Annotated in this window: 53 protein-coding genes and 1 tRNA gene (1 of these 54 cut by a window edge); 30 read left to right on the forward strand and 24 right to left on the reverse strand. The window is 57.7% G+C overall.

Annotation, left to right across the window (positions count from 1 at the left end):
* The first annotated feature begins 83 nt into the window (after window positions 1–83).
* Window positions 84–170 (forward strand) — tRNA-Leu (locus ABLU78_RS09795).
* Window positions 171–191: 21 nt separating this feature from the next.
* Here ABLU78_RS09795 and ABLU78_RS09800 read toward each other — a convergent pair.
* Entirely contained in the window at window positions 192–431 is a 240-nt protein-coding gene (locus tag ABLU78_RS09800) for a DUF1435 domain-containing protein (RefSeq protein WP_032706671.1), read from the reverse strand.
* 266 nt (window positions 432–697) lie between these two features.
* Here ABLU78_RS09800 and ABLU78_RS09805 point away from each other — a divergent pair, with 266 nt between their 5' ends.
* Complete coding sequence (locus ABLU78_RS09805; RefSeq protein ID WP_015368393.1) at window positions 698–1,744, forward strand: GGDEF domain-containing protein; 1,047 nt, start codon at window positions 698–700, stop codon at window positions 1,742–1,744.
* A 112-nt stretch (window positions 1,745–1,856) separates the two neighbouring features.
* Window positions 1,857–2,645 carry a siderophore-iron reductase FhuF gene (fhuF, locus tag ABLU78_RS09810; protein ID WP_032713270.1) on the forward strand — a complete coding sequence of 263 codons (789 nt, stop codon included), beginning with the start codon at window positions 1,857–1,859 and terminating at the stop codon, window positions 2,643–2,645.
* 37 nt (window positions 2,646–2,682) lie between these two features.
* Here the strand turns inward: fhuF and ABLU78_RS09815 are convergent, their stop codons facing one another.
* The gene (locus tag ABLU78_RS09815; protein WP_032713269.1) at window positions 2,683–4,026 is read right to left on the reverse strand and encodes a PTS sugar transporter subunit IIC; all 1,344 of its coding nucleotides are present in this window, start codon (window positions 4,024–4,026) and stop codon (window positions 2,683–2,685) included.
* Between the two features lie 336 nt (window positions 4,027–4,362).
* On the opposite strand from ABLU78_RS09815, the gene ABLU78_RS09820 reads away from it, so the two are divergent.
* On the forward strand, window positions 4,363–4,821 hold the full coding sequence (locus ABLU78_RS09820; protein WP_032709833.1) for a YbaK/EbsC family protein: 459 nt from the start codon (window positions 4,363–4,365) through the stop codon (window positions 4,819–4,821).
* 8 nt (window positions 4,822–4,829) lie between these two features.
* Here ABLU78_RS09820 and bglJ read toward each other — a convergent pair whose 3' ends face one another.
* The 5 genes from bglJ to ABLU78_RS09845 all read right to left on the reverse strand — a co-directional run bounded on the left by bglJ (window position 4,830) and on the right by ABLU78_RS09845 (window position 8,723).
* The gene (gene bglJ / locus ABLU78_RS09825) at window positions 4,830–5,510 is read right to left on the reverse strand and encodes a DNA-binding transcriptional activator BglJ (RefSeq protein WP_032709832.1); all 681 of its coding nucleotides are present in this window, start codon (window positions 5,508–5,510) and stop codon (window positions 4,830–4,832) included.
* Complete coding sequence (locus ABLU78_RS09830) at window positions 5,471–6,193, reverse strand: response regulator transcription factor (RefSeq protein ID WP_015704315.1); 723 nt, start codon at window positions 6,191–6,193, stop codon at window positions 5,471–5,473. Before ABLU78_RS09830 ends, bglJ begins: the two co-directional genes overlap by 40 nt.
* A 259-nt stretch (window positions 6,194–6,452) precedes the next feature.
* Entirely contained in the window at window positions 6,453–7,322 is an 870-nt protein-coding gene (locus ABLU78_RS09835) for a helix-turn-helix domain-containing protein (RefSeq protein ID WP_048230086.1), read from the reverse strand.
* A gap of 24 nt (window positions 7,323–7,346) precedes the next feature.
* Window positions 7,347–8,531: a 4-hydroxybenzoate 3-monooxygenase gene (pobA, locus tag ABLU78_RS09840; protein WP_048230085.1), complete on the reverse strand. Its 1,185-nt coding sequence runs from the start codon at window positions 8,529–8,531 to the stop codon at window positions 7,347–7,349.
* A gap of 24 nt (window positions 8,532–8,555) precedes the next feature.
* On the reverse strand, window positions 8,556–8,723 hold the full coding sequence (locus ABLU78_RS09845; RefSeq protein ID WP_015368402.1) for a hypothetical protein: 168 nt from the start codon (window positions 8,721–8,723) through the stop codon (window positions 8,556–8,558).
* A gap of 78 nt (window positions 8,724–8,801) precedes the next feature.
* Here ABLU78_RS09845 and ABLU78_RS09850 point away from each other — a divergent pair, with 78 nt between their 5' ends.
* The 6 genes from ABLU78_RS09850 (at window position 8,802) to opgB (ending at window position 14,512) form a co-directional block, all read left to right on the forward strand.
* The gene (locus ABLU78_RS09850; RefSeq protein WP_015368403.1) at window positions 8,802–9,578 is read left to right on the forward strand and encodes a threonine/serine exporter ThrE family protein; all 777 of its coding nucleotides are present in this window, start codon (window positions 8,802–8,804) and stop codon (window positions 9,576–9,578) included.
* Entirely contained in the window at window positions 9,569–10,042 is a 474-nt protein-coding gene (locus ABLU78_RS09855) for a threonine/serine exporter (protein ID WP_015704312.1), read from the forward strand. The genes ABLU78_RS09850 and ABLU78_RS09855 overlap by 10 nt, the downstream gene beginning before the upstream one ends.
* 85 nt (window positions 10,043–10,127) lie before the next feature.
* The gene (gene dnaT, locus ABLU78_RS09860) at window positions 10,128–10,667 is read left to right on the forward strand and encodes a primosomal protein DnaT (RefSeq protein ID WP_015368405.1); all 540 of its coding nucleotides are present in this window, start codon (window positions 10,128–10,130) and stop codon (window positions 10,665–10,667) included.
* A gap of 2 nt (window positions 10,668–10,669) precedes the next feature.
* On the forward strand, window positions 10,670–11,407 hold the full coding sequence (gene dnaC, locus ABLU78_RS09865; protein WP_015368406.1) for a DNA replication protein DnaC: 738 nt from the start codon (window positions 10,670–10,672) through the stop codon (window positions 11,405–11,407).
* A 65-nt stretch (window positions 11,408–11,472) separates the two neighbouring features.
* Entirely contained in the window at window positions 11,473–11,964 is a 492-nt protein-coding gene (locus ABLU78_RS09870; RefSeq protein ID WP_015704311.1) for a DUF2501 domain-containing protein, read from the forward strand.
* A 256-nt stretch (window positions 11,965–12,220) separates the two neighbouring features.
* Window positions 12,221–14,512, forward strand: coding sequence for a phosphatidylglycerol--membrane-oligosaccharide glycerophosphotransferase (gene opgB, locus ABLU78_RS09875; RefSeq protein WP_048230084.1), 2,292 nt, complete (start codon window positions 12,221–12,223; stop codon window positions 14,510–14,512).
* Window positions 14,513–14,539: 27 nt separating this feature from the next.
* Here opgB and ABLU78_RS09880 read toward each other — a convergent pair whose 3' ends face one another.
* Window positions 14,540–15,355, reverse strand: coding sequence for a GNAT family N-acetyltransferase (locus ABLU78_RS09880; protein ID WP_015368409.1), 816 nt, complete (start codon window positions 15,353–15,355; stop codon window positions 14,540–14,542).
* 32 nt (window positions 15,356–15,387) lie between these two features.
* Here ABLU78_RS09880 and ABLU78_RS09885 point away from each other — a divergent pair, with 32 nt between their 5' ends.
* On the forward strand, window positions 15,388–15,921 hold the full coding sequence (locus ABLU78_RS09885; RefSeq protein WP_015704309.1) for a GNAT family N-acetyltransferase: 534 nt from the start codon (window positions 15,388–15,390) through the stop codon (window positions 15,919–15,921).
* 93 nt (window positions 15,922–16,014) lie between these two features.
* Entirely contained in the window at window positions 16,015–16,878 is an 864-nt protein-coding gene (locus ABLU78_RS09890; protein WP_015704308.1) for a MurR/RpiR family transcriptional regulator, read from the forward strand.
* Here ABLU78_RS09890 and ABLU78_RS09895 read toward each other — a convergent pair.
* From ABLU78_RS09895 to ABLU78_RS09915, 5 genes are all read right to left on the reverse strand, one after another.
* The gene (locus ABLU78_RS09895; protein ID WP_048230083.1) at window positions 16,875–17,474 is read right to left on the reverse strand and encodes a 2-dehydro-3-deoxy-6-phosphogalactonate aldolase; all 600 of its coding nucleotides are present in this window, start codon (window positions 17,472–17,474) and stop codon (window positions 16,875–16,877) included. The genes ABLU78_RS09890 and ABLU78_RS09895 overlap by 4 nt on opposite strands.
* Window positions 17,461–18,333 carry a 2-dehydro-3-deoxygalactonokinase gene (locus tag ABLU78_RS09900; protein ID WP_048230082.1) on the reverse strand — a complete coding sequence of 291 codons (873 nt, stop codon included), beginning with the start codon at window positions 18,331–18,333 and terminating at the stop codon, window positions 17,461–17,463. Before ABLU78_RS09900 ends, ABLU78_RS09895 begins: the two co-directional genes overlap by 14 nt.
* Window positions 18,334–18,342: 9 nt before the next feature.
* Window positions 18,343–19,830, reverse strand: a complete 1,488-nt coding sequence (locus tag ABLU78_RS09905; protein WP_015368414.1) for a sodium:solute symporter family protein — start codon at window positions 19,828–19,830, stop codon at window positions 18,343–18,345.
* Between the two features lie 187 nt (window positions 19,831–20,017).
* Window positions 20,018–20,410 carry a RidA family protein gene (locus tag ABLU78_RS09910; protein ID WP_015368415.1) on the reverse strand — a complete coding sequence of 131 codons (393 nt, stop codon included), beginning with the start codon at window positions 20,408–20,410 and terminating at the stop codon, window positions 20,018–20,020.
* A gap of 10 nt (window positions 20,411–20,420) precedes the next feature.
* Window positions 20,421–21,860: a D-aminoacylase gene (locus tag ABLU78_RS09915; protein ID WP_048230079.1), complete on the reverse strand. Its 1,440-nt coding sequence runs from the start codon at window positions 21,858–21,860 to the stop codon at window positions 20,421–20,423.
* Here ABLU78_RS09915 and ABLU78_RS09920 point away from each other — a divergent pair.
* Entirely contained in the window at window positions 21,838–22,017 is a 180-nt protein-coding gene (locus ABLU78_RS09920; RefSeq protein WP_042929906.1) for a hypothetical protein, read from the forward strand. The two genes, ABLU78_RS09915 and ABLU78_RS09920, sit on opposite strands and share 23 nt — an antisense overlap.
* Window positions 22,018–22,060: 43 nt before the next feature.
* Window positions 22,061–23,281 carry an amino acid deaminase gene (locus ABLU78_RS09925; protein ID WP_047041249.1) on the forward strand — a complete coding sequence of 407 codons (1,221 nt, stop codon included), beginning with the start codon at window positions 22,061–22,063 and terminating at the stop codon, window positions 23,279–23,281.
* A 206-nt stretch (window positions 23,282–23,487) separates the two neighbouring features.
* Here the strand turns inward: ABLU78_RS09925 and ABLU78_RS09930 are convergent, their stop codons facing one another.
* From ABLU78_RS09930 to ABLU78_RS09950, 5 genes are all read right to left on the reverse strand, one after another.
* Window positions 23,488–24,504, reverse strand: coding sequence for an Ldh family oxidoreductase (locus ABLU78_RS09930; RefSeq protein ID WP_048230078.1), 1,017 nt, complete (start codon window positions 24,502–24,504; stop codon window positions 23,488–23,490).
* Between the two features lie 11 nt (window positions 24,505–24,515).
* A complete protein-coding gene (locus tag ABLU78_RS09935) occupies window positions 24,516–26,117 on the reverse strand; it encodes an APC family permease (protein WP_015704301.1) in 1,602 nt (533 codons plus the stop codon).
* A 15-nt stretch (window positions 26,118–26,132) separates the two neighbouring features.
* Entirely contained in the window at window positions 26,133–27,737 is a 1,605-nt protein-coding gene (locus ABLU78_RS09940; RefSeq protein ID WP_048230076.1) for an aldehyde dehydrogenase (NADP(+)), read from the reverse strand.
* Between the two features lie 14 nt (window positions 27,738–27,751).
* Entirely contained in the window at window positions 27,752–28,672 is a 921-nt protein-coding gene (locus tag ABLU78_RS09945) for a dihydrodipicolinate synthase family protein (protein WP_008807565.1), read from the reverse strand.
* Between the two features lie 151 nt (window positions 28,673–28,823).
* Window positions 28,824–29,648, reverse strand: a complete 825-nt coding sequence (locus tag ABLU78_RS09950; protein ID WP_015368421.1) for an AraC family transcriptional regulator — start codon at window positions 29,646–29,648, stop codon at window positions 28,824–28,826.
* Window positions 29,649–29,958: 310 nt separating this feature from the next.
* On the opposite strand from ABLU78_RS09950, the gene ABLU78_RS09955 reads away from it, so the two are divergent.
* The 4 genes from ABLU78_RS09955 to ABLU78_RS09970 are packed head-to-tail and all read left to right on the forward strand — an operon-like array spanning window position 29,959 to window position 33,515.
* Window positions 29,959–30,906 carry a 4-hydroxyproline epimerase gene (locus ABLU78_RS09955; protein WP_023288208.1) on the forward strand — a complete coding sequence of 316 codons (948 nt, stop codon included), beginning with the start codon at window positions 29,959–29,961 and terminating at the stop codon, window positions 30,904–30,906.
* Window positions 30,903–32,012, forward strand: coding sequence for an FAD-dependent oxidoreductase (locus ABLU78_RS09960; RefSeq protein WP_048230073.1), 1,110 nt, complete (start codon window positions 30,903–30,905; stop codon window positions 32,010–32,012). The genes ABLU78_RS09955 and ABLU78_RS09960 overlap by 4 nt, the downstream gene beginning before the upstream one ends.
* Window positions 32,009–32,272: a (2Fe-2S)-binding protein gene (locus ABLU78_RS09965; protein ID WP_045358923.1), complete on the forward strand. Its 264-nt coding sequence runs from the start codon at window positions 32,009–32,011 to the stop codon at window positions 32,270–32,272. Before ABLU78_RS09960 ends, ABLU78_RS09965 begins: the two co-directional genes overlap by 4 nt.
* A complete protein-coding gene (locus ABLU78_RS09970) occupies window positions 32,253–33,515 on the forward strand; it encodes an FAD/NAD(P)-binding oxidoreductase (RefSeq protein ID WP_048230071.1) in 1,263 nt (420 codons plus the stop codon). Before ABLU78_RS09965 ends, ABLU78_RS09970 begins: the two co-directional genes overlap by 20 nt.
* 3 nt (window positions 33,516–33,518) lie before the next feature.
* Here ABLU78_RS09970 and hpaR read toward each other — a convergent pair whose 3' ends face one another.
* Together hpaR and ABLU78_RS09980 are read right to left on the reverse strand one after the other, a co-directional pair.
* A complete protein-coding gene (hpaR, locus tag ABLU78_RS09975) occupies window positions 33,519–33,959 on the reverse strand; it encodes a homoprotocatechuate degradation operon regulator HpaR (RefSeq protein WP_015704296.1) in 441 nt (146 codons plus the stop codon).
* Window positions 33,960–34,006: 47 nt separating this feature from the next.
* A complete protein-coding gene (locus tag ABLU78_RS09980; protein WP_048230070.1) occupies window positions 34,007–34,198 on the reverse strand; it encodes a hypothetical protein in 192 nt (63 codons plus the stop codon).
* A 48-nt stretch (window positions 34,199–34,246) separates the two neighbouring features.
* Here ABLU78_RS09980 and ABLU78_RS09985 point away from each other — a divergent pair, with 48 nt between their 5' ends.
* The 11 genes from ABLU78_RS09985 (at window position 34,247) to ABLU78_RS10035 (ending at window position 44,701) form a co-directional block, all read left to right on the forward strand.
* Entirely contained in the window at window positions 34,247–34,879 is a 633-nt protein-coding gene (locus ABLU78_RS09985; protein ID WP_015704295.1) for a fumarylacetoacetate hydrolase family protein, read from the forward strand.
* On the forward strand, window positions 34,876–35,640 hold the full coding sequence (locus ABLU78_RS09990) for a fumarylacetoacetate hydrolase family protein (RefSeq protein ID WP_009485356.1): 765 nt from the start codon (window positions 34,876–34,878) through the stop codon (window positions 35,638–35,640). Before ABLU78_RS09985 ends, ABLU78_RS09990 begins: the two co-directional genes overlap by 4 nt.
* Window positions 35,637–37,103 (forward strand): 5-carboxymethyl-2-hydroxymuconate semialdehyde dehydrogenase, encoded by a 1,467-nt coding sequence (gene hpaE / locus ABLU78_RS09995; protein ID WP_009485357.1) that lies wholly within the window; start codon window positions 35,637–35,639, stop codon window positions 37,101–37,103. Before ABLU78_RS09990 ends, hpaE begins: the two co-directional genes overlap by 4 nt.
* Before the next feature lies 1 nt (window position 37,104).
* Window positions 37,105–37,962, forward strand: a complete 858-nt coding sequence (gene hpaD, locus ABLU78_RS10000; RefSeq protein WP_009485358.1) for a 3,4-dihydroxyphenylacetate 2,3-dioxygenase — start codon at window positions 37,105–37,107, stop codon at window positions 37,960–37,962.
* A 9-nt stretch (window positions 37,963–37,971) separates the two neighbouring features.
* Window positions 37,972–38,352, forward strand: a complete 381-nt coding sequence (locus tag ABLU78_RS10005; RefSeq protein WP_015368431.1) for a 5-carboxymethyl-2-hydroxymuconate Delta-isomerase — start codon at window positions 37,972–37,974, stop codon at window positions 38,350–38,352.
* A gap of 137 nt (window positions 38,353–38,489) precedes the next feature.
* Window positions 38,490–39,293 (forward strand): 2-oxo-hept-4-ene-1,7-dioate hydratase, encoded by an 804-nt coding sequence (gene hpaH / locus ABLU78_RS10010; RefSeq protein ID WP_002887487.1) that lies wholly within the window; start codon window positions 38,490–38,492, stop codon window positions 39,291–39,293.
* A gap of 10 nt (window positions 39,294–39,303) precedes the next feature.
* Window positions 39,304–40,101, forward strand: a complete 798-nt coding sequence (gene hpaI / locus ABLU78_RS10015; RefSeq protein WP_015704294.1) for a 4-hydroxy-2-oxoheptanedioate aldolase — start codon at window positions 39,304–39,306, stop codon at window positions 40,099–40,101.
* Between the two features lie 21 nt (window positions 40,102–40,122).
* Entirely contained in the window at window positions 40,123–41,481 is a 1,359-nt protein-coding gene (hpaX, locus tag ABLU78_RS10020; RefSeq protein ID WP_002887477.1) for a 4-hydroxyphenylacetate permease, read from the forward strand.
* Window positions 41,482–41,490: 9 nt separating this feature from the next.
* Entirely contained in the window at window positions 41,491–42,381 is an 891-nt protein-coding gene (gene hpaA, locus ABLU78_RS10025) for a 4-hydroxyphenylacetate catabolism regulatory protein HpaA (protein ID WP_015368434.1), read from the forward strand.
* A gap of 225 nt (window positions 42,382–42,606) precedes the next feature.
* The gene (hpaB, locus tag ABLU78_RS10030; RefSeq protein WP_002887473.1) at window positions 42,607–44,169 is read left to right on the forward strand and encodes a 4-hydroxyphenylacetate 3-monooxygenase, oxygenase component; all 1,563 of its coding nucleotides are present in this window, start codon (window positions 42,607–42,609) and stop codon (window positions 44,167–44,169) included.
* A 19-nt stretch (window positions 44,170–44,188) separates the two neighbouring features.
* Window positions 44,189–44,701: a 4-hydroxyphenylacetate 3-monooxygenase reductase subunit gene (locus tag ABLU78_RS10035; protein WP_002887467.1), complete on the forward strand. Its 513-nt coding sequence runs from the start codon at window positions 44,189–44,191 to the stop codon at window positions 44,699–44,701.
* Between the two features lie 197 nt (window positions 44,702–44,898).
* On the opposite strand, the gene ABLU78_RS10040 is transcribed toward ABLU78_RS10035, so the two are convergent.
* From ABLU78_RS10040 to ABLU78_RS10055, 4 genes are all read right to left on the reverse strand, one after another.
* A complete protein-coding gene (locus ABLU78_RS10040) occupies window positions 44,899–45,153 on the reverse strand; it encodes a hypothetical protein (RefSeq protein WP_020079701.1) in 255 nt (84 codons plus the stop codon).
* 116 nt (window positions 45,154–45,269) lie between these two features.
* Window positions 45,270–45,566 (reverse strand): hypothetical protein, encoded by a 297-nt coding sequence (locus ABLU78_RS10045; protein ID WP_226925599.1) that lies wholly within the window; start codon window positions 45,564–45,566, stop codon window positions 45,270–45,272.
* 618 nt (window positions 45,567–46,184) lie between these two features.
* A complete protein-coding gene (locus ABLU78_RS10050; protein ID WP_072060216.1) occupies window positions 46,185–53,939 on the reverse strand; it encodes a hemagglutinin repeat-containing protein in 7,755 nt (2,584 codons plus the stop codon).
* A gap of 87 nt (window positions 53,940–54,026) precedes the next feature.
* Window positions 54,027–55,709 (reverse strand): ShlB/FhaC/HecB family hemolysin secretion/activation protein, encoded by a 1,683-nt coding sequence (locus tag ABLU78_RS10055; RefSeq protein WP_048230067.1) that lies wholly within the window; start codon window positions 55,707–55,709, stop codon window positions 54,027–54,029.
* A gap of 501 nt (window positions 55,710–56,210) precedes the next feature.
* On the opposite strand from ABLU78_RS10055, the gene ABLU78_RS10060 reads away from it, so the two are divergent.
* Window positions 56,211–57,160 carry the 5' end (the start) of a carbon starvation CstA family protein gene (locus tag ABLU78_RS10060; protein ID WP_015368441.1) on the forward strand. The gene runs 1,201 nt beyond the window's last position, so 950 of the gene's 2,151 nt are visible here — the first part of the coding sequence; its start codon is at window positions 56,211–56,213; the stop codon falls past the right edge of the window.

A 57,160-nucleotide genomic window follows, 5' to 3' on the forward strand; every position in this document is an offset into this window, starting at 1 on the left:
TCAGGTGTTAGTGTCCTTACGGACGTGGGGGTTCAAGTCCCCCCCCTCGCACCAACGAGGCGATATCAGATTAAGAATACTGTGCGAAGGTGGCGGAATTGGTAGACGCGCTAGCTTCAGGTGTTAGTGTCCTTACGGACGTGGGGGTTCAAGTCCCCCCCCTCGCACCAATATTCTTACCCTTCTCTGTTTTATCCCATCAGCTTCAAATTCAACATGATCAGCATTATTCCACTGACCAGCGCTACGCTTGACGGCAACAGTACGAAATGACGTAACTGACGGTGCCAGATCATTGCCGCCGATAGTAGTAACCCCAGCACAATCATCACGCGCCAGGCTTCCACCGGCAGGCCAATCATGCCTAACGCCATCACCAGTACGCCCGGCAGCAGAATTCCCCAACCACTCCCTAAAGCTCGCTGCAACATGGTTTCGCCTCTCACAACGATAATGATAACCAATATCATATGATAATTCTTATCATTTGTCATGCCGGAGAGTTTAACTTTTATTACTCTTGCATTCAGGAGTAATGACATACATTCACTGGGATGATAAATTAAGCAAATTAAATCTATATATTACATTGTCTGATCATTTGCGCAGATAGCCTTATATTACGTGTTGTTTTATATTTTTCCCCCTTTGGCAGCCATCATCTTGAAACTTAACTACTAATAATGATAGTACCAATATGACTGCACAAACCTGGCGGGCTCATTACGAGCAAAAATATCAGTATTCCTTACGACTTTTTTTATTACTTAATTGTGTTTCTGCCGCTCTGTCGCTCCTCAGTCCGCTGTTTACCATTGTCACCGTCACGCTGCCGAGTTCGCTGATCTGTGCCGCCAGCCTGGGGTTCTTGTTATGGAATTGGAAATTTCCAAAACAGAAAATAAATATTCCTGTTATTTCTCTGTTATTTGGCATGCTATGGGCCTGGCACATCGTAATAAAAGCCTCATTGTTACCACCTCCACATTTTAACTTTCTGGTTATTGCCTTATTAAGCATCCTGTTTATTGGAACTATCGCTTTTTCTAACAATATCATTGCCTTTACTCTACATTCGCTACCGACTTTTATGGTGTGTCTGGTACTGGCCGGCGGCGAACAGTGGATGCGGATGTTTTACTGCTTTGTCCTGCCGGTTGCTGGAATTACGTTGCAAAACATTATGCAAAAGCGCAGCGATAATTTTACCCAAGGGCTAATGGATAAACTGTTGCAAGAGCGTAACACCCTGAACGATCTCAGTATGCTTGATCCATTAACCGGCCTGTATAACCGCCGTGGCCTGCAAAACCGGATGGATAACATCCTGGCAGTGGATACCTGCGAACATTTCATCCTGCTTTTGGATATTGACCATTTCAAAGCCTACAACGATAACTATGGCCATATGATGGGCGACCAGGCGCTAATCCAGGTATCCGCGGCGATTCGTAATTCCGTGCGTTCACGCGATATCGTCGCTCGATTTGGCGGTGAAGAGTTTATGGTGGTGCTGACCAGCAGCTCGGCGGAATCCGCCTTCCAGACAGCAGAGCGTATTCGCCAACGGGTTTACGATTTAAAAATCGCGCATCGTTTTAACGAAAGCGTCGCCACTCATGTCACTATCAGTATCGGGATGACCCCTCTGGTGAGTGGCGACATCGACAGTGCGATAAAACGCGCCGATAGCGCGCTATATGAAGCCAAAAACCAGGGACGTAATATCATTCTCGTCAACTAACGCTTCCAGCCCGCCGCGAGGGATATGCGGCGCTGACAAATCGCTTGCGCTCCCTGCAACGAACAACTAGTATCAGCAATCATTATCATTTAGATTTGTATCTGGAAATCTGATGGCTTACCGTACCTTCTCCTTCAGCGATGACATCATCTGGCGTGCGCCGCTTGCGCCCGTCGAGCATGCATTGGCGAATGCAGTACGGGAAAAGATCGCGGCGGTACGCCCGCATCTGCTGGATTTTCTGCGCCTGGATGAAGAAGCGCCGCCGCTTGCCCTAACCCTCACGGAATGGTCGCAACCGACCACCCTCATTTCGTTATTGGCCACCTATGGCGATCACATTTATCGCCATCAGCCCAGCCAGCCGCGCGAACAAAAACCCCTGCTTTCACTGTGGGCGCAGTGGTATATCGGCCTGCTGGTGCCGCCGCTAATGCTGGCGTTGCTAACTGAAGAACAGGCTATTAGCCTTGAACCAGAGCATTTTCGCGTTGAATTCCATGAAAGCGGGCGCGCGGCTTGCTTCTGGATTGACGTGCATGCCGACCATGATGCGTTGATGCTTCCCGCGCAAGCGCGTATGGATATGTTGGTCAATAAAGCCCTGAAACCGGTGGTGGAAGCGCTGGAAGCTACCGGCGACATTAACGGTAAGCTTATCTGGAGCAATACCGGCTATCTGATTAACTGGTATCTCGGTGAAATGAAAAATCTGCTTGGCGACGAGCAGGTGAACACGCTACGTCAACACTGTTTTTTTGCAAAACAGCAGGCCAGTGGCGAGGATAACCCGCTGTGGCGAACGGTAGTCCTGCGCGAAGGGCTGCTGGTACGCCGAACTTGCTGTCAGCGTTATCGCCTGCCGGACGTTCAACAATGCGGCGACTGCACGTTAAAGTAATTACCTGACGGGCGGCAATATGCCGCCCGTTGTCATTTTATGCGGTCTGCTCGTTCTCCTGCGCCGCGCGCTGCGCCTCTTCAGCTTCCTGCGCCAGCAGTTGCTTTTCGTACACTTTAAAGAACGGGAAGTAGATGATAGCCGATACGCAAGCGAGGACAACGACCAGAATCGCCGCGCGGAAATCCCATCCCAACGCCCATGCGCCGCCAATCGGCGCCGGCGCCGTCCACGGCACGACGGAGATAACACGACCGATCAGATCCAACTTCATGGCCGCCCAGGCAATCACCGCGTTAACCACCGGCGCCAGCAGGAACGGAATAAAGAATACCGGGTTCATCACGATAGGCGTACCGAAAATAACCGGCTCGTTAATGTTAAACAGGCTTGGCACCACGCTTAAACGGCCGATAGAGCGCAAATGCGCGGAACGGCTGCGCAGATAGCAGAACACCAGCCCCATGGTTGCGCCGGAACCGCCGACAACGATGAAGAACGTCCAGAACGCTTCCATAAAAATATGCGGCAGCGGCGCGCCCTGCGCCAGGGCCTGCTGGTTCATCCCCAGATTAGTGAGCCAGAACATCTGCAGCATGCCGGAGACAATCGCCGCCCCGTGAATCCCTGCGAACCACAGCAGGTGGCCAATCAACACTGCCAGCAGAATGGCCGGTAATGAATCCGCGGCGGATACCAGCGGTTTAAAGATAGCCATGATGGCCTGCGGGATCAGCATGTCGAAATGATGCTGGATAAACAGACTCAGCGGATAGAGCGTCAGTACCACTACCAGGACCGGGATCAGCAGATCGAAAGAGTTTTTAATCATCGGCGGCACCTGATCCGGCAGACGAATCCCGATGTTGTGCGCCTTCAGGAATCGCATCATCTCCACGCAGTAAATCGCCACCAGGATGGCAGTGAATATCCCGGTACCGCCCAGACTATCAACCGGCAGACTGCCATTGGTTTTTGGCGCTGCGATTAGCAGAAAGGCCATGATCGACAGCATGGCGCACATGAAAGGATCGAGCTGGTGCGCCTTTTCATAATGCTTGCCCAGGTTGTAGGAAATCGCCGCGCAGATATAAATGGACATGATGCCCATGGTCATATCAAAAGGCGTCAGAATGCGTCCTTCGAACTCTTTAGCCAAATCCAGCCAGGCGCGGGCGAAGCCCCAGGTAGTATCCGGCGAAAAAGGCGGATAAGCGAAGACTAAGAGAAAGGAACCCACGATCATAAACGGCATGGCCGAGATAAATCCGTCACGAATAGCCATGACGTGGCGCTGCGAAGAAATGCGCCCGGCAACGGGGCTTATATAATTCTCTACAAAGCGAAATATCAGATTAAACGCAGCATGGTTAGCAGACATAGCAGCCCTCCTGACAGGCTATCGAAACAGGCCCAACAACGGTAATCTTGCCGCTATGCTGAAATTAACTACGTATCGACAGTGGCTAATCGGAATTAAAGGTCGCCATATTGTCAGCAGAAATATCTCACGCGCGGCTGTTAGTTATCTTTGCTACAGGGAGTTACCTTGTCAGTATTCATCGACGAACGCCATACTGCAACCGGTTACAGTAACCGGTTGCGGTGATTGTGAAGAAGATCCAGAAATCAGAATAATTCCTGATTATCTATCGACAATATTTACAGATTTCCGGCCTTGTGACAGATTTAAGCGGATAACTATCAGGAGAACCCCATGAGTCTGCAGTCCGTGAGGCAGTTTTTTGCTGAACATGCCCCCGATATTGAAATCATCGAATTGAATCAAAGTACGGCGACCGTTGCGCTTGCCGCCGCCGCGCATCGGGTCGAACCGGGGCAAATCGCTAAGACTTTATCTTTAAAAGTAAAAGACCAGGTTATATTGATCGTCGCCAAAGGTGATGCCCGGCTTGATAATAAAAAACTGAAAGACGCTTTCGGGGCGAAAGCGCGCATGCTTAGTAGTGATGAAGTTGTTACGCTGACTGGCCATCCCGTCGGCGGCGTCTGCCCGTTTGGCCTGGAAAATCCACTGCCGGTTTATTGTGATGTCTCGCTCAAGCAGTATTCCGAAGTTCTGCCGGCAGCGGGGGCAATTCATAGCGCGGTACGAATTTCGCCTGAACGTATGGCGCAACTGACAGAAGCCGACTGGGTCGACGTCTGCCTGTAGATTGCCAGTTATTGCGCCAGGCGCATTCCCCGGCCGTCGTCATTATTAGCCGGCAGACACAGCAGAATGTCTGCCGCGCTGAGCAAGCCAATGTCAGAGTTCACACCCAGTTTGGTCATTGCATTAAATTTATGCGCGCGAATGGTTTTGATATTTCTATCAAGCCGGGTGGCTATTTCGGGCAGTGAATAGCCGTAAGTCATGTAACGCAGGATCGTATGCTCGGTTGGGCTAAGAATTTGCCCGCAGGAGCTATAGCTGCGATTGAGAATACTTTCTTTGTCCAGCGGCGCCTGTTCAATTAGCTGCAGTAAACGTTCTTGCAGGCGAGTAAGACAAGATGATTTATTGAGGATAGTTTGCGGGCTTGATGGCGTCAGATGGCTGATCAGACGCATTTCCGCCGTATTATCCGCCAGTACGATTCGCTGTATTTCGGGACGAGTTTGCGCAATCTCGTGTAAGAAGAGCAGGCTTTCCAGACGAATACGCCTGCTACCGGAAAGAGAAAAAATAACGGCAATAAAGTTTTTGGAAGCGAATTCGCGCTTTAGAGCCTGAGTATCTTTATAAAAATGAATGCTATATCTTTTACCCGCATCGTTACTTAAAATGTAACGAAGCGCCGTCTCAGTCATTGCGCATTTTTCTACGATAGCGACACATCGTGTTGTGAGATTTTTTTCCATTCCGTGTTATCTCCATAGGCTGAATACAGATTCAGTTCCTTCATTCCTTGAGCGCTATTGATCCAGGCATACATTTCTGCATTACTGCGTAACGAAAGTCGGCGCATGGCGCTATTTTTCTGCGCGCTTATCGTTTTATTGCTCTTTTTCAACAAGGCAGCAATCTGGTTAATTCCCCACCCTTTTGCCAGAAGCCGCAAAACTTTGCGTTCTGAAAAAGTTAAGATGACCGTCTCGCCAGCGTCATCACCTAAGTTATCCATCTCGGGTGAAAAAAGTGTCTGGCTAATTCTCTCAGCAGAAAGTTTGCCGGCGCGGATGACTTCAATGAAACGTCTTACCGGCTCGCTATCAGAAATCAGCGAACTCTCCGGCCGCATGAGAAACTCGACTGCCAAAGGGAAGCAGGAGTGGCCAACCATAAAAATCCAGTGAATATCCCGGTATTGATTCATTAACGAATAATAATGCTCACAAATATCTCGCGGGCGTTCAATGTGTCCGGAGAGGTCAACGACGACCAGTACGGCGCGGCGAAGCTGCAGTAACGTGAGTTCATCCTGCGAACCACAGAAACTTAGTTCGTAATCAGGAAGATGTTCCCTTAAAATAGCCTTCAGGCCGGATTGCATAACCGGTATTCTACTAATAATGACGCCAAATTTACCTTGTCCTGGCAACATAAAACCTCCGCATCCTGTCAAAGATTCACACCCGAAATAAATGACGGATGAATGGCTACTATAATATTATTTCACCTACTGAATCTTTATCGTCCCTGGTGGGCATAATGCACGCCCTGAAGTTAATTCCATAACCGTGAGGGATATATAACTATTACTCTCACCAACGATTTACCCTAACACAAAATGATGCCATCAATAAATTAGAAAAAATTAAAGCCCTCATTAGAAAAATTACCTTAAGAATTAAATAAATAACTTATTTAATTTCTTTCCTAAATGCTTTTGGCGAGACGCCATTATATCGCCGAAAGAATCTCGAAAAATAAGCAGCGTCAGTAAACCCTAAATAATCAGAAAGTTGTGTGATGGTCATGCTGGTATATTGCAGGTTACGCCGCGCTTCTAACATTAAGCGTCGATGTAAGACGCCTAATGCGCTGCAGCCATGAAATTCACGACACAAATAATTTAAATGCGTTGTGGAAAGCCCCACTAGCTTTGCATATTCAGCCAGCGGCAAATGTTCCCGGTAATGACTTTCAATCAGGCGGGAAAAATGGCGCATGACGCTGCGCTTACGTTCGGCTTTGTCTTCTGTCACCGATGTCGGCTGACACTGGCGGTTTAACCAGACCAGGAGCGCCCCCAGCAGCGAATGCAGCATCATTTCTCGCGCATCATGCTCCTCGCAGTACTCTTCACGCAAAGCGGTAAACAGCGAGTGAATATGGCCGCGTGAGCGTTTTACCGCCACGCACTGCGGCTGTGATAGCACATCAAGCGTTCGACCAAACTGGCTTTCAAAGCGGCTCAGCAGCGGCAGTGAAAGCGACAGGACAAATCCCTGAGTACCGGGGGAAAAACGGAAGCCATGAATGCATAATGCCGGCACAACCTGAATACAGGCTTCGGTCATGACCCTCGTCGCGCCCTCAACTTCGATTTCAGCGCGCCCCTTGTGCAGATATAATAGCTGCACCATTTCGGCATGTTGATGCACGCGGATATGCCACTCATAAAGGCTGCTGCGCTGCAAAATGGATTCACAATGCAGCAGATCCGGCGTCGGCCAACCGCGCTCTTCGCCATATAATTTAAAAACAGGGATCGTACTTGCGGTCGACATGGCATCTCCGGTTTTCGTTAGCCGTTACGTTACCTGCTCCATCGGCAAACCCACATAATTTTCGGCAATCGTCGTCAGCCCTGCGCGAGACCCCAGATAGTAGCGGCGGTCGGCGGACTGCATTTTTTTATCGAAATCACTTTGTTCAGGGAAGTCATGCAGCAGGCGAGTCATAAACCAGCTGAATCTCTCCCCTTTCCATACGCGGTCGAGAGCGAAGCGCGAATAGCTCGCAAGCAGGTCCGCACGGCCATGGCGATAATACTCGCGCAGGATCCGCCATAAATAATTGACATCCGACGCCGCCAGATTAAGCCCCTTCGCGCCGGTTGGCGGTACGATATGCGCAGCATCGCCGACCAGAAATAGCCGGCCATACTGCATCGGCTCGACGACATAGCTGCGCAGCGGCGCAATGCTTTTCTCAAGTGAGTGACCAGTCACTACCTTACTTGCCAGATCCTCCGGCAGACGCCGCTTTAACTCATTCCAGAAGCGTTCATCTGACCATGCCGAGACGTTATCGCTTAACGGCACCTGCAGATAATAGCGGCTGCGAGTGAGTGAGCGCTGACTACATAATACAAATCCCCGTTCGTGATGGGCGTAAATCAGCTCCGGATTTACCGGCGGCGTGTCCGCCAGCAAACCTAACCAGCCAAACGGCCACACGCTTTCATACTCTTTGAGAATGTCACGTGGAATGCTTTGCCGCGAAACGCCGTGGAAACCATCGCAACCGGCAATAAAATCGCACTCCAGGCGACACTTTTCGCCGCCGCTCACGTAAGAGACCACCGGTCGGTCGCTCTTAACATCCTCGATTGCCACCTCGCTAACGCCATAAATAATCGGCCCGCCGCTGTCGCGTCTTGCCGCCATCAGGTCACGGGTGACTTCGGTCTGGCCGTAGACCATCACGCTTTTACCGCCGGTCAACTCGCTGAGCGGTACCGGTACCCGCTGGCCTTCAAATAAAAACTCCACGCCATGATGAACCAGCCCTTCCGCATCCATTCGCTTTGCTACCCCCGCTTCGCGCAATAGCTCGACGGTACCGTTTTCGAGGATCCCCGCCCGTATACGTCCCAGAACATATTCCGCGCTCTGACGCTCAAGGATGACGGTATGAATACCAGCGTTATGCAGCAGTTGGCCTAACAGTAGCCCCGAAGGGCCCGCGCCAATAATGGCAACCTGTGTTCTCATGGGGTACTCGCTCTCAAAGGTTAATTATTTGTTTATTTTTTGTTTGCTAAAAGTTCCTGGATGCATTTTTGATAACTCAAACGGGAAAAAGAAGGGATGAATGGCGGTAAAAATTGCACTTTCCAACGAAGTGGTGAAAGTGTGGCGCGGTTCAAATTTCAGCCAACGCCATTGATGGAGCAATTTTTGCACATTGTTTGATCCGGCACGCCGCACAACGGGGTGGAGTTCAGGTACAAGTATCAATAGAGACGCGGACAGCAGGTACTTATGCAGGCAGATAAATCAGAGCAGCGCGCCGTCACCCGGTTGTGCATCCAGTGTGCCCTTTACTTACTCCAGCACGGTGCGGAAAGCGCGCTGGTTGAGGAGCTTTCTACCCGCCTCGGGCGGGCGTTAGGTATGGATAGCGTTGAAAGCGCTATCTCCTCTAATGCGATCGTGCTCACCACGATTAAAGACGGCGAATGTCTCACCTCCACGCGTAAAAACAGCGATCGCGGAATTAACATGCATGTGGTGACGGAGGTACAGCATATTGTGATCATGGCCGAACATAAGCTGTTGGATTACAAAGACGTCGAGAAGCGCTTCTCGCAGATCAAACCCTTACGCTACCCGCGCTGGCTACTGGTATTAATGGTCGGCCTCTCCTGCGCCTGCTTTTGTAAATTGAACAACGGCGGTTGGGATGGCGCGGTGGTTACCTTCTTCGCCAGTACCGTCGCCATGTATATTCGCCAACTGCTAACCCACCGTTCCATGCATCCGCAGATTAATTTCTGCATTACTGCCTTTGTCGCCACCACCATTTCCGGGCTGATGCTGCGTCTGCCGGCATTTAGCGAGACGCCGACTATCGCCATGGCCGCCAGCGTGCTGTTGCTGGTTCCCGGCTTTCCGTTAATTAACGCCGTGGCCGATATGTTCAAGGGCCATATCAATACCGGGCTGGCCCGCTGGGCGATCGCCAGCCTGCTGACGCTGGCGACCTGTATCGGGGTGGTAATGGCAATGACCATGTGGGGGCTACGCGGATGGGCATAATCTCTTATCTTTTCGACCTGGCGCAGGATATGGCGCTGGCGGCCATCCCTGCTGTCGGCTTTGCGATGGTGTTCAACGTCCCACAGCGCGCGCTGCGCTGGTGCGCGTTACTGGGCGCTATCGGCCACGGCTCGCGGATGGTGATGATGAGCGCAGGCTTCAATATAGAATGGGCCACCTTTCTCGCCGCGTTACTGGTCGGTAGTATAGGCATTCAGTGGTCGCGCTGGTATCTGGCGCACCCGAAGATATTTACCGTCGCCGCGGTGATCCCGATGTTCCCTGGGATTTCGGCTTATACGGCGATGATCTCGGCCGTCAAAATCAGCCATTTTGGTTACTCCGAAGAGATGATGATTATGCTGTTGAGCAACTTTTTAAAAGCCTCCTCCATCGTCGGGGCGCTCTCTATCGGGCTGTCTATTCCCGGTCTGTGGCTCTATCGCAAACGCCCGCGCGTGTAACCGCCAGCGCTGCTTCCTGGCCTCGCACTATGCTACTATGTCAGCAATTCCCCCACTCTTTGCTGTTCAGAGTTGAGATAGCGTTATGTCTTCACGAATTTTAACCACCGACTTTTGCGGTCTTGACGATTTCGTCGAGAACCACGCGGCCAGGCTGCAAAAATCAGCCAGCGGCGCCGTCGCCGTATTTGCCAATAACGCCCCGGCGTTTTACGCGCTGACGCCGGAGCGCCTGGCGCAGCTGCTGGAGCTGGAAGCTAAACTGGCGCGCCCCACCAGCGATATCGCGCTGGATGCGCAGTTCTTTGATGAGCCGAGCGCCGCGCCCGTCGCCGTGCCGATGGGAAAATTCGCCATGTATGCCGGCTGGCAGCCGGATGCCGATTTTCAGCGTCTGGCGGCGCTGTGGGGTATCGCCCTGACGCAGCCGGTCACCCCGGAAGAACTGGCCGCCTTCGTCGCCTACTGGCAGGCGGAAGGCAAAGTTTTCCACCACGTGCAGTGGCAGCAGAAGCTGGCGCGTAGCGTGCAAATCGGCCGCGCCAGCAACGGCGGGCAGCCGAAGCGCGATGTGAACGCTATTAGCGAACCCGATAACCAGATCCCGCGAGGTTTCCGAGGATGAGCATGAAAAACGTTGGCGATCTCATGAAGCGCCTGCAAAAAATGATGCCAGCCCACGTGCAACCGGCGTTTAAAACCGGCGAAGAGCTGTTGGCCTGGCAAAAAGAGCAAGGTAGGCTGCGTTCAGAGGCGCTGGAGCGGGAAAATCGGGCGATGAAAATGCAGCGCACCTTTAATCGCTCCGGGATCCGTCCATTACATCAGAACTGTTCATTCGATAATTACCGGGTCGAAAACGACGGGCAGATGATCGCCCTGTCCCGCGCCCGCCAGTACGTTGAAGAGTTTGACGGCAATATTGCGAGCTTCATCTTCTCCGGCAAGCCGGGCACCGGTAAAAATCATCTTGCCGCCGCTATCTGCAACGAGCTGCTGCTGCGCGGTAAATCGGTATTAATCATCACCGTCGCCGATATTATGTCGGCGATGAAAGATACCTTTGGTAATCGGGAAACCAGCGAAGAGCAACTGCTCAGCGACCTGAGCCGGGTCGATCTGCTGGTTATCGACGAAATCGGTATGCAAACCGAATCACGCTACGAGAAAGTGATTATCAACCAGATTGTCGATCGTCGCTCCTCCTCGAAACGCCCAACCGGCATGCTGACTAACAGTACCATGGATGAAATGAACAAACTGCTCGGCGAACGCGTTATGGATCGCATGCGCCTCGGCAATAGCCTGTGGGTGAATTTCACCTGGGATAGCTACCGCGATCGCGTTACCGGTAAAGAGTATTGAGAGATTTCCGAGCGTAAGCGGCGTTATACTGAAGGGATTCTTAAGTAACGACGAAGAGTACGTTTATGAAATCTTTGCAGACAGCTTTTTGCGTCGCTATCGCAGCCGGCGCGTTGATGGCGGCCCCTACCTACGCCGCCTCCTGGCAGGACTCGCTCAATAGCGCCGCCAGCCAGCTCAGCAGCAGTTCCCAGCAAAGCGGCGGCGGTATGTCGATGTCGTCCTTAACCAGCCTGCTCAACGGCGGCAACCAGGCGCTCACCTCCAGCAGCATGAACAATGCCGCCGGCGTTCTCTCTTATTGCGCGCAAAAAAAACTGACCTCGGTCACCAACGCCGACAACGTTAAAAACCAGGTACTGGATAAGCTTGGCCTGAGCACGCCGGAGAAACAGAAACAGGATACCGGTTATCTGGAAGGGCTACAGGGATTGCTGAGCAGTAATAACGGCCAGCAGTTGAATCTCAACACCCTGGGTAGCAGCCCGCTGGCTGAAAAAGTGAAGACCAAAGCCTGTGACCTGGTACTGAAACAGGGCGTTAACTTCCTGTCTTAAAGTTCCCCGCCGATGCCGCGTTTGGCGCTTTAGCGTTGCCAGCGCGGCCGCAATCGCTATTTTTACTTTTCTGCTCCTGTTTTCCCCGTGACGACAGGATGAGACATCGTACAAAAAAGACGCTTTCTAAACCAATTCTGAATCACAGCACACTTTCATGACACTACAATTGCAGCAGAAAGGCGCTGCCATTACAGTGTAGCGTGAAAATCGATCTATCCGGCCAGCCCGCCGCTGGCGCATACGAGGGTTAGCTGTGTCAGAGTTGTTATCCATCGCCTTGTTTCTCGCCTCGGTGGTGATCTATGCCTGGAAAGCCGGTCGCAACACCTGGTGGTTCTCTGCCACCCTGGCGGTGTTGGGGCTGTTTGTTGTGCTTAATATCACCCTTTACGCCAGCGACTACTTCACCGGCGACGGTATTAACGATGCGGTACTCTATACCCTGACCAACAGCCTGACCGGCGCGGGCGTCAGTAAATATATTCTGCCGGGTATCGGTCTGGTGCTGGCGCTGGTCGCCGTATTTGGCGTTCTCGGCTGGATATTACGCCGTCGCCGGCATCATCCGCATCACTTTGGCTACAGCCTGATTGCGCTGGTACTGGCGCTGGCCTCCGTCGACGCCAGCCCGGCGTTCCGCCAAATCACCGAACTCGTGAAATCGCAGTCCCGCGATGGCGATCCGGACTTCGCGGCCTACTACAAAGAGCCGTCGAAAAGCATCAACAATCCGCAGCTGAATCTGGTCTATATCTACGGCGAGAGCCTGGAACGCACCTATTTCAATAACGAGGCTTTCCCCGAACTAACGCCGGAACTGGGTAAAATCAAAAGCGAAGGGCTGGATTTCAGCAACACCGCGCAGCTTCCCGGCACCGATTACACCATCGCCGGCATGGTCGCTTCCCAGTGCGGTATTCCGCTGTTCGCGCCGTTCGAAGGCAACGCTTCCGCGGCGGTATCCAGCTTCTTTCCGCAAAATATCTGTCTCGGCGATATCCTGAAAAACTCCGGTTACGAAAACTACTTTGTGCAGGGCGCCAACCTGCGTTTTGCCGGTAAAGACGTTTTCCTCAAATCTCACGGCTTCGATCACCTGTACGGCGCGGAAGAGCTGAAAACAACGGTGGCTGACCCGTCCTACCGCAACGACTGGGGCTTCTACGACGACACCGTGCTCGACGAAACGTGGAAAAAGTTCGAAGCGCTCTCCCAATCCGACAAACGCTTTTCGCTGTTCGCTCTCACCGTCGATACCCACCACCCTGACGGCTTTATCTCACGCACCTGCGAGCGTAAACGCTATGACATGGATGGCAAAAAGAACCTCTCCTTCAGCGCCGTGGCCTGTAGCCAGGAGCACATCGCCGCGCTGATTGAAAAGATTAAGGCCTCGCCGTACTTCAAAAATACGGTCATCGTGGTTTCGTCCGATCATCTGGCGATGAAGAACACCGCCTGGGATTATCTGAACAAACAGGATCGCAGCAACCTGTTCTTTATCCTGCGCGGCGACCAGCCTCAACAGGATGTGCTGGCCGTGAAGCGTAATACCATGGATAACGGCGCAACGGTGCTGGATATTCTCGGCGGCGATAACTATATCGGCCTTGGCCGCAGCAGCCTTTCTGCAGAGTCGCTCTCCACTATCTTCATGAACATGAAAGAGAAAGTGCTGGCATGGAAACCGGACGTCATTCGTCTGTGGAATTTCCCGAAAGAGATGAAGAATTTCAGCATCGACTCGCAGAAGAACATGATCGCATTCTCCGGTAGCCACTTCCGTCTGCCGCTGCTGCTGCGGGTCTCTGATCAGCGCGTCGAGCCGATTCCGGAAAGCGAATATTCCGCGCCGCTACGCTTCCAACTGGCGGATTTCGCCCCGCGCGACAACTTCGTATGGGTCGACCGCTGCTACAAAATGGGCCAACTGTGGCGGCCGGAACTGGCGCTGTCCACCGACTGGTGCGTCTCTCAGGGTCAACTGGGCGGCGAACAAAAAGTACAGCATGTCGATAAGCCGCAGTGGCAGGGCAAAACCGCCTTTAAAGATACCGTCATCGATATGGAGCGCTATAAAGGCAACGTCGATACGTTGAAAATTGTCGATAACGATATTCGCTACAAAGCCGATAGCTTTGTGTTTAATGTCGCCGGCGCGCCGGAAGAGGTCAAACAGTTCAGCGGCATCTCGCGGCCTGAGCTGTGGGGACGCTGGTCTAATGCCCAGCTCGGTGACGAGGTGAAGATTGAATATAAAGAACCGCTGCCGGAAAAATTCGATCTGGTGATCACCGCCAAAGCCTTCGGCCCGAACGCCAACCAGCCAATACCGGTGCGCGTCGGGAAAAGCGAGCAAGTACTTACTTTAGCCAATGAAGTGACCACGACGACGCTGCATTTCGACAATCCGGCGCGCAGCAACACCTTAACCATCACTCCGCCGGAGCCCCAGTCCACCAACGAAGGCAATATTGTCGGCCACGCGCCGCGCCAGTTGGGCATTGGTATGGTCGACATTAAAATCGTCAGTCGCGAAGGTTAACGCCTGCGGCCCGGCGTCTGCGCCGGGCTAGTTCAAGCGCAGGCACATCTCGTACTGCTGCAGCGCCAGCGGCGCATAGCCCGCCGATTTAAACAGCGGCGTGAAGGTTTCCGGGATGGTCACCGAAGTGCTTAATCCCGGAAACTGTTGAGCCAGCGCGAGCAGCATTTCCCGCCCCAGCCCGCGTCCGCGCGCCGCCGGCGTCAGCCATAAAAACTGTAACTGCGGCTTGCTGGCGGTGGTTGCCAGTACGGCGAAGGCCTGCTGCTGCAGCGTCAACGCCCGACAGGGCAAGGTAATAAAGGTCAGCGGATCCAGCAGCCACGGCAGTTGCCCTTCCAGCTCCAGGCTTGCATGACGCAGCAGGCTCAGCAAATCATACTCATCCAGGCTGGATTCACGCGGCTCCGCTTGCCCCGCGCTGAGATAGCCGCACAGCCCGTGACGCACGGTAAAGCCCAATGACTGATACAGCGCCACCGCCCGGTGATTATCGCGGATCACCTCCAGCCACATTCGCTGTACGCCCTGAGCGCGTAAATCGGCGATAAGCGAGGTCATCAATTGTCGCCCTCGTCCTTTGCCGCGAAAGCCGGGATGTATAGCAAAGGCCGCCAGCCGCGCATCACGCCCGCGACGGGCGATGAGCCCGATAGCCGCCGGTTCATCTCCTGCCAGCCACACCTTAGACTGCAACAGGTTTAACCCTTCGGCGCTAAAGCGTTGTACAAACAGATCTACCGACATCGACACCGGCACCAGATAATCGGCAAAGCAGTCATTCAAAATCGTAGTCAACTGCGCGCCGCTAAACTGGACGGCAGGAACGGCGGTGAACTCCATGCATTTCTCCCTGAGGCTGCTATGCTGAGGCGATGAAAACTAACACTATAAACCCCACTATCACTTTTCGCCTGACTGAAGAAGGCGATCTGCCGCAGCTGCCCGCGCTGGAACGTTCGGCGGCACAATCCTTTGCGCGCATTCCCGCTTTCGCCTGGCTGGCGGAAAGCCCGGTAATGAGCGTTGAACAGCACCGGCAATACCTGGAAACCGGCCATAGCCTGCTGGCGCTCGCGGACGACAGGCCCGTCGGTTTCCTGCTGAGCGAGCCGCTGGACGATGCGCTGTTTATTGTAGAAATCTCCGTCCATCAGCAGTGGCAGGGCCAGGGTATTGGCCGCGCCCTGCTTAGCCAAACTATCGACAACGCCCGCCGCGACGGCTTCCCGGCGGTGACGCTCACCACCTTTCGCGAAGTGCCGTGGAACGCGCCATTTTATACCCGGCTGGGCTTCACCATCCTTAATGAACTGCACCTACCCGAAGGGCTGGCGGCGAAACGCGCGCTGGAAACGGAGCACGGCCTGACGGCGGAAACCCGCTGCGCGATGCGCCTTGATTTTTAGCGCCGCGAGAGGCGCCGCGCTGATTTTGTCACCGGCATATGGTACAAAGTACCATTCCCAATACATAACCTAATACATAACCTGATACCCGGAATGGCCTACTCGATCGATATCATCTCCTGCATCACCGACCGCTTTATGGCGCTGACCGCGACCGAAAAGCGCATTGCGCAGTTTATTCTCGACGACGTCGCCGCCGCGGCGGCAATGCCGATTGCCGAACTGGCGCGCCTGACCGACACCAGCCAGGCATCGGTGACGCGCTTTGCGCGTGCGCTGGGCTGCAAAGACGTGCGCGAACTGAAAATGAAGCTCGCCCAGTCGCTGGCCATTGGTCAGCGCTTTATTCTCGATGTGCCGGATCTGGAAGGCGTACAGGGAATTTATGAATCGATTATCAGCGTACTGGAAACCAACCGCCGGGCGCTGGATCTTGCGGCGCTGAAACGCGCGGTGGAATGGATTAGCGGCGCCCGCCAGGTGCTTGCGCTGGGTATGGGCGGCGGCTCGACCATCTGCGCGCAGGAGATCCAGTATCGCCTGTTCCGCCTCGGGTTGCCGGTAGTCAGCCAGAACGACGGCCTATTGGTTCGCATGATGAGTTCGGCGGTGACGGCGAAAGATGTGGTGATTGTGCTGTCGCTCGGCGGCTATACCAAAGAGATGATCGAAAGCGCCGCTATCGCCCGGCAATACGGGGCGAAAATTGTCGCTATTACCCCGCCGGAAACGCCGCTGGCGGCGCAGGCAGATTTATTGCTGCCGCTGCTGGTGAGCGAAAACGACTATATCTTTAAGCCCAGCGCCTCACGCTATGCGATGCTGGCGATGGTGGATGTGCTGGCCACCGAGCTGGCGATGGCCAATAAACCGCAGGCGAAAGACCGCCTGCGCCGCATTAAGCTGGCGCTCGACGACCACCGAGACGGCGTCGACCGACTGCCGCTCGGCGATTAATCACCGCAGGCGGCGATAAAGCGTTGCGCCTGCTGGCGGGTACGCGCCAACGACTGCCCGGCGCGGTAGAGATCGCTGCCTAGCCCCGCCCCCGCGCAGCCCGCCTGACGCCAGCTGTGCAGGTTTTCCGGCGTCACGCCGCCGACCGCCAGCACCGACACCTCCGGCGGCAACACCGCTTTCAGCGCGCGGATATAGTCCGGGCCGAATGCCGATGACGGAAAGATTTTCAGCCATTGCGCCCCGGCATCCAGCGCGCTAAACGCCTCGGAGGCCGTCGCGCAGCCGGCGCACACCAACATCCCCTTATCTACCGCGCGGCGGATCACCGCCGGGGCCGTATTGGGCGTCACGATAAGTTTCGCCCCGGCTTCAGCCAGAAAATCAACCTGTTCAACCTTCAGCACCGTCCCCGCACCAATCACCGCCCGCTCGCCAAACTGGCGCACCATCGCCGGAATACTTTGCTGCCAGTCCGGCGAGTTAAGCGGAATTTCAATATAGCGAAAACCCGCCTCGATAAGCGCGGCGATATGCTCTGCCGCCTCACCAGGCTGAATACCGCGTAAAATCGCCACCAGTTTAACCTTGTCCATCAATCATCCTCGCTATACCCGAAAGAAACGCCGCCTCGCCGGAACAACAGGAAACGGCTAACCCGCGCGCCGCCATCGCCTGCTGATAACGGGTGCTGAGCGAGTGCTCACCAACCAGCACCACGCGGCTGGCGCGATAGCGTTCGCTAAAGGTCGCCACCTCCGCGCCAATCAACAGCCCGGAGAGATAATCGCTCACCGAAGTCGCCGCCAGCGCACCTAACACCCGCGCGGCCCGAGCGCTGAATAACCCGTCCAGCAGCGCTGGCTGAGTTAGCCCTTTTTCCATACCGAGAGCGAAAGCGGCGTCATCGGGTTGTTGTACCGGCAGTTGCTGGCCGAGCAGCGAATGGTTAAGCAGCAGGTGATGCAGTTCGCCGGTCATCGCCGTGGCGAACTGGCGCACCACGCCGTTTTGCACCTGCACCCATTTGCAGTGGGTGCCGGGCATCACGTAACACTCCGCGGGCATCAGTTGCCAGGCGCCCAGCAGCTGCGTTTCTTCACCGCGCATCACGTCGTAATCTGCGGCCTGCGCCACTTTCAGCCCCGGCACGATCCACACGTTTTCCGCCACCTCATGTAACTGACCGTTGAGCGCCTCCAGCGCCAGCGGGCAGGCCAGATAAGGCACCGGTTGCCAACCGGCATCGCTGCCGATCATGCCCGCCATCACCACCGGCAGCGCGGGGTCGCCGCGCCACGGCGCCAGCTGCTGCTGAAATACCGCTTCGGCGCGCTGCCCGTTCAGACGCGTGACGCCGCAGGGCAGCTTCAGCTTGTCGATGCATTCGCCATCACGCATCCGCCATGCCCGCAGCTGCGTAGAGCCCCAATCGACGGCAATATACTCGTTCATGATTGCCCCTTACCCGCGTGAGGTATGACGTTTGCCAATCGGCAGCGGCGGCGGCGTTGGGCGGCTTTCACGCTCGCGGGTAATCATCTCCAGCGCCTGCTCGCGGCTCATGCTGCTGGCCGGGGTCAGTAACGTCACCACCACCGAAGCCACCAGGCTCGTCAGTACCGCCGGAATACACGGGTTGCCCCAGAAAGCTAACCAGTCGCTATCTACCAGCACCGCAACCGATGCCCCGGCGCCGCCGGCCAGCGCGGCGACCGCGCCCTGCCAGTTAAAACGTTTCCAGAAGCGGCCAAGCATGGTGCAGATAAACATGCCGGACATAATCATCGAGATCATTTTGGTGATGTAGCTGATGATGTCGTTGGAGGTCAGGGCAAACAGCAGCGCCAGCGCAATCACCAGAACCAGGAAGATCCGCGACAGGCGAATGGCTTTCTCCGGCGCGGGCATATGGCCGGTCACCAGGGTGTAGAGGTCGCGCAGCATGATGGACACCGCGGCGATGGCATCAGAGCTACCGGAAGACATATTGGCCGACATGCCGGCAATCAGGATCGCCATCGCCAGCACCGGCGGCAGCACCTGGGTGGCAAACAAGAAGGCGAAGCCGCTGTTCTCCAACTGCGGGTTCATGGTCCATACCGCCATACCGATGATCGCCGGCAGGAAGGAAAATCCCAAATACAGCAGGCCGGTAATGGTAAAGGACTGGCGCACCGAGGAGACGGTCTTCGCCGAGTAAATACGCTGGCGATAAGAAGGCGTCGCCAGCACGCCGACGCCAATCACCATCGCCAATGATAGCGCCGGCAACACGCCTAATTTATCGACCGCGAACAGGCTTTGCGCCGCCGGATCGACGGCCTGCTGAATATGGCTCCAGCCGCCAACGTGATGAACCGCCAGCACCGCCATTAAAATAAAGCCGACGAACAGCACGATTGATTGAATGGTATCGATCCACACCACCGCGGAATAGCCGCCGATACCGACATAAACCACAAAAGCCAGCGCGATAATAATTTTCGCGACATTAATATCAATGCCGCTGGCCCACGCCAGATATAATCCGCCGCCTAATATATGCGCTCCCAGCCAGCCGATAGAGGCAATAAAAATAAGTATCGCGACGAGGTTTTTGATAATTTTACTGCCGCCGGTGTAATACGACATTTCTTCACTCATGGTCATGAAGCGAAGTTTACGTACCGGTGCGAATAACCATGCCACCAGCAGGATCCCCACCGCGCCGCCAAGGCCGTAAAGCATCCCGGCCCAGCCGTTGCTGTAGCCAAAGCCGACGGCGCCGACGCTGGAGCCGGTCCCCACCATGGTGCCGACCGTCGAACCGAGAGTGAGGATCATCGGCAGCGAACGACCGCCAAGTAAAAAGTCTTCGCCGGTTTTCTGTTTGCGCGAAACGTACCAACCTAAGGTAATCATCGCGCAGGCATAAACGGAAAACCAAATCATAAATGACATATTATTCATGGCTCACATCCAGACGTAATAAATAATATTCGTGCCGCTGAATATTATGAGTTAACAGGAACCATGCCTGAAAAAAGGCATAGCGAACCCAGTGGCACCGATTTATTTATTCACTCTGGTGCCGATATCACATTTTTTTGATGATCCCCCCCGGAAAGGGAGGGAATTATTTTTTTTCCGTCAGGCGTTATTGTCGCGCAGCGTTAAAACAGGTCACATCCACTTCAACTTTGCAATCCACCACCAGGTCCGCCACGCAGCAAATGCGCGCTGGCGGATTATCGCCAAAGAACTCGCGAAATACCTTATTGAACGACTGGAAATAGCGCGCGTCGGTGAGGATCACTTTCACGTGTACCACGTCCGCCAGGCCGTAACCGGCTTCGCTCATGATGTCGACGCAGTTCTGGATCGCCAGCCGCGATTGTTCGACGATGCCGCCTTCCACGACTTCGCCATTTTTCATCGGCGTCTGCCCGGAGACATATAGCCAGCCGCCGGCTTCCACCGCGCGGGCAAACGGCAGATGCTGACCGCCGGTGCCGGTACCGCCTTCTACGCCATAACGTTTGATACTCATACTCAACTCCTTAGTCCATCCGACGGCGCAGGAAACGCCCTGCCCGCCCGGTAATTTTCTTATCACTGCCGTAGCTCATCACGCCGTTGACCATCACCGCCTCAATGCCGTCCGCCGGTCGTTTCGGATCGGAGAAACTGGCGACATCGCGCACCGTCTGCGGGTCAAACAGCACCAGGTCGGCAAAGTAGCCGATTTTCACCAGCCCGCGATCCGCCAACTGGAAGCGCGCCGCCGACAGCCCGGTCATCTTGTGTACCGCGGTAGTCAGCGGGAATAACTGCTCGTCGCGGCTATAGTGGCCGAGTACCCGCGGGAAGGCGCCCCACAGGCGCGGATGCGGCATCGGATCGTTCGGCAGCCCGTCAGAGCCAATCATGGTGACCGGATAGCGCATCACTCGCCGTACGTCCTGCTCATCCATGTTGTAGTAGATAGCGCCCGCCGGCATCAGCCGCGCCGCGGCGTCGTGCAGGCTCACCTGCCACTCATTGGCGATCTGCTGCAGCGTTTTCCCCGCCTGCTCCGGCTGCGCTTCGGACCAGGTGATCACGATATCAAACTCATCGGTCACCTGTTTCATATCCAGCGTCGACGAGCTGGCGGAGTAGGGATAACAGTCGCAGGCGATATCCTGCTGCTGGCGCATCTCATCGAAAAACGCCAGCGTCTCTTTGGTACGCCCCCAGTTTTTCGCCCCGGCGCACTTGTGGTGCGAAACCACCACCGGCACGTTGCCGTGGCGGCCGATGCGGAAGGCTTCATCCAACGCCTCGAGAATCGGCTCAAACTCTGAACGTAAATGGGTGGTATAGATGCCCTTCCCGGCTGCCAGCTCTTCCGCCAGCGCCATCACCTCTTCGGTAGTCGACTGGAAGGCGCTGGCATAGGCCAGCCCGGTACTGAGCCCTAATGCTCCCTGGCGCAGCGCATCGCGTAGCTGTACGCGCATACCGGCGATTTCCGTCTCGCTCGCCGGACGAAACAGATCGTCCATATGGTTATTGCGCAGCGCGGTGTGACCGATTAGCGTGCCGACGTTCAACGACGGTCGCGCCGCTTCCACCGCGTGGGCATAAGCCTCCACGGTGGGATAGATAAAGTGCTGCTGCTCGCCGAGGAGATTCATCGGGTCCGGCACTTCCCCGCGCATGGTAGCGGTCGCCGCGCTGATCCCGCAGTTGCCGACGATCACCGTCGTCACCCCCTGGCTGAGTTTCGGCAAGTACTCAGGCATACGGATAACGTTGATATCATCATGGGTATGCACATCAATAAAGCCCGGCGCCAGTACCCGCCCCTGGCCATCAATCACCTGCTCCGCCGCGACATTCAGCGCCGGGGCGATAGCCATTATTCGGTCGCCCTTCACCGCCACATCAGCACGGTATTGCGGCCCGCCGCTCCCGTCGATCACCGTGACGTTTTTGAAAAGCCAGTCAACTTTCATAGCAATTACTCCCTTTCGACATGCCGATAAGTTAACCATTTACAAGCGCAAAAAACAGTGGAAAACTACGCAAAACCCAGATCATTTTGTGATACTTTTATTCAAAACGAATAACATTTTTATATTAAAAATATATTTATCAAATAGTTACAAATGATACCAAGTGACTAACCGATTATAACCCCTGAAAGGATAGTGTTATGAAATACCATTCAGCACCGCTCATCCCGCACAAATCCGCCCTCATGTCCGCGCCGGCTAATCTGCTGGCGGAAGAGGTCTGTCTACCCGCCGCGCTGCTAAAAAAGTCGGCGCTGGAAAATAATATTTCATGGATGCAGCGTTACGCCGACGCCCGCGGCGTGTCGCTGGCGCCGCATGGTAAAACGACAATGACGCCATGGATTTTTCAGGCGCAGCAGCGAGCGGGAGCGTGGGGGATTGGCGTGGGTAGCGCCTGGCAGGCGAGCGCGGCGATGGCCAGCGGCGTCCAACGCGTCCTGATGGTCAATCAGCTGGTCGGCAAGGCCAATATGCAGGTGGTCGCGCAGCTAAAAGCCCACTATCGGGCAGTGGATTTTATCTGCTGCGTCGATAGCGAGGCCAACGTGCGCGCCCTCTCCGCATTCTTCGCCGCCCAGGGACAAACGCTGGATGTGCTGATTGAACTTGGCGTGCCGGGCGGGCGCTGCGGCTGTCGTAGCGTTGATGACGCGCTGGCGCTGGCGCAGCGGGTAAGCGATCTGCCGGGGTTACGGCTACGCGGACTGGAATTGTATGAAGGGGTGCTGCACGGCGACGATCCGCAACCGCAGGTGGAAGCGCTGTTACAACAGGCCGCGGCGCTTGCCTGCCGCATGGAGCCGCTGGTTGACGGCGAATTTATTCTCACCGGCGCGGGCACCGTCTGGTATGACGTGGTGTGCAACATCTGGCTGGCGGCGGCAAAACCGCGCCGCTGCCGTATCGTCATCCGCCCTGGCTGTTATATCACCCACGATCGCGGGATCTACGATCTCGCACAACAAGAGCTGATCGCCCGCGATCCGATTGCCTGCGATCTCGCCGGCGATCTTACATCAGCGCTGGAGCTGATGGCGATGGTGCAATCGGTGCCGGAGGCGGATCGCGCGGTGGTAAACTTCGGCAAGCGCGACTGCGCCTTCGACGCCGGGCTGCCGCAGCCGATCGCCCATTATCGTAACGGCCAGCAGTTAGCGCTGCGCGCGGAGTCGATCGTCAGTATCGGCATCATGGATCAGCACTGCATGCTGCGCCTGGCGCCAGGCAGCGATGTGCAGGTCGGCGATATTCTGCTGTTCGGCACCTCGCACCCCTGTCTGACCTTTGATAAGTGGAAGACGTTGCTGCTGGTCGATGACGACTACAACGTGCTGGACGAGCTCGACACGCTGTTTTGACAGGCATCCCGGGTGGCGGCGCTTCGCGCCTTACCCGGGCTACACAACCCGCGACGTTCGGTAGCCGGCTAAGCGTAGCGCAAGCAGGGGGATGCCCCAGTGGCGGCGCTTCGCGCCTTACCCCGGCTACACAACCCGCGACGTTCGGTAGCCCGGCTAAGCGTAGCGCAAGCCGGGGGATGTCCCGGGGGACGGCGCTTCGCGCCTTATCCACCCTGGCGCAAGGCGCAAATCTCATCATGCAATGAACGGCTGATGGCGACCCCCTGCCGCTCACTCTGCTGGCGGCAGGCGAAACGCCGCTCGCCCGGCAGCCGCGCGCCCTGATCCTGCATCGCATTGAACAGCGTTTCGGCGCACTCCAGCTGCTCTTGTGCCTGCGCGCCGAGAAAGCGCTGCGGATCCAGCGCCAGGATAAGCTCGCCGCCGTAAGGGAGACCTCCCGCGCCGTTATCCCACGCCAGCGATTCGGCGCTGGTCATATCGCCAATAAGCGGCCCGGCCAGCAGCTCAACCATTGCCGCCAGCGCCGAGCCCTTATGGCCGCCAAAGGTTAACATCGCGCCGTTCAGCACCTCTGCGGCATCGGTCGTTGGCCGTCCCTGACTGTCGATTCCCCACCCTTCAGGTAGCGCTTTGCCGGCGCGCTGATACAGCTGTATCTCGCCGCGCGCCGCGGCGCTGGTCGCCATATCCACAATAAACGGCGGTTTGTCCCGCCGCGGCCAGCCAAAAGCTATAGGATTGGTGCCGAACAGCGGACGCGTGCCGCCCGCCGGGGCGACCCAGGCGTGGCTTGGCGTGCAGGCCAGCCCCACCAGCCCTGCCTCGGTCAACGGCTCAATATCGGCAAACAGCGCGGAAAAATGGACGCAGCGGTTAATCGCCAACGCAGCAATGCCGCTGTGCCGCGCCTTCTCCAGCAGTAACGGCAGCGCGCGCTCGTAGGCCAGCAGCGAAAAAGCGCCGCCGGCGTCCGCCCGCGCAATCGCCGGCGCCTGATCGTGGATTTGCGGCTCGGCATCAGGCGATACCTTACCTTTACGCAAGGTATCGACAATGCCCAACAGCCGCCACAGGCCGTGGGAAGCGCAGCCGTCGCGCTCCCCGGCGGCCACATTACGTGCAATGGCCGCCGCGTGGTCGGCGCTAAATCCATTGGCGCTGAGTACCTCCAGCGCCAGGTCATAAGCTTCAGGTAACGATAGAGTTACCGACTCCATACTGTTCTCCTTTACTCTTCTTCGTCTCCGCTAAAGTTAGCCTGCGGCAGGCAGCTGCGCGCGCCCCAGTAGTAAATCCCCAACGACATCGCCGCCACCAGCACCGTATCCCAGGGGTGACCGATAACATTAAGCCCGCCGAAGCTGCCCAGCCAGGAAAAGAGGATAATCAACGCATAAAAAACGATCAGCCACAGCGAAGACTTAACCTGCTGCGCCAGGCTCACGGTATGTTCCGGCACCTTACCCTTGCACATCACGTAGACGACAAACATCACGATTTGCAGCCCCAGTAACCATGAGAGCGTATTCCAGCCGGACCAGTAGACTATCAGCGCCGAGATCATAAACGATACCGGGCCGATGATGCCGAAGGCGCGCACGCGGAAAGGCCGCGGCAGATCCGGCGCGTTGCGGCGCAGCCCGGCGGCGGTTACCGGGGCGATGGCGTAGCTCAGCACCAGGGCTGCCGATACCACGCTAATGAGCTGTTCCCAGGAGGGGAACGGCAGCGTCCAGAAAATCGACAGCCCAAAGGTCAGCCATAGCGCCGGGCGCGGAATCCCGGACGCTTTATCAATATGGGTAAAGGCCTTAAAGAAAGTACCGGCCTTCGCCCAGCCGTAGATCACCCGCGGCGTCGCGTTCATATAAATATTGCCGGTGCCGCTCGGGGAGATAATCGCATCGCTTATCACCATAAAGGCCAGCCAACCCATGCCGAGGGTAATGGCGATATCGCGATACGGCAGCGAGAACTGTTTGCTCACCTCGGCCCAGCCGCCGTTCAGCATCTCGGTGGGGATACTGCCAAGGAACGCCAGCTGCAGCAGCACGTAGATAATCGTCGACAGCACCACTGATAAAATCAACGCAATAGGGATAGTGCGCTGCGGCTTTTGTACTTCGCTGGCTACCGAGATAATCGGCGTCAGTCCCAGATAAGCGAAGATAATTCCGCCCGCGCTGATCGCCGCTTCCACCCCGGACATGCCGAATGGCGCAATCCCCTGAGCGTGCAGGTTCTCCGGTTTAAAGAAGGCGAACAGCGTCACCACCACCAGCAGCGGCACCAGAAACTTGAGCACGCTGATGAAGTTGTTCGATCGGGCGAAGGTCTTAACGCTGTAGTAGTTAAGCGCAAAGAAGAAACAGAGTAGCAAGAACTGCACCACCCACCCCAGCAGCGTCGGCGAACTGGAGCCCGGTTGGGTCAGCGCCGGAAACCAGGCGGCGGCATATTGCCGGGCGGCGACAATTTCAATCGAGATCAGGCTGGAGAAAGCGATCAGGGTGATGAACCCCAGTAGATAGCCCATCAGCTCGCCGTGGGAAAAGACCGGATAGCGAATAATGCCGCCGGCGCGCGGCAGCGCCGCCCCCAGCTCGCAATAGACAATCCCCAGCAGCAGCACCGCAAAGCCGCCGATCACCCACGATGCGATCCCGGCCGGACCAGCGATGGATGCGACGTGGCTGGCGGCGAATAACCATCCGGAGCCGAAAATTGCCCCCAGGCCGATAAAGGTGAGATCGGTTAGGGTCAGCTGTTTTTTAAACTTACCCGACTCTGCAACGCGGGTTTGACTGTTATGCGTAGAGTGAATGGTCATGGTGATGCCCTTGCGTCAATGAGAGGAGGAAATCGCTTCCCGGGTCCACTGGCCGTTGACCAGGCGCAGCAGGTTCAAAGGGTTCGCATCCTGCAGCGCCGGCGGTAACAGGGCGGCGGGCGCGTTCTGCAGACAGACCGGGCGCAGAAAGCGTTCAATCGCCCGGCTGCCGACCGAAGTCCCGCGTGCGTCGGTGGTCGCCGGCCACGGGCCGCCGTGGACCATCGCATCGCACACTTCCACGCCGGTGGGATAACCGTTAAACAGCACCCGTCCGGCCTTCTCACAAAGCAGCGGTAGAAGGCTCGCCGCCAGCGGGCCATCATCCGCCTCGGCATGCAGCGTCGCGGTGAGCTGACCCTGCAGCGCTTTCACCACCGCCTGCAGCTGGGCCACGTCGTCCACTTCCACCAGTAGCGATAACGGGCCGAAAACTTCGGTCTGCAGCAGCGTATCCTGCGCCAGCAGATCCTCGACCTGAGCCTGCCACAGCAGGGTCTGCGCCTGCCCGGCGCCGGCGGAGATGCCGCTCGCCAACTTCTCGATACGCGGGTGCGCCGCAAGCGCCGCCACGCCCTGACGGTAGTGCTGAAGGGTCGGCGCATTGAGCAACACCTGCGGCGTGGAGCCCGCTACCGCCGCGCACAGCGCCGACTTAAAGCGTTCCAGCCCGGCGCCGCGCAGCGCCAGAATCAGCCCCGGACGGGTACAGAACTGGCCACCGCCGAGGGTGAATGACGCCACCAGCTCGTTTGCCAGCGCCTCGGCCCGCGTCTGCAGCGCCTGCGGCAGAATAATCAATGGGTTAATCGCCGACATTTCAGCAAACAGCGGAATTGGCTGCGGGCGCTGCTGCGCCAGCTGATACAGCGCCTTACCGCCGGCCAACGAACCGGTAAAGCCAACGGCCTGAATCGCCGGATGACGGACCAATTCGGCGCCGATATCGGTCCCGAAAATCATATTGAATACGCCGCCGGGTAAACCGCACCGTACCACCGCCCTGACGATCGCCTCGGCGGTCAGCTCGGCGGTGGCCATATGGCCCGGATGGGCCTTCACCACCACCGGGCAGCCAGCCGCCAGCGCCGAGGCGGTATCGCCGCCAGCGGTAGAAAAGGCCAACGGAAAGTTGCTGGCGCCAAACACCGCCACCGGCCCTAACGCCTGCTGATACTGGCGCAGGTCCGGGCGCGGCAGCGGATGACGGTCGGCTAAGGCGGTATCAATACGGGCGGCGAAGGTATCGCCGCGCAGGATCACGCCAGCAAACATCCGCAACTGGCCGCTGGTGCGCGCCCGTTCTCCCTGTAGCCGCGCCAGCGGCAGCGCGGTCTCCTGCCCGGCGATAGCAAAAAACGCCTCGCCCAGCGCATCCAGTTCATCAGCAATGGCGTTGAGAAAGCGCGCCCGCTGCTGCGGCGTGGTTTGTGAATAGACGGCAAAGGCCTGCTGCGCGGCTTCTGCGGCCTGAGCGGCTTCCTCACAGGAAGCCGGATAAAAGCGGTGGCCGGTGGCTTCGCCGTCCACCGCCCGCAGGCTCAATAGCGTCGCCTCACCGCTGGCAATACGGCGTCCGGCGATAAACTGCCGTCCCGCCATGGTCTGAGATGCATTCATATTGACTCCTGTGCTCAGAGGCCGACATCCGGCAGCGTCGGACGAGTGGCCAGCGCCTGTTCAACGATCGCCACCACCTGCTGGCGCGTTTCGCCTTCCAGCGCCAGACGCGGCGGACGGGTAATGGCGCTACCGCGGCCCAGCAACTCTTCACACAGCTTGATGCACTGCACCAGATCCGGACGCGCATCGAGATGCAGCAGCGGCATGAACCAGCGGTACAACGCCATCGCCTCTTCGTAACGCTGCTGGCGGGCGAGACGGAATAACGTTTCCCCTTCGCGCGGGAAGGCGTTGGACATTCCGGAGATCCAGCCTTCCGCGCCGACGGCAATACTTTCCACCACCACGTCATCCAGCCCGGCAAACAGCACGAAGCGGTCGCCAACGGTGTTACGCAGGTCGATAAAGCGGCGGGTATCGCCGGAGGAGTCTTTAAAGCAGACGATGTTGTCGCAGTCGGTCAGGGTGGCGAGAATGTCCGGCGTCACGTCGTTTTTGTAAATCGGCGGGTTGTTGTAGACCATAATCGGCAGGTCGGTAGCGCTCGCCACGCTGCGGAAGTGGGCCGCGGTTTCATGCGGTTTTGAGGAGTAGACCAGCGCCGGCATCACCATGATCCCGTCGACGCCGACGCGCTCCGCCTCTTTCGCCATTTTCTGGGCAAAGGCGGTGGTGAACTCGGCCACCCCGGCGATAACCGGAATTTTGCCGCCGGCGGCATCCTTCGCCACCTCGATAATCTGCAGTTTTTCGTCGGTGCTCAGCGAGGTGTTTTCACCTACGCTGCCGCACACCACCAGCCCGGAAACGCCATCTTTCACCAGGTTTTTCATCACCGCGTGAGTGGCATCTAAATCGAGGGAGTAATCGCTACGAAACTGCGTGCTGACCGCCGGAAATACGCCGCTCCAGTGAATCGCTTTTTTGCTCATGCTCGGTTCCTTGTCGTCATTTTGTTAAGTCGAAGTGAATGAATGGTGAATATTCACTGACAGATTGACGTGTCGCGGAACCGGCGGCTTGTCGGTTTTCCCTCAATACGATGACGAAATTAGCACAGTCGGCAAAAGTGTGAGCCAGCGTTTATCCGAGCAGCGTGAGGCGAAAATCGCGCGGCGTCGAGCCGGTCATCGCCTTGAACTGGCGGCTAAAGGCGCTGTGATCGGTATACCCGCACTGCAGGGCGATATCGGTAATCGGCGTATCGCCAGCCAGCAGTTCGGTAGCTTTTTCCAGCCGCACTTTGTGGATCATTTGCCGCGGAGTGAGATGAAAGATCCGTTTGCAGTAGCGTTCGATCTGCGCAATCGACATTCCGCTTAAGGCGGTCAACTCTTCCATGGCGATCGGCCGGTGATAATGGCGGCGGATATGATCGTCGACGATCGCCAGCCGCTGCCACGCCGGATGGCGGGCGTGGGCCTCCTGCAGATCGTGCGAGATCCCGGCCATGCCGATCACCTGCCCGCTGATATCGCGTAGCGCCAATTTCTGCGTCAGACACCAGCCGCGCTCGCGGCCATTGTAGAGATGCATTTCCAGCTGATCGCGCAGGGTCACGCCTTCGCGCAACACCCGAAGATCCTGCTCGGTATAACCCTGACCCAGCGCGGAAGGAAAGACATCAGCGGAGGTTTTGCCCAGCAGCGAGGAGACGCTTTTGAAACCACAGCGGCGGGCCAGCGTCAGGTTCGCCAGCAGATAGCGCGCCTGACGATCTTTGATAAAAAAGACCACATTAGGGATGGCATTGAGCAGGGGCGCAATCAGCGCCAGCGCATTCAGCAGCGCGGGCATATTTTCCGGCCGCTGGCGCGCCAGCCCTTCGCAGATCTGGCTCAGCTCATCGACGGCCAGCTCAGGTTGGTTAACCGCCCGCGGCGGCGGCGCATCAGAAACACCGATCATAAGGCCTCCTCATGGTAAGTGACCGAAGGATATTTATTCACTTTCCGTTAACACCTCAAGCAGCAACCGTCGGTTTTGCGATCCTGGATCCGCTTTACGCCTTCCCCTGGTTTAGCCACTGGCACAATGGTCGCTTTCGGTTTACCACAGCATTAAACAAATGATTAATAAGAAATAACTATGTGAAATAGAAATATACCGCGCTCATTACTGTGCAGATTTCGTCATTTTCTCTGACGAAAGCGCTCAAGCAGGTCGGGAAAGGTTGCGCCAGCATGATGAAACATGTTGTTAACTTCCGGAGAGCCTGATGACCGCGCCACGCCCCCCTATTACGTTGAGAGCTATTGATTCACACACCGGCGGCGAACCAACCCGCCTGATCGTTGACGGATTCCCCGATCTCGGCGGCGGCAGCATGGCGAAGCGCCGCGACCGCTTCGCCCGCGACTTCGACCATTGGCGTCAGGCGGCCATTCTCGAACCGCGTGGTAATGACGTACTGGTCGGCGCGCTGCTGTGCAAACCGGTCTCGGCGGCGGCTACCGCTGGCGTGATTTTCTTCAACAATGCCGGTTTTCTGAATATGTGCGGCCACGGCACAATCGGGCTTATCGCCTCGCTGGCCTGGCTTGGGCGTATCCAGCCCGGCGTACATCTGATTGAAACACCGGTCGGCGACGTAAGCGCCACGTTGCACGACGATGGCAGCGTATCGGTGCAAAACGTCCCGGCCCGCCGCTGGAAAAAACAGATCCGCGTTGAAACCGCGCTGGGTCCCGTCATCGGCGATATTGCCTGGGGCGGTAACTGGTTTTTCCTGATTAACGACCACCCGTTTGCCATTACCCCCGAACATATTCCACAGCTCACCGACTACGCCTGGGCAGTGCGCGAGGGGCTGGAAGCCGCGGGGATCCGCGGCGACGACGGCGGCGTTATCGACCATATCGAACTCTTCGCCGATGACGATACCGCCGACAGCCGCAGCTTCGTACTCTGTCCGGGAAAGGCCTGGGATCGCTCACCGTGCGGTACCGGCACCAGCGCCAAGCTGGCCTGCCTGGCGCAGGATGGCAAGTTGCAGCCGGGGGAAATCTGGCGGCAGGCCAGCATCATCGGTAGCCAGTTTACCGCCAGCTACCAGCGCACCGCTGAAGGCATCATCCCAACGATCCGCGGCGAAGCCTGGGTCTGCGGCGATAACCAATTGATCCTCAACCCTGACGATCCCTTCTGCTGGGGGATCGCGCCGTGAAGCAGTGCGACGTCATCGTGATCGGCGCCGGGATCATCGGCGCCGCCTGCGCGTGGCAGCTGGCGAAGCGGGGGCAGAGCGTGACGCTTATCGATGACGGTCAGCCTGGCGCGACGGCGGCCGGTATGGGCCATCTGGTGTGCATGGATGACGACCCCGCCGAGCTTGCATTATCGGCATGGTCGCTGGAACGCTGGCGCGCTATCACGCCACGGATGCCCGACAATTGCGCCTGGCGCGGCTGCGGTACGCTGTGGCTGGCGGAAAGCGAAGAAGAGATGGCCGTGGCTGGCGACAAACAGCGGCGGATGGCCGGTCATCAGGTGCACAGCGAACTCCAGACCCCGCAGCAGATCGCCGGCCGCGAGCCGCTGCTGCGCGGCGGGCTGGCCGGCGGCCTGTGGGTGCCAGGCGATGGCATCCTCTACGCGCCGAACGTCGCCCGCTGGTTGATTACCGATGCCGGAAACCATCTTACCTGCCTGCGCGATAGCGTACAGACGATTGAAGAGCCGCAGGTGCTGCTCGCCAGCGGCAAACGGCAACAGGCGCGGGCGATCGTGGTGGCCTGCGGACTTGAAGCCAACGCGCTGTTAGCGGAAAACTGGCTGCGACCGAAAAAAGGCCAACTGGCGATTACCGATCGCTACCAGCCGCGGGTGCATCACCAGCTGGTTGAGCTGGGTTACGGCGCCAGCGCCCACGGCGGCGGCACCTCGGTGGCGTTTAACCTTCAGCCGCGGCCAACCGGCCAGCTACTAATTGGCTCTTCGCGTCAGTTTGATAACCGCGAGCGCGAGTTGGATCTGCCGTTGCTGGCGCAGATGCTCGATCGCGCCCGCCATTTCGTGCCGGCGCTGGCGACGTTGAATATCATCCGCTGCTGGAGCGGCCTGCGCGCCGCCTCTCCGGATGGCAATCCGTTGATCGGCCCGCACCCCACCCGCCGTGGTTTATGGCTAGCGCTGGGCCATGAAGGGCTGGGCGTCACCACTGCCCCGGCCTCGGCTGAACTGCTGGCGGCGCAGATCCTCGATGAACGCTGCCCATTGGCTCCCGACGCCTGGCTTCCGGCTCGTTTATCTCAACAGGAGGCGATCGCATGAATGCCACGCTCACTATCATCGTTGATGGCGAAGCGCTGACGGTGCCGGAAGGGATCAGCGTGGCGGCGGCGCTGGCGTTGACCGGCGACCCCACCACCCGCCAGGCGGTTAACGGCGACCTCCGCGCGCCGTTTTGCGGCATGGGCGTCTGCCAGGAGTGCCGGGTCACCGTCGATGGCCTACGGGTGCTGGCCTGCCAGACACTGTGCCGGTCCGATATGCAAATAGAAAGGAGCCGCGATGAACACGCTGCGCTGTGACATTTTAATCCTCGGCGCCGGCCCCGCAGGGATGGCGGCCGCGCTCTCCGCCGCCGCCTGCGATAAACAGGTGATTATTCTCGACGATAATTCCGCCCCTGGCGGGCAAATCTGGCGTGCCGGTCCGCAGGCGACGCAACCCGCCCTGGCCCGGCGCTACCGCGACGCCATCGTCACGTCTGCCGCCATCCGGTTAGTGAACGGCGCGCGGCTGATTGCCCGCCCCTCCGCGTACAGTGTGCTGTTTGAAACCGCCGACGGCGGTGGCGTGGTTCACTGGCAGAAACTGATCCTCTGCTGCGGCGCGCGCGAGCTGTCGCTGCCCTTTCCCGGCTGGACCTTACCCGGCGTGACCGGCGCGGGCGGCCTGCAGGCGCAAATCAAACAGGGCCTGGCGCTGAAAGGAGAAAAGGTGGTGATTGCCGGCAGCGGTCCGCTACTGCTGGCGGTGGCGGATACGGTGAACAAGGCCGGAGGCGAAGTGACGAATATCATTGAGCAAGCGCCGCTCCCGGCACTGCTGCGCTTCGCCGGTGGGCTGTGGCGCTGGCCGCAGAAGCTGCGCCAGTTAGCGACGCTGGCTCCGAAAGGTTATCTTAGCGGCACGCAGGTGATCCGCGCTCACGGCACAACGCGGCTGGAAGCCGTTACGTTGCGCCAGCGCGGCGTCGAGCGAACTATCGCCTGCGATCGGCTGGCTATCGGTTACGGGCTGATACCCAATATCGAGACGGCGCTGCTGTTTGGCTGCGCCACGGCGCAGGAGGCGATACAGGTTAACCGCTGGCAGCAGACCAGCATCGCGGATATCTACGCCGCTGGCGAGTGCACCGGTTTCGGCGGTAGCGAACTGGCGCTGGCGGAGGGCGAAATCGCCGGTTTTGCCGCCGCCGGGGCCAGCCATCAAGCGCAGGCGTTATTTGCCCGCCGCGCCCGCTGGCAGCGCTTCGCCGACGCCATAAACCGCGCCTTCCGGCTGGCGGAATCTTTGAAAAACGCGGCGACGCCGGAGAGCCTGCTGTGCCGCTGCGAGGATGTGCGCTGCGGCGATGTGGCGGCCGCCGGAGGCTGGCCGCAGGCCAAACTTACCCAGCGCTGCGGAATGGGCGCCTGTCAGGGGCGCACCTGCGCCGCCAGCGCCCGCTGGTTGTATGGCTGGCCGCTGCCGCAGCCGAGAGTACCGCTGGCCCCTGCCCGCGCGGAAACGCTTATTGCCCTCGCCAGGTTGAGCGCCGAGCCGTAACCGCTACTCTTCTTCATCACCGCGCCCGGCAGGGACGCCAAGCGCAATAAACTCCTCCAGCAGCGTGGTCAACTGACGCATCTTCTCCGCCGTAAACTGCGCTTCTATCTGCCGGTAGGCCTCTTCCACCTGCGCCTGGGCGCTCTCATACAGCGCCAGCCCGGCGGGCGTCAGCGACAGGTAGAGCTTGCGCTGATCGTTGACCGGTTTTAAACGCAACACTAAACCGTCGCGCTCCATGCGGGTCAGAATCCCGGTCAGGCTGGGGCGCAAAATGCAGGCGCGCCAGGCCAGGTCGTGGAAATCCATCGATGGGTTTTCCGCAAGGATACGCACAATACGCCACTGCTGTTCGGTCAGGTTGTGGCGTTTGACGATCGGCCGGAAATGGGCCATCGCCGCTTCCCGCGCCTGCAGCAGCGCAATGGTTAATGAATCATGCATGGTATCCCCTCAACAACGCTCACCAAAACTTATTAACAATTTAATAATTAGCCATAATCCTGCCATGTACAACCGGTTTCTGCACCTGAAAAGTACCAGCTGTCATTAAAAATAAATATATCTATATGATAAATAATAAATAAATAAAAAATATGTAAATATTGTGTTAATCCGATCACAAAATATTCACTTCTATTTGCCAAACCGGCGCGCAAAGAATAAAAGATGATCATTAACATATTAATGAAATTCCTTCGAATCGATAATCAGTACCAGAGGAGTGGTGAATGAAAGGTACCATCTTCGCCGTTGCGCTCAATCATCGCAGCCAGCTCGACGCCTGGCGCGAAGCGTTTCAACAGGCCCCCTACAAGACGCCGCCGAAAACCGCGGTCTGGTTCATCAAACCCCGCAATACCGTGATTGGCGATGGCGAAGCCATTCCCCATCCGCAGGGCGAGACCGTACAAAGCGGCGCGACGGTGGCGCTGATTGTCGGCAAAACCGCGCGTAAAGTGGCGGCGGAAGAGGCGGCGCACTATATCGCCGGCTACGCGCTGGCTAACGACGTTAGCCTGCCGGAAGAGAGTTTTTATCGCCCGGCGATCAAGGCCAAATGCCGCGATGGCTTCTGCCCCATCGGCGCGCTGTCGGCGGTGCGCAACGTCGATAACCTGACCATCATCACCGAAATCAACGGCCGCGAGGCGGATAGCTGGCATACCGGCGATCTGCAGCGTAACGCCGCGCAGCTGCTGAGCGCCTTAAGCGAGTTCGCCACCCTCAATCCCGGCGACGCGATCCTTATCGGCACGCCCCACTCCCGCGTCACGCTGCGCCCCGGCGACCGCGTACGTATTCTCGCCGACGGTTTCCCGGCGCTCGAAAACCCGGTTGTCGCAGAAGGAGAGCTGGCATGAAACAGGCACGTATTGAATGGCAGGGACAGGTACGCGACGTGCTGGTCGATGAACGCGACCAGGTGCGCCTGCCCGATGGCACGGTATTGAAAGAAGGCGAATTCCGCTGGCTGCCGCCCGCCGACGGCACGCTGTTCGCGCTGGGGCTGAATTACGCCGACCACGCCAGCGAGCTGGAGTTTAAACCGCCAACCGAGCCTTTGGTATTCATCAAAGCGCCGAACACTTTTATTGGCCACCAGCAGCAGTCGGTACGCCCGGATAACGTCGAATACATGCACTACGAAGCCGAACTGGTGGTAGTGATCGGGAAAACCGCGCGCCGCGTCAGCGAAGCCGAGGCCATGGATTATGTCGCTGGCTATACCGTGTGCAACGACTACGCGATCCGCGACTATCTGGAAAACTACTACCGCCCGAACCTGCGGGTGAAAAGCCGCGATACCCTGACGCCGATTGGCCCGTGGATCGTCGCCAAAGAGGCGATCCCGGATCCGCATAATCTGGCCCTGCGTACCTGGGTCAACGGCGAACTGCGCCAGCAGGGCACCACCGCCGATCTGATCTTCAGCATCCCGTTCCTCATCGCTTATTTAAGCGAATTTATGACCCTGCAACCGGGCGACATGATCGCCACCGGCACGCCGAAAGGGCTATCCGATGTGGTGCCGGGCGACGAGGTGATCGTTGAAGTCGAGGGCGTGGGCCGCCTGGTCAACCATATCATCAGCCAGCAAGCGTATGAGGAGACACTGTCATGAAAAAGATTAACCATTGGATTAACGGTAAAAACGTTGCCGGCGCAGACTATTTTCATACCACCAACCCGGCCACCGGCGAGGTACTGGCTGAAGTCGCCTCCGGCGGCGAAGCCGAAATCAACCAGGCGGTAGCGGCGGCGAAAGAGGCCTTCCCGAAGTGGGCTAACCTGCCGATGAAAGAGCGCGCGCGCCTGATGCGCCGCCTGGGGGATCTGATCGATCAGAACGTCCCGGAGATCGCGGCGATGGAAACCGCCGATACCGGCCTGCCTATCCACCAGACCAAAAACGTGCTGATCCCGCGGGCGTCGCATAACTTCGAATTTTTCGCCGAAGTGTGCCAGCAGATGAACGGCAAGACCTATCCGGTCGATGACAAGATGCTCAACTACACCCTCGTGCAGCCGGTTGGCGTCTGCGCGCTGGTGTCGCCGTGGAACGTGCCGTTTATGACCGCCACCTGGAAGGTGGCGCCGTGCCTGGCGCTGGGGAATACCGCGGTGCTGAAAATGTCCGAGCTGTCGCCGCTGACCGCCGATCGTCTGGGCGAGCTGGCGCTGGAGGCCGGGATCCCGGCTGGCGTGCTCAACGTGGTGCAGGGCTATGGCGCCACCGCTGGCGACGCGCTGGTACGCCATCATGATGTGCGCGCCGTCTCCTTCACCGGCGGCACCGCCACCGGGCGCAACATCATGAAAAACGCCGGCCTGAAAAAGTACTCCATGGAGCTTGGCGGAAAATCGCCGGTGCTGATTTTTGAAGACGCCGATATCGAGCGCGCACTCGACGCCGCGCTGTTCACCATTTTCTCGATCAACGGCGAACGCTGCACCGCCGGTTCGCGCATTTTCATTCAGCAGAGTATTTATCCGGAGTTCGTCAAACGCTTCGCCGAGCGCGCCAACCGCCTGCGCGTGGGCGATCCGACCGATCCGAATACCCAGGTCGGCGCGCTGATTAGCAAGCAGCACTGGGAGAAAGTGTCCGGCTACATTCGCCTCGGCATTGAAGAGGGCGCCACCCTGCTGGCCGGCGGCGCGGATAAACCGTCCGACCTGCCGGCGCATCTGAAATCCGGCAACTTCCTGCGCCCGACGGTGCTGGCGGATGTCGACAACCGCATGCGCGTCGCCCAGGAAGAGATTTTTGGCCCGGTCGCCTGCCTGCTGCCGTTCAAAGACGAAGCGGAAGGGCTGCGTCTGGCCAACGATGTGGAATACGGTCTGGCGTCGTACATCTGGACCCAGGACGTCAGCAAAGTGCTGCGCCTGGCGCGCGGTATTGAAGCCGGGATGGTGTTCGTCAACACCCAGAACGTGCGCGACCTGCGCCAGCCGTTCGGCGGCGTGAAGGCCTCCGGCACCGGCCGCGAAGGCGGCGAATACAGCTTTGAAGTATTCGCCGAAATGAAAAACGTCTGCATCTCGATGGGCGACCATCCGATCCCGAAATGGGGAGTCTGATATGGGTAAGTTAGCGTTAGCAGCAAAAATCACTCACGTGCCGTCGATGTATCTGTCTGAGCTGCCGGGGAAAAACCACGGCTGCCGTCAGGGCGCGATCGACGGGCATAAAGAAATTGGCAAGCGCTGCCGTGAAATGGGCGTTGATACCATCATCGTGTTCGATACCCACTGGCTGGTCAACAGCGCCTACCACATCAACTGTGCCGACCATTTTCAGGGCGTCTACACCAGTAACGAACTGCCGCATTTTATTCGCGACATGACCTACGACTACGACGGCAACCCGGAGCTGGGCCACCTGATTGCCGACGAGGCCGTCAAGCTTGGCGTACGCGCCAAAGCGCACAATATTCCGAGCCTGAAGCTGGAGTACGGCACCCTGGTGCCGATGCGCTACATGAATAGCGATAAGCATTTCAAAGTGGTGTCCATTTCCGCCTTCTGTACCGTTCACGATTTTGCCGACAGCCGCAAGCTGGGCGAGGCCATCCTCAAGGCCATCGACAAATATGACGGCACCGTAGCGGTGCTGGCCAGCGGTTCGCTGTCGCATCGCTTTATCGACGACCAGCGCGCCGAAGAGGGGATGAACAGCTATACCCGCGAGTTTGATCATCAGATGGATGAGCGCGTGGTGAAGCTGTGGCGCGAGGGCAAATTCAAAGAGTTCTGCACCATGCTGCCGGAGTACGCCGACTACTGCTACGGCGAAGGCAACATGCACGACACGGTGATGCTGCTCGGCCTGCTGGGTTGGGATAAATACGACGGCAAGGTGGAGTTTATCACCGAGCTATTCGCCAGTTCCGGTACCGGCCAGGTTAACGCCGTGTTCCCGCTGCCGGCGCAGGCGTAAGGAGGCCGTATGCCGCATTTTATCGCCGAGTGTAGCGACAATATCCGCGAACAGGCCGATTTACCGGGGCTGTTCGCTAAAGTCAACGAGGCGCTGGCCGCCACCGGTATCTTTCCGATTGGCGGCATTCGTAGCCGCGCCCACTGGCTCGATACCTGGCAGATGGCCGACGGCAAGCATGATTACGCCTTCGTGCATATGACCCTGAAGATCGGCGCCGGGCGCAGCCTTGAGAGCCGTCAGGAGGTGGGCGAAATGCTTTTCGCGCTGATCAAAGCCCACTTTGCCGCGCTGATGGAGAGCCGCTATCTGGCGCTGTCGTTCGCCATGGAAGAACTCGACCCGACGCTGAACTACAAACAGAACAACGTGCACGCGTTATTTAAATAATACATCGAGGCTCAAGCAGGTAGCCCGGCCGAGCAACGCGACGCCGGGGTTTGCTCCGGGCCACCCCGGGGTCGGCGTAAACGCCTCGCCCGGGCTACTCGATTGTGCACATTTCCGGTAATGCCACAGGAATCTCTATGCTCGATAAACAGACCCGTACCCTGATTGCCCAGCGGCTGAACCAGGCCGAAAAGCAGCGTGAACAGATCCGCGCGATCTCGCTGGATTATCCGTCGATCACCATTGAGGACGCCTACGCCGTCCAGCGCGAGTGGGTCGAGATGAAGATCGCCGAAGGCCGCGTGCTCAAAGGCCACAAGATCGGCCTGACCTCTAAAGCGATGCAGGCCAGTTCGCAGATCAGCGAGCCGGACTACGGCGCGCTGCTCGACGATATGTTTTTCCACGACGGCAGCGATATTCCCACCGACCGCTTCATCGTGCCGCGTATCGAAGTCGAGCTGGCCTTCGTTCTGGCCAAACCGCTGCGCGGCCCGAACTGTACGCTGTTTGATGTCTACAACGCCACCGACTACGTTATCCCGGCGCTGGAGCTTATCGACGCGCGTTGCCACAACATCGACCCGGAAACCCAGCGTCCGCGCAAAGTGTTCGACACTATCTCCGATAACGCCGCCAACGCCGGGGTGATCCTCGGCGGCCGGCCGATTAAACCGGACGAGCTCGACCTGCGCTGGATCTCCGCCCTGCTGTATCGCAACGGCGTGATTGAAGAGACCGGCGTCGCCGCGGGCGTGCTTAATCATCCGGCCAACGGCGTGGCCTGGCTGGCCAACAAACTGGCGCCATACGATGTCCAGCTCGAAGCCGGGCAGATTATCCTCGGCGGCTCCTTCACCCGCCCGGTCCCGGCGCGCAAGGGCGATACCTTCCACGTCGACTACGGCAACATGGGCGCCATCAGCTGCCGCTTTGTTTGAGGAGAGCAACATGAACAACGCATTTAAAGAGGCGCTCAAGGCCGGGCGTCCGCAAATCGGCCTGTGGCTGGGGCTGACCAGCAGCTACAGCGCCGAACTGCTGGCCGGCGCGGGCTTCGACTGGCTGCTGATCGACGGCGAACACGCGCCCAACAATGTACAAACGGTGCTGACCCAGCTTCAGGCCATTGCGCCCTACCCCAGCCAGCCGGTGGTGCGTCCGTCGTGGAACGATCCGGTACAAATTAAACAACTGCTGGACGTCGGCGCACAGACCCTGCTGGTGCCGATGGTGCAGAACGCCGAAGAAGCGCGGCTGGCGGTCAGAGCCACCCGCTACCCGCCAGCCGGCATCCGCGGCGTCGGTAGCGCGCTGGCCCGCGCCTCGCGCTGGAATCGCGTCCCGGATTATATCCACCGGGCCAATGACGCCATGTGCGTACTGGTGCAGATTGAGACCCGCGAAGCGCTGAAAAATCTGCCGCAGATCCTCGATGTCGAAGGGGTGGATGGCGTGTTTATCGGCCCGGCGGATCTCAGCGCTGATATGGGCCACGGCGGCAACCCACAACACCCGGAAGTGCAGGCCGCCATTGAAGATGCCATCCAGCAAATCCGCCAGGCCGGAAAGGCGCCGGGGATCCTGATGGCCAATGAACAGCTGGCGAAACGCTATCTCGAACTGGGCGCGCTGTTCGTCGCCGTCGGCGTCGATACCACCCTGCTGGCCCGCGGCGCAGAAGCGCTGGCGGCCCGTTTTACCCACACCGCAACCACCACAACCGATAACAATAAATCCGTCTATTGAACGGATAATGTGGAGCGCAACATGACTACCTCTACCCTGCAACACAATGATAATAAAGCCGTTGAAGTAGAAAACCGGGTGATCAAAAAGCTGTTCCGCCGTCTGATCACCTTCCTGTTTGTTCTCTTTGTTTTCTCATTTTTGGATCGCATTAATATCGGCTTCGCCGGCCTGACGATGGGTAAAGATCTTGGCCTGACCTCCACCATGTTCGGCCTGGCGGCGACGCTGTTCTACGTCACCTACGTGCTGTGCGGGATCCCCAGCAATATCATGCTGGCGAAAGTTGGCGCGCGCCGCTGGATCGCCGGGATCATGGTGGTCTGGGGGATCGCCTCGACCTGCACCATGTTCGCCACCAGCCCGCATACGCTGTACATCCTGCGCATGCTGGTCGGCATCGCCGAAGCCGGTTTTCTGCCGGGGATCCTCGTCTATCTGACCTGGTGGTTCCCGGCCTATCATCGCGCCCGCGCCAACGCCCTGTTTATGATCGCCATGCCGGTGACCATGATGCTCGGCTCGATACTTTCCGGCTATATCCTGGCGCTCGACGGCCTGTGGAACCTGAAGGGCTGGCAGTGGCTGTTTCTGCTGGAAGGCCTGCCGTCGGTGGTGCTCGGCGTCGTCACCTGGTTCTTCCTCAACGACACGCCGGATAAAGCCAACTGGCTGGATAACGAAGAGAAACAGGCGCTGAAGGCGATGATCGATCGCGAGCGGGAACATGCGGCGATCGTCCCGGCTTCGCCGCGTTCCACGCTGCGCGAAGTACTGACGCCAGCGGTGCTGATGTATACCCTCGCCTACTTCTGCCTGACCAATACCCTCAGCGCTATTAATATCTGGACGCCGCAGATCCTGCAGAGCTTCAACACCGGCAGTAGCAACATCATGATTGGCCTGCTGGCGGCGATCCCGCAGTTCTGCACCATTTTCGGCATGATCTGGTGGAGCCGCCGCTCCGACCGGCGCAAAGAGCGCAAGATGCATACCATCCTGCCCTACCTGTTCGCCGCGGCGGGTTGGCTGCTGGCTTCGGCAACGCACCACAGCCTGATCCAACTGATCGGCATTATTATGGCTTCGGTGGGATCCTTTACCGCGATGGCCATTTTCTGGACCACCCCGGATCGGGTGATCAGCCTGCAATCGCGCGCGGTGGCGCTGGCGGTGATCAACGCCATCGGCAACGTCGGCTCTGCCGTCAGCCCGCTGTTGATCGGCATTTTGCGCGATACCACCGGCAGCTTTAGCTCCGGGCTGTGGTTTGTCGCCGGGCTGCTGATCGTCGGCGCGCTGGTGCTCACCCGCATTCCGATGAGCCAGCGCGAGGACGCCGCCGCCGCGCCGGGCTTAGCGGCGCAAAAAGGCCACTAAGGAGCGGGTATGTGCCAGCATTCAATCGCCAACATCGACATCAATAAAGATTACGACGAGAGTCTGGGCACCGAAGAGGTGCACTATCAGTCGTTTGCCCGCATGGCGGCCTTTTTTGGCCGCGACATGCAGGCGCATCGCCACGACCGCTATTTTCAGATGCACTTTCTTGATACCGGACAGATTGAGCTGCAGCTTGATGACCACCGCTATTCGGTGCAGGCGCCGCTGTTTGTGATAACACCGCCCTCGGTACCGCACGCCTTTATTACCGAGTCCGATAGCGATGGTCACGTGTTGACGGTGCACGAAGAACTCATCTGGCCGCTGCTGGAGGTGCTTTATCCCGGCACGCGGGAGACCTTCGGTCTGCCGGGGATCTGCCTGTCGCTGGCGGATAAACCCGACGAGCTGGCGGCGCTGGCGCACTACTGGCAGCTGATTCGCCGTGAATCCACCGCTCAGCTGCCGGGGCGCGAGCATACCCTGGCGCTGCTGGCGCAGGCGGTATTTACCCTGCTGCTGCGCAACGCCAGGCTCGACGATCATGCCGCCAGCGGCATGCGCGGCGAGCTGAAATTATTCCAGCGCTTTAACCAGATGATCGACAGCCACTTCCATCAACACTGGACGGTACCGGATTACGCCAGCGAGCTGCATCTGACCGAATCGCGGTTGACCGATATCTGCCGCCGCTTCGCCAACCGCCCGCCGAAGCGGCTGATATTCGACCGCCAGCTACGCGAGGCGAAGCGGCTGCTGCTGTTTTCCGATAGCGCGGTCAATGAGATAGCCTGGCAGCTGGGGTTTAAAGATCCCGCTTATTTTGCGCGCTTTTTTAGCCGCCAGGTCGGCTGCTCGCCAAGCAGTTACCGGGCGCAAAAAGTACCGGTGTCTTAATACCCCGGCGGCGCGGCGCTTGCCGGGGCTACAGACCGTAGGGCGAGTCAGCGCCGCGCCGCCCGCCAAAAGCTGCAGAGATCACAAAATTCACTCCCGCCTGAAAAGTACCCGCCGTTGTCGCAAACGTCCCTTCACGACAAGCGCAATAACCGCTTCAATTAAACAACAAAAACAAAACATATATTTAACATTATTATTCCGATAAATACTGAAGAGGCCCCTATGAAACCTGAAGATTTCCGCGCCGACGCGAAACGCCCGTTAACTGGCGAAGAGTATTTAAAAAGCCTGCAGGATGGCCGCGAAATTTATATCTACGGCGAGCGCGTGAAGGATGTCACCACGCATCCGGCCTTCCGTAATGCCGCGGCTTCCGTCGCTCAGCTGTACGATGCGCTGCACAAACCGGAGATGCAGGATTCCCTGTGCTGGGGCACCGATACCGGTAGCGGCGGCTACACCCATAAATTCTTCCGCGTGGCGAAAAGCGCCGACGATCTGCGCCAGCAGCGCGACGCCATCGCCGAATGGTCGCGCTTAAGCTACGGCTGGATGGGCCGCACCCCGGACTACAAAGCCGCTTTCGGCTGCGCGCTGGGCGCCAACCCGGCGTTTTACGGCCAGTTCGAGCAGAACGCCCGCAACTGGTACACCCGCATTCAGGAAACCGGCCTGTACTTTAACCACGCTATCGTCAACCCGCCGATCGACCGCCACAAGCCGGCTGATGAAGTGAAGGATGTCTACATCAAGCTGGAAAAAGAGACCGATGCCGGGATCATCGTCAGCGGCGCGAAAGTGGTCGCCACCAACTCGGCGCTGACCCACTACAACATGATCGGCTTCGGCTCCGCACAGGTGATGGGCGAGAACCCGGACTTCGCGCTGATGTTCGTCGCGCCGATGGATGCCGAAGGCGTCAAGCTTATCTCCCGCGCCTCCTATGAGATGGTCGCCGGCGCGACCGGATCGCCGTACGACTATCCGCTTTCCAGCCGTTTCGACGAGAACGACGCGATTCTGGTAATGGATAAGGTGCTGATCCCATGGGAGAACGTACTGATTTATCGCGACTTTGACCGCTGCCGCCGCTGGACCATGGAAGGTGGTTTCGCCCGCATGTACCCGCTGCAGGCCTGCGTGCGCCTGGCGGTGAAACTCGACTTTATCACCGCCCTGCTGAAGCGTTCTCTGGAATGTACCGGCACCCTCGAATTCCGCGGCGTACAGGCCGACCTTGGCGAAGTGGTGGCGTGGCGCAACATGTTCTGGGCGTTAAGCGATTCCATGTGCTCGGAAGCGACGCCGTGGGTCAACGGCGCATGGCTGCCGGATCACGCCGCGCTGCAGACCTATCGCGTGATGGCGCCGATGGCCTACGCCAAGATCAAGAACATCATCGAGCGTAACGTCACCAGCGGCCTGATTTATCTGCCGTCCAGCGCCCGCGATCTGAACAACCCGCAGATCGATCAGTATCTGGCGAAGTACGTGCGCGGCTCCAACGGTATGGATCACGTTGAACGTATCAAGATCCTCAAACTGATGTGGGACGCCATCGGCAGCGAATTCGGCGGCCGCCATGAACTGTATGAGATCAACTACTCCGGTAGTCAGGATGAAATTCGCCTGCAGTGTCTGCGCCAGGCGCAGAGCTCCGGCAATATGGACAAAATGATGGCGATGGTCGACCGCTGCCTGTCCGAGTACGACCAGAACGGCTGGACGGTGCCGCATCTGCACAATAACGCTGATATCAACATGTTGGATAAGCTGCTGAAGTAATTCACAGCGGGAGGTCATAATGCAATTAGATGAACAACGCCTGCGTTTTCGCGATGCCATGGCCAGCCTGTCGGCTGCGGTTAACGTTGTCACCACCGCAGGTGAAGCCGGCCGCTGCGGCATTACCGCCACGGCGGTTTGCTCGGTGACGGATACGCCGCCATCGGTGATGGTTTGTATCAACGCCAACAGCGCGATGAACCCGGTATTTCAGGGCAACGGCAAGTTGTGCATCAACGTGCTGAACCACGAGCAGGAAATCATGGCCCGCCACTTCGCCGGGATGACCGGGGTGACGATGGAAGAGCGGTTTGCCCTCAGCGGCTGGCAGCAGGGCGCGCTCGGACAGCCGGTGCTGAAGGGGTCGCTGGCCAGCCTCGAAGGCGAGATTAGCCAGGTGCAAACCATTGGTACCCACCTGGTGTATCTGGTGGAGATCCGCAATATTACCCTGAGCCCGCAAGGGCACGGCCTGATTTACTTTAAACGCCGTTTCCACCCGGTGATGATGGAAATGGAAGTCGCGGTGTAATGGCCTCACCTGCCTCTCCCCGGATAACGGGGAGGGGCAATACAGATTCGCGTTAGCGTTCCTGCTGGGCAAACTGTGTCAGCGCCGCGCCGCCTGCACGTTCAGCTTGCCCTGCGTCACCGCCGGCTGGTTCTGCTCTTTCTCCTTGTCACATAGCGGACTCATAATATTATGAACAAACTTCTTCTGAACGTGAACTAGAATCCTTCAACCTTAAAAAGGCGCGAAAGAATAATTCCGATACCTAGTACCCCTCCTCCCACACTCCCGATTTTTATGCCTTGTAGGATATCATTCCATGACAATTGAAATTCATCACCCAGAATCCATAGCACTGTAACAAAAAAAATTTTTGCCAATAGCCCAGTAATAATTACAGAGAACATACAGACAAAAAATATGCAAAAACTAGCGATCATTTTTCTTTTTAAAAGAAAGATTGAACTACTCATTTCTTAACCTTATTGATAATTTCTTGAGTTTCAACACTGCCGTATTCTGTGCGAAAGGAACCAGTTATGTTTCCTGTTGCTCCAGGAATTTTACTTGGCGATATTTCTTTCGATATTCAAATCAGCCCTTTTATTTCCGTATGTTTTAATCTAACGGGATCAAATTTGGGGTCCCATCCACCAGTTATCCATTTACCGATTGTATTTGCAGTAGGCTTCACTACATAATGACCAACCCCATATCCTAATCCAGAGCCAACACTACTTGTTATAGCCCCAACCATGGGGTCATCTCCTTTAATATAACTTGATGCCGCTCCACCTGCCGTATTCCATCCCACAGTTCCCAACCAACCAGTTTTTGAGGTTGCAGCTCCAACCCAAGTCGCTATCAACGCATCTGTGTAATTCACTTCACGAGTCGTGGCATATTGTATTGCAGTATTGGCTCCGCCACCGATGGCAGCTGTTACCAGAGCCCCCCTTTGGCAATATATCTAACCCAACAGTACCTGCCAGATGGGCTGATACTACTGCATTCCCTTTTGCCACATCTTCAGCAAGTTTTCCTTTACAGTCTGTATCGCAGTCTGGCGTCTGGCTGTGAATGATTTCCGCCACATACGGGCTCACTGCGCCACTCGCCGCCTGCCAGACCCTGCATCGCCGCCGTTACCGCCTGCGCCACCTTCTGGTACTTTCCGCCCGTATCGTAGTCCGCCGTCGCCGTCCGGCTCACCTGCGCTCTGATTTGCTCCTCGCTCGGGCTGGCATTCCCTCCCGCTACCTATTACGATTTTTCTTGTAGCCCTGGTAATAAATCCACCAACAACCAGTAGCTATCAACGCCCCTGTGAAACATGCAGCTTTTGTATACTTCCATGTATCACTCCAAATCAGCTCAAATGGGATGTGGTAAACCAATAAGAGGTAACCTCTAATGAGCACGTATATAATTAAAAACAATACGATCATTGCTACATTGCAAGCAAAAAATAGATAGAAAAAAATAAAGAACCAAGATTTTCTATTCATTTTTGGTTCCCTTTTTGTAATTTCACACCTGTTTTACCCGCTTGATCATTGAGGATCTCTGTCACCGCACTACCCGCGGCATTACCAGCAATACCTGGTACTGGATTAATCGGCAACGGTTTGGATATTCCCATCCCGACATCTGTCCAGATCCAGTCTTTCCATGGCTTCATTGGATTAAGGACTTTATCAAACGGCAATTCAACCAGTTTACCTGCACCATAGCCCATCCCAGAGGCCAAACCATTAATTAAGCCACCTGTAAAAGGATTATCCCCTTTCAGATAGCTGGATGTTGCACCACCTGCCGCGTTCCAGCTCATTGTTCCCTTTAATCCTGTATTTCTGGTAAAAGCTCCAACATACGTCGCAATGAGCACGTCCGTTGGATTAACTTCTCCATTAATAAGATACTGAATTCCCGCATTTGCCGTTCCGCCTATCGCGCCAGTAATCTGCATTCCTCCCGGCAGATAGATTAGCCCCGCTGAAGCCAACGCACCTGCATAAGCTTTATTCTCAGCAATTCCTCGCTGGCAGGCTTCACCAGACGGGTTATCTGCACATGAGAGAACATCTGCGCCATGCTCTCTGGCTCTCTCACCCTGGCTCCATTCGTTCCCACCCATCAGGTTATTTTCCACCGCGTTCTTCCCGGCCTGCGCACCCGCCACCGCATCCGCGCTGCTGCCTCCGCTAAGCCCCCCCATCAGTCCCGCCGCCAGCGTGCTCAGCGCGCTTATCGTCGACTTCTGCTCATCCGACAGCTCTTCTGTCTTAACACCCGGATAATATTCCGCCGCTATCCAGCGCCCCAGCAGCTCGCCGCTCACCGCGCCTGCCGCTCCCGCCAGCGCGCTGTTATTTCCCGATGCCGCCGCTATCGCTCCCCACACCGCATGCGCCATCGCATTGGCTTCCACATTCACCTTACCCGTCGCGCTGTCCGTCGTCTGGCTGTGAATGATTTCCGCCACATACGGACTCACTGCGCCACTCGCCGCCTGCGCCAGGTTGCCACCCGCCAGACCCTGCATCGCCGCCGTTACCGCCTGCGCCACCTTCTGGTACTTTCCGCCCGTATCGTAGTCCGCCGTCGCCGTCCGGCTCACCTGCGCGCTGATTTGCTCCTCGCTCGGGCTGGCATTCCCTCCCGCTACCAGCTTCGCCCGCGCCGCTGCCCGCGCCGCCGGGTCGCTCTGCGCCGCCTGCGCGTTCAGCTTGCCCTGCGTCACCAGCACATCACTCACCTGGCGCCCGATTTCACCTATCTTCTGCGCCGTCGCCAGCCGGTTCTGCTCTTTCTCCTTATCAAATATCGGACTCAGCGTCTGGTTCGCATGCGCCGCATCCCGGCTTAACCCCGTCACGTCCTGCTGCTGATTCGCGCCGTCGCGGATAACGATACTGCCCTCGCTCACCGCCGCCCGCGTCAGCGAACTGTCGCTGCCGCTGCCGTTCGCCCCCATCAGCAGGCCGCTGGCCGCATTCCCGAGGAACTGCCCCGCCACGCTACCGCTCGTGCTCACCCCCGCGCTCTGCTGCTCCACGCTGTACTCGGCATAGTTTTTAATATCCCGGAAACCCAGCGTCCCGGTATCCAGCCGGTTCAGCTCCGCCGCCGCCGTGCTCGCCAGCACGCTGCCATTCAGCTGCGTATGCCCGCCCACCTTCACATCAAAACCACCCTCGCCGGCAAAAATCCCCGTCTGCGCCTCCACCGACGCCCAGGTGCTGTGCATTTTGCTCTGGCTCAGGTTAAGAGAACCCGAACCACCGCCCATGCTGCCGCTCGCCCCCACGCTGCCGCTACGCTGCTTCGAATCGTAGTTATCGCTGTCCTGCTCGCTGCTCAGCGTCAGGTTACGCCCGACGTCCATTGTCACCTGATGGCCACTCACCTGCGCCCCGGTCAGCGTCGTATCGCGACCGCTGACAATAGTCACCCGCTCCCCGGCGCTGAAGGTCGTTTCGTTATGCGTCAGGCTGTTGCCCTTCTCGTGGCCCTTCGCGGCGTTGGCGCTGGCGCTGACCGTCAGCCCGTTCGCGCCCTGCCCGAAGTTAATACCGACGCCAAACGAACTTCCATGGCTCTCGTTTTTACCGCTCAGGGTGCTGGCGTTCTCCGCAGAGAATAAATTCACATCGCGCGCGGCATTGAGCAACGCGCTGCCGCCGGCCTGCAGCTGGCTGCCCTCAACGTTGATATCCGTCTCCGTGGCGATAATGCTGAGATTGTTGCCGGCCATCAGGCTGCTGCCGCGGCTGGTGTTCTGCGTTTGTCGCTGAGTGGATTTCGAGGACTGGCTACCCCAGGAAAGGTTGATCCCTATCATGCTCTCCGGACTGGAATCCGCAGTCTGCATCTGCGATGCCTGATACGCCTGTACGCCCGATAATGCCGACTGCAGCCCGCTCAGCGCGGCGAGACGGCCATTGCTCTCGGTGCTGGCCTGGTTGGCGCTAGAAACCGCGGTATTAAGGGCGCTGCCCACCATCCCGGATAACGCCAGCGTCAGGCCGCTGGTTTTCTGCTCCACGGTATGGGTCTGGGTGCTCTGGTTTTCCGCTGCCAGAATATTTACGGTTTTACCGGTCAAGGCCATATTGTTGCCGGCCACCAGGTCAGATCCCTGAACCGTCAATACATTACCGGCGCTCAGGCTCAAGTTGCCCTGTGAGCTTCCGACGGTACTGGCGGCGCTACTCAACGCCGTCGTTACGTCGGTGGCTTTCAGCGACGAACTGCCGACGCTGAAGCCGACACCGCCGGTGCCGGAAAAGCCGCTATGTTTCTCTTTACGTAGATGGTTTTCCTGGCGACTCTCCTCGGCGGTGGTGATGGTCAGGTTACGCCCCGCCACAAGGTTGACGTCCTGGGTGCCGGCAACACTGCTGCCGGACACCAGCAGGTCGCGCCCGGCCTGCATCACAATACTGTCACCGCTAAAATTGCTGCCGATGGCGTTCTGCGCCCACACTTCATCGTGAGTGGTGAGCGAGCGGCGAGCCAGCAGGCCGCTGCTGCTTTGATGGCTGTTTTCCGTCAGGTGCCATGAGGACTCGCCGCTGCTGAGGTTAATATCATTGCCGGCGGCAACCGTCAGGCTGCTGGTCGCCGTCACGCTGGCGGCGCGGGCATTCATATCGTGGCCGGCGGACAGCGCCACCGCGCCGCCGTTAATTTGCGTGCCGATATCGCTACGCTGGGTCAAGGAACGATCGTTGCCTTTCTCCCAGCTTCCGCTTTCGCTATGGGTGGTGGCGAGCGTCTGCAGGTTGAGATCGTTGCCGGCGATAATCTGCGTCTGGCTGCCCGCCGCGCTGTTACTCACCATGCTTGCCGTCAGATTAATGTTATGTAACGCCTGCAGCCCCAGTTGGCCGTTTTCATTCTGGACATAAATCCCCGCGGGCCGATCGAGGCTGATGTTACCCGGGCCGCCGCCGAGGGTGCTGGCGCTGTTGATATCACGCCCGGCTTGCGCGATCAGGCTATCGCCGCCCTGCAGCGTTCCGCCAATATTGTTGATATCAGTACGCGCGTTTAGCGTGAGCTGGTTGCCGCCGATATAGCCGCTGTTATGAATGTTTTCCGCGGTTAGCTGCGTCACGCCGCGGCTTTGGATGTGCCCGCTGTTGGTCACATCACGGCTCACGCTGAACGCCACGTTTTCACCGCCGAGCAACGCGCCGCTGCCATCGAGATCGCCCGCTTTAACCCGCGCGTAAACCTGCGGCACCAGCACCTGCTGCACGGAGCCATCCGTTAGCGTGACCTCTCTGGCGACCAGCCAGACCATATCGCTGGTCAGCAGCGCCATCTGCGCTGGCGTCAGCGCCACCCCGACCGTCAGGTTGTACTGTTTGGCGAAGGCGACGCCCGCGTCCATCAGCGCCCGGTACTGCTCTTCATCGTTACTGTAGCCCTGCAGGTAGCGCCCGCCGCTCAGCTTAACGATCTGCTCACGCACCAGCCGCTGTTCGTAATAGCCGTCGCCAAGCCGCTTCATCGCCTGATCAACGCCCAGCTGATTTTGCATGTAGTCGCTGGCGAGCCACGCTTTACCGTTGGTAAAACGCGGATCGGTTTCCACCAGATAGCCTGCTTTAGCCTGCGGGTCGATCTGATACAGACTGCTGACAGGAAGCCGGGTATCCGGCGTGACGACGCGAATAACCGTTCCGTCAGCGTTAACCGGCGTCACTTCCACCAGTCGTCCGGCGGGTATTTCGCCTGTTTCATCGGCGCGATCGCGCGGATTAATCACACCGCTATGGCCATCAATTTGGGTATTGCCCTGCCACTTCATGGTTTGCAAATCGATGGTCTGAACCGTCGGCGTCGGTTCATATTCGCTGCTTTTTTTCCCCTGGCTGGTTTTGGTGCCGCCAAACGGGCGGCTGGTCTTTTTCTCATACCAACGGGTCTGGGTGCCGACGTCGGTGGTCACCCGTTTGCCGGTCGTGGCGACGTTGTTTAGTTCGCCAATCACGCCACCGAGCGCTCCTCCGGCGATAATCTGGCTATCGTAGTTATTCAGCTTATCGCTGTTGATGATGAGCTGGCCGCCGGAGAGGATTTTGCCAGGATCGCTTTCCACCACCTGCGTTTCCACAACGGTACGCTGGTACTGGTATTCATAGAACTCATCGCCGCGGCTTCCGTCCGGCATGATGGCGTCGTGAACGCCGTATTTGTTTTTATAGCTGGTATCGACCAGCGACCAGTCGAAGCGCTGTACCGATCCTTTCAGCGCCGCTTCATGGCGCCATGACTGCTCGACCATCACATCTTTCGTCACCAGATGGTCGTTGTAGTTATTGATTTGTTGGATATCGAGCGCCATATCACCGGCGGACTCAAGCGTTGCGCTGTGGTTATTAAACACTCCCGCCCGGCCGCTGAGCGAACCGTCTTCGGCAAGCTGGCCGCCAATGGCGAGCGTACCGTCGCTGTAGATTAGCGCGTGATCCTGGTTATTGAGCGTGCCGACGCCCATTGCCAGCGATGCCCGTGCGGCAATCGTCGCCGCCACGCCGTTCTCCGCGGCGTTAGTCAGCGTTGCCGCCTGCAGCGCGATGGCGTCGCCGTACAGGCGCCCGCTGCCGATATTGGTTAACGTCGTGGCGACAATATGGGTTAAACCACCGTCAATCAGCCCCCGGTTGACCAACTCGCCGCTGACCGTCAAATGGTTCTCGCCAGCGCTGATTTCACCTTCCTGACGGTTATCCAGCTTTGCCGCATAGAGATTGAGCGCCCGGCCGGCGCTGATAACCCCCTGATTAATCAGCCCCAGTCCGGAGAGATTCCACTGCAGGTTGCCGTTGGCGATGATCCTCCCGGCGTTATGAAACGCCTGACGCAACGTGAGCGACATATCGCCCTGAGAGAGCACCTCGCCATCGCCGCTGAGGGAATCGGCATCGAGGCTAAGTTTGCTCGCGGCAAGTAACGTCCCGCCCGTATTAGCCAGCGCCAGGTTGACGCCTGCTATTTCCAGAGCGGCGGCGGAGACGATCTGCCCCTGCCGGTTATCCAGCCCCCGGTTGTGAATGGTGATATTGAGATTACCGCCGGACTGCAGTTCTCCCTGCCGGTTATCAACGGTGGCGCTCTGAATACCCAGGGCATCAAAGGCGGTAATTGTGCCCTGCTGGTTATCCAGTAAACCGCTCGTCGTCAGGTTGACGCTGCCCCGCTGCGCCGTGCCTATCTGCCCGTGACGATTAGTAAGATTTTCAGCCTGGAGTTGGATATCGCCGCTGGCGATGATATTCCCCTGCGAGTTATCCACCCCATGGCGCGCAGTGAGCTGAATGTCGCCCTGCGCCGCAATCACTTGCCCCTGCTGGTTCCGAAGGCTGGCCACTTGTAGAGAAAGGCTGCCGCCAGCAACGATATTCCCTTGCGAATTTTCCAGCTCATGACGCGTAGTGAGCTGAGCATTGCCCTGCGTCGTGCTGATTTTACCGCTGCGATTATTAATGTTATCGGAGTGCAAAACGATATTGCCGTTAGCGGCAATAGTGCCTTCGCCATTGTCCAGCGCGCCTTCGCTGGTAATAGACATGCCGCCGCTGCCGGTATGCAGCAGCGTTCCGTTTTGATTGAGCAACTGGCTGGTGCTGAGCGTCAAAGCATGGCTGTTGCTGGCGATCTCACCGCCGCGGTTATCCAACCCCGCGCGAAAATCAAGGCGTAGATCGTCCTCGCCCGTCTGCTGGATTACGCCCTGTTGGTTATCCAGCGCCATTGCTTTCAGCTCAAGCTGGCTGGCCGTCAACAGGCCACTGTGGTTGTTGAGTTTGCCGCTGGCGGCCAACTGCAGTTTTTCGCTGGCCGCCACCACCGCATCTCGGGTGGTGATATCGCCGGACGCGGCGCTGACCACGATCCGCGCCCCCGAGGTTCGACTGTTATCAAGATCCACCGTCCTGCCCTGGGCCGTCAGCGTTCCTGCCGCCATATTGCGGCCATTCAGCGCCAGCGAGCTCTGGCTATTCAGCGTCAGCGCGCCGCTGCTGGCGGTAGAACCATCGCTATTTAATCCGGCGGCGAGCGTACTGTTTTGCGCGCTACGCAAAGCGTTGGCGGCAATCCGCGTATCGCCTTGCGCGGCGATCATGCCGTCATTGGTTAGCGTCGCGCTGGCCGTCACCACGCTATCTTTTCCGGCGTACAGCTGGCCCTGGTTGTGAAGATCGCCCTTAACGGACAGTTGCAGATTCTGCGCGGACTGAATCACGCCGCTGTTGCTGAGCGAGCCATCAGCGCTGATTGCTACGTCCCCCGCCGCCGCGCCGATATTGCCGGCATTGTGAACGCCTACGCCGCGCTCGGTACCGACAAGACGAATTTTATGGGCGTACATCCCGCCCAGGGCGCTGACGTCTATCGCCACCGCTGGCGGCGCACTGCCGTCGGCTGATTTTGCCGTCGTTCGGGTGTGCGCCGCATCGATCTGATTACGCCCTGCGGTGACCTTTAGCTCCTGCGCCCAAACCCCGGCGTTGATTTTCACCGCGCGGGCGAGCAGGTCGGTACTGTCTACCGAGCTCGCATCAAGGCCGCCGCCCTGTACGATAATTTCGCCGCGATTGACATCATAACCACTAATCTGCCCGTTACCGTACTGCACCTGGCCTGTCGTCAGTGTCGCGCGGTTAGCATTGATGAACCCGCAGCCATCGCAGCTAATTCCGGCAGGGTTAGCGATAACCACCTGCGCTTTTTGTCCGGCAACCTCGATATAGCCATTCAGCCGGCTCGGATCGCGGGTATTCACCTCGTTGAGGATCACTCTGGCTTCCCCTTTCGCCAGATTCGGGTTGCCGGCGACCATCCCGGCCAGTTGGGTTGAAGTGTTAGCGTGGCTGTTATTCAGCACCACGCCGCGCCCATCGACATCAAACTGGCTGTAGACGTTGCGTGAAACGCCTGCGCCGCTCGGTGTCTGAATATTGACCTGCGGCGTGCCATTGGCGCTATTGGCGATCTGCGGTTGCTGGCCGCCGGGCGCATGGTTATCGGCGACAATCGCTGCCTGAGCCGGAGTGAGACAGGAAAAAGCGAGCAGAAAGCTAAAGGCCAGCGGCGCCAGGGTGGACGCCAGCGTCGACCCGGTTCGCGCGTCGGCGCCGGATTGCGGCGACACGCCCGCCCGATGAGAGCGGGTCGTTTCCGCCACCACCATCAGCATCCCGCGAGCCTTATTAAATACGATTCGATAAAAGCGTTTATTCATTGCCGTTACTCGTCATCCGTTGTCCACCGCGGCGCGGAAGATCGTCCATGTGCACAGCACGCGCCGCCGGGCGGCGCGTGAGTATAGTCAGTAGTTCCAGCTGACGCTGAAACCAAAAGTCGCCGGGTCGGTTTTAAAGCCATCGGGTTTGGCTAAAGGGATACCGGCGAACAGGTCGTAGCTGGCGCGCTGGTACTGGCCGCGCAGCCCTGCCACGCCCCCGGCGAGGTGTTTGCCTACCAGCGTTTCACTGCCTGCGCCGCCGACTTCGCCGTAATCCGCCCCCAGATAAAACTCCTGCCCCGGCAACGGAGTCGACCAGGCGATATCGTTACGTACGTACCAGCCGTGACTGGCGGTCAGGGTGCGCTCGCCGTCAAAGCCGCGTACCGTCCAGCGGTTGCCGATGGAAAACATATCCGGCGAAGTCAGCGGCGTGCTGCTCATCTGCCGCTGATAGCGGCTGGTAAAGCGAAAATTTTGCCCGCCCAGGGCAAAAGGCAAATTGAGCTGAGCATTGAATTGCAGGATTTTGCTGAGGGCGGTTGCTTCTCCCCACTGCTCTTCCGGCGCGGGCTGAGCGCCAAACCAGCGGGTACCGCGCTGATAGCTCGCTCCGGCATCGAGAGTGGCGTTGCCCAGGTAATGGCGATGCTGCAGACCAAGCTTCCAGGCCGCCGTCTGCCGCCGCTGAACGGCAATCTCGGTGTCGTTAATGAAGTTGCGCTGCTCGCGGGCTAACACATCGGCGCTAAGCGTGGTCTTCTGACTACCGCTACGGTGCAGTACGCGGCTCATCTGGAAATCAACGTTCTTGCTTTTACCGCTGTACTGGTAATCGCCGTTGGCCCCCGCCACGGTTTGCACGTAATCGTACTGGCTGGCGGTTAATCCGAGCTGCCAGTAGCCCAGCGGGATCGAATAGTGGCCGGTCAGGTTCTTTGAGGATTTACCGCCGTTGCCATCGAGGTTATGTGAGCCGGAAAGGTAAAAAAGATCGCTTAAGGCTAGCGGGTTATCCAGTGATAGCGTCAGGTTACCCTGATAGCGGCCGGTGGCATTAGAGCCGGAATCATCGAGCGAGGCGTCAACGCGCCAGAAGCGTTCCTGTCGGCGGTTAATAACAATATCGCTTTGCCCCGGCGTTTCGCCCGGAACAATTTCCATGCTGGCCTGTACCGTCGGCAGGCGCTGCAAGTTTTCCAGCCCCTGTTCAATATCGCGCAGATCCAGTAGTTTCCCGTCAGTCGCCGGAAACGCGCTCGCCAGCCACAGATAATCATCGCTGTCCTCCGTAAGTCTGGCTTCACGGATATAACCCGGCATCACCACCAGGCGCAAAACACCGCTTTTTAAATCCTGCTGCGGGGCAAGGATCCGGCTGGTGATATAACCGCGATCGATTAATATATTCTGCAACTGGGCCATCAATAGATTAATGCCCTTCCCTCCCAGACAACGCCCAATCGCTTTATTTGTCTGGCGCTGGAGCGGAAGCCAATGCGGTAAGGCTTCAGCGCCCTGCAAAATAACCTGAGAAATAGCAAAGCAAGGTTGTTCCACGGGAAATAAACCATCATCGACATTTATTTCTTCCGCTGATAAATGAATATCCGGTGACGGAGGCGCGAGCTGACTTTCCAAGGCTTGCTGGCGCTGCTGCTGGTTGATGAACTGCTGCTCACGTTCGGTATCCCCAGGCGCGGCGTATCCCCACACTGGCAGCGCAGAGATAATAAAAACCTTATGAATTAAACTCCATTTATTCATTATTATTAAAGCCAAAGCCATCCATGTTGGATACAACGAAAAGTTATAACCTTTAAATACATTCAAACGTGTATAAATATCAACTCATATTAACAAGGCAATCACCGCAAAAATAATTCAGCGGGAATTTCATCAATGGCAGGCTATTTTCATCGGATCAGTGAATATATTTCAGTAACCGATGTAAAGTGTGAAGTCATTATGAAATGAGAAAAATGAGTTTAAATTGATATATTCTGACGCAGGTATGCCTCGCGACACACGACAATACCCCGTGATCTCAATCACATATTTCCCTCTTGCTCACTTCATAGCCAACCGCTTACCCCGGCTAGCGACCGCTTAACCCCGCATATAACCACTCACCGATTTACCCAACTTTACGCGCGCGGCGTTCTGGCAAGATCGGAGGCAGCCTAGCTAATCAATACCTCCACCAACCCAAACACAAAACCAGACGGCTTCGGCCAATTATTAATCTAATTAACGCCAGGTTTTACTATGGATACCAAAAAACTACTCAAGCACATACCCTGGGTGATTCTCGGAATCATCGGGGCATTTTGCCTCTCAGTCGTCGCGTTGCGCCGCGGTGAGCACGTCAGTGCCCTGTGGATCGTCGTCGCGTCGGTTTCCGTGTACCTCGTCGCCTACCGTTATTACAGCCTGTATATCGCGCAGAAGGTGATGAAGCTTGACCCAACGCGCGCGACGCCGGCGGTCATTAATAACGATGGCCTGAACTACGTGCCGACCAACCGCTACGTGCTGTTTGGCCACCACTTCGCCGCCATTGCCGGGGCCGGCCCGCTGGTTGGCCCGGTACTGGCCGCGCAGATGGGTTATCTGCCGGGCACCCTCTGGCTGCTGGCCGGTGTGGTGCTGGCGGGCGCGGTACAGGACTTCATGGTGCTGTTTATCTCCTCGCGGCGTAACGGCGCTTCGCTGGGCGAGATGATTAAACAGGAAATGGGGCCGGTACCGGGTTCTATCGCCCTGTTCGGCTGCTTCCTGATTATGATCATCATCCTCGCGGTACTGGCGCTCATCGTGGTGAAAGCGCTGGCGGAAAGCCCGTGGGGCGTCTTTACCGTCTGTTCGACGGTGCCTATCGCGCTGTTTATGGGTATCTACATGCGCTTCCTGCGTCCAGGGCGCGTGGGTGAAGTCTCGGTGATCGGTATCGTGCTGCTGGTGGCATCTATCTGGTTCGGCGGCATCATTGCCCACGACCCGTACTGGGGCCCGGCGTTGACCTTTAAAGATACCACTATCACCTTTACCCTGATTGGCTACGCGTTCATCTCCGCGCTGCTGCCGGTATGGCTGATTCTGGCGCCGCGCGATTATCTGGCCACCTTCCTGAAAATCGGCGTGATCGTCGGCCTGGCGCTGGGGATCGTTATCCTCAACCCGGACCTGAAAATGCCGGCAGTGACCCAGTACATTGA

Source organism: Klebsiella sp. JN_Kp122 (assembly GCF_040062085.1).
In the GTDB taxonomy this organism is placed as follows: Bacteria; Pseudomonadota; Gammaproteobacteria; order Enterobacterales; family Enterobacteriaceae; genus Klebsiella; species Klebsiella aerogenes.

What these genes read in the sequence shown, in the direction of transcription:
- ABLU78_RS09950 (WP_015368421.1), bottom strand. Translation starts at nt 29,648, where the DNA reads ATGATCGGTGTTTCTGATGCGCCGCCGCCGCGGGCGGTTAACCAACCT.
- ABLU78_RS09955 (WP_023288208.1), top strand. Translation starts at nt 29,959, where the DNA reads ATGACCGCGCCACGCCCCCCTATTACGTTGAGAGCTATTGATTCACAC.
- ABLU78_RS09890 (WP_015704308.1), top strand. Translation starts at nt 16,015, where the DNA reads ATGGCCTACTCGATCGATATCATCTCCTGCATCACCGACCGCTTTATG.
- ABLU78_RS09905 (WP_015368414.1), bottom strand. Translation starts at nt 19,830, where the DNA reads ATGAATAATATGTCATTTATGATTTGGTTTTCCGTTTATGCCTGCGCG.
- fhuF (WP_032713270.1), top strand. Translation starts at nt 1,857, where the DNA reads ATGGCTTACCGTACCTTCTCCTTCAGCGATGACATCATCTGGCGTGCG.
- hpaX (WP_002887477.1), top strand. Translation starts at nt 40,123, where the DNA reads ATGACTACCTCTACCCTGCAACACAATGATAATAAAGCCGTTGAAGTA.
- ABLU78_RS09880 (WP_015368409.1), bottom strand. Translation starts at nt 15,355, where the DNA reads ATGGAGTTCACCGCCGTTCCTGCCGTCCAGTTTAGCGGCGCGCAGTTG.
- ABLU78_RS10040 (WP_020079701.1), bottom strand. Translation starts at nt 45,153, where the DNA reads ATGAGTAGTTCAATCTTTCTTTTAAAAAGAAAAATGATCGCTAGTTTT.
- ABLU78_RS09855 (WP_015704312.1), top strand. Translation starts at nt 9,569, where the DNA reads ATGGGCATAATCTCTTATCTTTTCGACCTGGCGCAGGATATGGCGCTG.
- ABLU78_RS09925 (WP_047041249.1), top strand. Translation starts at nt 22,061, where the DNA reads ATGAAATACCATTCAGCACCGCTCATCCCGCACAAATCCGCCCTCATG.
- ABLU78_RS09940 (WP_048230076.1), bottom strand. Translation starts at nt 27,737, where the DNA reads ATGAATGCATCTCAGACCATGGCGGGACGGCAGTTTATCGCCGGACGC.
- ABLU78_RS09820 (WP_032709833.1), top strand. Translation starts at nt 4,363, where the DNA reads ATGAGTCTGCAGTCCGTGAGGCAGTTTTTTGCTGAACATGCCCCCGAT.
- ABLU78_RS09965 (WP_045358923.1), top strand. Translation starts at nt 32,009, where the DNA reads ATGAATGCCACGCTCACTATCATCGTTGATGGCGAAGCGCTGACGGTG.
- ABLU78_RS09850 (WP_015368403.1), top strand. Translation starts at nt 8,802, where the DNA reads ATGCAGGCAGATAAATCAGAGCAGCGCGCCGTCACCCGGTTGTGCATC.
- ABLU78_RS09895 (WP_048230083.1), bottom strand. Translation starts at nt 17,474, where the DNA reads ATGGACAAGGTTAAACTGGTGGCGATTTTACGCGGTATTCAGCCTGGT.
- ABLU78_RS09945 (WP_008807565.1), bottom strand. Translation starts at nt 28,672, where the DNA reads ATGAGCAAAAAAGCGATTCACTGGAGCGGCGTATTTCCGGCGGTCAGC.
- ABLU78_RS09835 (WP_048230086.1), bottom strand. Translation starts at nt 7,322, where the DNA reads ATGTCGACCGCAAGTACGATCCCTGTTTTTAAATTATATGGCGAAGAG.
- ABLU78_RS09930 (WP_048230078.1), bottom strand. Translation starts at nt 24,504, where the DNA reads ATGGAGTCGGTAACTCTATCGTTACCTGAAGCTTATGACCTGGCGCTG.
- ABLU78_RS09815 (WP_032713269.1), bottom strand. Translation starts at nt 4,026, where the DNA reads ATGTCTGCTAACCATGCTGCGTTTAATCTGATATTTCGCTTTGTAGAG.
- ABLU78_RS10050 (WP_072060216.1), bottom strand. Translation starts at nt 53,939, where the DNA reads ATGAATAAACGCTTTTATCGAATCGTATTTAATAAGGCTCGCGGGATG.
- bglJ (WP_032709832.1), bottom strand. Translation starts at nt 5,510, where the DNA reads ATGGAAAAAAATCTCACAACACGATGTGTCGCTATCGTAGAAAAATGC.
- ABLU78_RS10055 (WP_048230067.1), bottom strand. Translation starts at nt 55,709, where the DNA reads ATGAATAAATGGAGTTTAATTCATAAGGTTTTTATTATCTCTGCGCTG.
- hpaD (WP_009485358.1), top strand. Translation starts at nt 37,105, where the DNA reads ATGGGTAAGTTAGCGTTAGCAGCAAAAATCACTCACGTGCCGTCGATG.
- ABLU78_RS09800 (WP_032706671.1), bottom strand. Translation starts at nt 431, where the DNA reads ATGTTGCAGCGAGCTTTAGGGAGTGGTTGGGGAATTCTGCTGCCGGGC.
- hpaR (WP_015704296.1), bottom strand. Translation starts at nt 33,959, where the DNA reads ATGCATGATTCATTAACCATTGCGCTGCTGCAGGCGCGGGAAGCGGCG.
- ABLU78_RS09830 (WP_015704315.1), bottom strand. Translation starts at nt 6,193, where the DNA reads ATGTTGCCAGGACAAGGTAAATTTGGCGTCATTATTAGTAGAATACCG.
- ABLU78_RS10005 (WP_015368431.1), top strand. Translation starts at nt 37,972, where the DNA reads ATGCCGCATTTTATCGCCGAGTGTAGCGACAATATCCGCGAACAGGCC.
- ABLU78_RS09970 (WP_048230071.1), top strand. Translation starts at nt 32,253, where the DNA reads ATGAACACGCTGCGCTGTGACATTTTAATCCTCGGCGCCGGCCCCGCA.
- ABLU78_RS10035 (WP_002887467.1), top strand. Translation starts at nt 44,189, where the DNA reads ATGCAATTAGATGAACAACGCCTGCGTTTTCGCGATGCCATGGCCAGC.
- ABLU78_RS09915 (WP_048230079.1), bottom strand. Translation starts at nt 21,860, where the DNA reads ATGAAAGTTGACTGGCTTTTCAAAAACGTCACGGTGATCGACGGGAGC.
- dnaT (WP_015368405.1), top strand. Translation starts at nt 10,128, where the DNA reads ATGTCTTCACGAATTTTAACCACCGACTTTTGCGGTCTTGACGATTTC.
- pobA (WP_048230085.1), bottom strand. Translation starts at nt 8,531, where the DNA reads ATGAGAACACAGGTTGCCATTATTGGCGCGGGCCCTTCGGGGCTACTG.
- hpaB (WP_002887473.1), top strand. Translation starts at nt 42,607, where the DNA reads ATGAAACCTGAAGATTTCCGCGCCGACGCGAAACGCCCGTTAACTGGC.
- hpaA (WP_015368434.1), top strand. Translation starts at nt 41,491, where the DNA reads ATGTGCCAGCATTCAATCGCCAACATCGACATCAATAAAGATTACGAC.
- ABLU78_RS09870 (WP_015704311.1), top strand. Translation starts at nt 11,473, where the DNA reads ATGAAATCTTTGCAGACAGCTTTTTGCGTCGCTATCGCAGCCGGCGCG.
- ABLU78_RS09910 (WP_015368415.1), bottom strand. Translation starts at nt 20,410, where the DNA reads ATGAGTATCAAACGTTATGGCGTAGAAGGCGGTACCGGCACCGGCGGT.
- ABLU78_RS09885 (WP_015704309.1), top strand. Translation starts at nt 15,388, where the DNA reads ATGAAAACTAACACTATAAACCCCACTATCACTTTTCGCCTGACTGAA.
- hpaE (WP_009485357.1), top strand. Translation starts at nt 35,637, where the DNA reads ATGAAAAAGATTAACCATTGGATTAACGGTAAAAACGTTGCCGGCGCA.
- ABLU78_RS09980 (WP_048230070.1), bottom strand. Translation starts at nt 34,198, where the DNA reads ATGTTAATGATCATCTTTTATTCTTTGCGCGCCGGTTTGGCAAATAGA.
- ABLU78_RS09900 (WP_048230082.1), bottom strand. Translation starts at nt 18,333, where the DNA reads ATGAACGAGTATATTGCCGTCGATTGGGGCTCTACGCAGCTGCGGGCA.
- dnaC (WP_015368406.1), top strand. Translation starts at nt 10,670, where the DNA reads ATGAAAAACGTTGGCGATCTCATGAAGCGCCTGCAAAAAATGATGCCA.
- ABLU78_RS09935 (WP_015704301.1), bottom strand. Translation starts at nt 26,117, where the DNA reads ATGACCATTCACTCTACGCATAACAGTCAAACCCGCGTTGCAGAGTCG.
- hpaI (WP_015704294.1), top strand. Translation starts at nt 39,304, where the DNA reads ATGAACAACGCATTTAAAGAGGCGCTCAAGGCCGGGCGTCCGCAAATC.
- ABLU78_RS09805 (WP_015368393.1), top strand. Translation starts at nt 698, where the DNA reads ATGACTGCACAAACCTGGCGGGCTCATTACGAGCAAAAATATCAGTAT.
- ABLU78_RS09985 (WP_015704295.1), top strand. Translation starts at nt 34,247, where the DNA reads ATGAAAGGTACCATCTTCGCCGTTGCGCTCAATCATCGCAGCCAGCTC.
- hpaH (WP_002887487.1), top strand. Translation starts at nt 38,490, where the DNA reads ATGCTCGATAAACAGACCCGTACCCTGATTGCCCAGCGGCTGAACCAG.
- ABLU78_RS09990 (WP_009485356.1), top strand. Translation starts at nt 34,876, where the DNA reads ATGAAACAGGCACGTATTGAATGGCAGGGACAGGTACGCGACGTGCTG.